Raw genomic sequence first — 56,861 nt, 5'->3', positions numbered from 1 at the left:
GTCCTTGGCGTAGCGGTACGCCGGCCAGCCGCCGATGGTGAGCTGCTTGGAGCCGTCGGCCCGGGTCACCTCGCCGAGCAGCGACTTGTCGATGCCGGCACCGGCGGTGGCGTCGCTCGCGGGCACCGGCGGCCAGATCTTGGCACAGTCGTCGACGCAGTTCGACTTGGGCGGGTTGGCGGTGTCCTTGTCGAACCGGTAGAGGGTGAGGCCGGAGCCGTCGGTCAGCACGTTGCCGAGGTCGGGGTTGGCGGCAACGGTGAGCTTGCCCGCGGGGGCGGCCGTGGTGGGGGAGCCGGAGCTCTGGTTGCCGTCGGCGCCGTACCCGTTGCCCGCGCCCGTGCCGGTACCGGTGCCGACACCGCCGCCGGCGGTCGGGCTGCCCGCGGGCGCGGTGGCGCCGACGTTCTGGGCCGCGGAGGCCGGGGTCGTGGCGTTGTCCTGACCGCACGCCGTCGTCAGCACCAGCACCGCAGCCGCTGTGGCCCCCAGTGAGGCGGCCCGCCAGGAGGTCTTCATCTTCCAACTCCCCATCATCGCCTGGATGTTGCAGCGCCTTGCTGCGCCGCCGCACGGCCATGGGTACGCGGCGGAGGGGGCAGAGTGTTCAACGGAGCCCGGAATTTCTTTCGGGAACCTGTGTCCCGCCCCTCGGCCGGAGGCGCACGCGGGGCGCATATTTCACGCCAACCGCGCACTTCACCGCGTCAAACCCCTGATCACGCAATGTCCCTCCTTCGAAGCAATCACGGTGCACCACGGCGCACTTCCCGTCTCCGCGCCCCATGATCTTCGTCGTGCATGGACCCGAAGTGACCCGATGCGCGCCCGCCGTAAGGGTGTTGGCCCTGTTGACGCTGAGCTGGACCCTGGTGGGCTGCCCGGCCGGCACCGCGTCGGCCGACGCCTGCGCGTCCGCCTCCACGGGACCGGACGGCACGGTGGCGGTGGCCTGGGCCGGTGACGGCGATCACTGGCCCGACCCGCCCTGCCCGGAGCCGACCCCGCCGCCGTGCCCGCCGACCCCGACGCCACCCCCGGCACCACCACCGCCCCCACCGCCGCCGAAACCGACCCCGAAGCCGACGCCGCGTCCGCATCCGACGCCGAGGCCGAAGCCCGATCCGAAGCCTCCGGCCCGGCCCGCGCCGCCTCCGCCGGCCCCCCGGCCGGTACCGAAGCCCACCCCGACGCCCAGGCCGGCGCCGAAGCCGAAGCCCGCGCCGCGGCCCTCGGCGACCCCGGTGCGCTACCCCGCCTACCGCCCCCACCCGGTCCGCCACCAGGCGACGGGCACCACCACGCCGGTCACCTACGTCCTGCTCATCACCGTCCCCGCGATCGTCGCCGTCGCGGCCCTGCGCCCGCGCTGACGCGCCGGCCCGCTCACCCTTGGAGGTATCCGTTGCCGGATTGGCTTGTTCTCGTCCTCGCGATGCTGGGGGCCTGTGCCGTCGTGGTGGTCATCACCGTCGTACGGAACAGACGCGCTCCCGACGACGAGGACCCCAGCGAGACCCCGGACGTCATCGAGTACATGACGATGTGGATCGGCGTCGTGTACGCCATCGTCCTCGGCCTGGCCATCGCGGGCGTGTGGGAGGCCCGCAACTCCGCCCAGGACTACGTGCAGAACGAGGCCCAGGCGCTGCACGAGATCTCGGAGCGGGTCCGGGTGTATCCGCCGGACGTCCGTGACCGGATCCGGAACGATGTCAACACCTATGCCGGCTATGTCGTCGACCACGAGTGGAAGAGGATGGCGAACCAGGAGCAGGTCACCGACCGCGGTACCGAGCTGCTCCAGAAGGTCCGCCACGACGTCACCGACTACCGGCCGAAGAACGACTTCGAGGCGCAGGCCTACCAGCCGCTGCTGGACCAGATGACCGCCGCCGACCAGGCGCGCAACGACCGCGCCGACTCCACCGGGGCCACCATGCCGCCGGTGGTGTGGTGGGGGCTGCTCGTCGGCGGGCTGGTCACCGTCGGCATGGTGTTCGCGCTGCAGATCCGGCGCACGAGGCGCGAACTGGTGCTGGCCGGGCTGTTCTCCGCGACCATCGCCTTCATGCTGTTCCTCATCTGGGACTTCGACGCCCCCTTCAGCCGGGGCATCGCGGTGACCGCGGAACCGTTCACGAACCTCTTCCCGACCCTCGCCAAATAGTCCGGCACGTTTCGCCCCGGCTCCGCGCCGGCCGGGGCCCCGGTCGTCCCTCCCGGGAAGGACCCTCGGACCCGGGGAACACGCCCGCATGTCGAGAATGGTCCGTCCTGGTGAGGCAACTCTCCGGACCGAAAACACACAATCGGATATTGCCGCAGGTCACGGACCGTCAGAAAGGTCCTGGAGACGGCAACTCGGATGGCGCACCGCACCCCCCGCGGGCCACCCGTTCGTCGCTCGCCCCGTCGCCCGGACCGCGCGCGGGATTTAGCGTTTTCCCATGCGCGACGCATGCGGCGGCGGCCGCGTCGGGAGGGGATGACGAATGTCTGCGTCCGGACTGTTCGACCTCGCCGACGAGGAGGAGCGGCGGAGGAGGCGCGCCCCGTGGGGCGTGGTAGCGCTGGTTCTGCTGACCGGTCTGGCGCTCATCCGGAACGGTTCGGGAGAGTTCGACCTCGGCCCGCCGCAGCCCGCCTCGGCGGCGGCCGCGGACAGCCGTACCACCGCGAAGCCCTTCGGCGCGGCTCCGGCGCCGCTCGCGTTCTCGGCCGTCGGCCGGGTGCGGATCCCCGCGATCCAGGTGGACGCGCCGGTGATGCCGGTCGGCCTGGACCCGGACGGCTGGGTCGGCGCGCCCCCGCCCGAGGACCCCGGCCTCGCGGGCTGGTTCACCGGCGCGGTCTCCCCCGGCGAGAAGGGCACCGCGGTCATCGTCGGGCATGTCGACAACCAGCGGGGCCCCGCCGTGTTCTACGGACTCGGCGCCCTGAAGAAGGGAAACCGGGTCGAGGTCCTGCGCAAGGACGGAAAGACCGCGGTGTTCGAGGTCTACGGAATCGAGGTGTTCCCGAAGGCCGGTTTCCCCGGTGACCGGGTGTACGGCTCGAAGGGGACACCGGAATTGCGCGTCATCACCTGCGGCGGCGGTTTCTCGAGGCAGAACGGATACGACGGGAACGTCGTGGTCTTCGCGCGGCTGGTCGCGGTGAACTGAGCACATCGCGACCGGCCGGGCGAAATCCCACGGCGAAGGGTCACACACGCCGGCGCGGCACGGTCATGTGATATCCGGAGTCGATGAGGTGGGGCAGCCATTCCCGGATCGCGCGGACGGTCTGCGAACGGTCGCCCCCGGCGTCGTGGGAGAGCACCACGACGCCGGGGGCGGCGCCGCTCTCCACCCGGTCGATGATGGTGGAGGTGCCCGGCGTCATCCAGTCGGTGGTGTCCACGGTCCAGGCCATCGGCTCCATGCCCATCTCGGCGCCGAGCTGGAACGCGGCCCGGTTCCAGGCGCCGTAGGGGGCCCGGAACCACTGGGGGCGCTCGCCGTAGGTGTCCTCGATGGCGTCGCTGGTGCTCGCCATCTCGTCGCGGATCTTCCTGCGGTTGAGGGTGGTCAGCAGCGGATGGGTCCAGGTGTGGTTGCCGACGACATGGCCCTCCTCGGCCATCCGGGCCACCAGTTCCTTGTTGTCGACGACGCACTCGCCGCACAGGAAGAACATCGCGCGTACGTCGTACTTGGCGAGGGTGTCCAGGATGTGCGGGGTGTAGTCGGGGTTGGGGCCGTCGTCGAAGGTCAGCATCATGTGCCGGCCGCGCCCGGAGATCTTCAGGATCGGCTCGGTGCGGACCTTCAGCCTGCGCGGGGCGGTCCGCGGGGGGCCGTAGCCGGTGAGCGGCTGGAGCCGGAAGGCGGAGGGCTTGAGCGCCTGACGGGCCTGCGGGCCGGGGCCGGGGGCGGCGGCGGTCGGGGCGGTCTCCTCGGTGCAGGCCGCGAGGACGGCGCCGGCGCTGCCCGCGGCCCCCAGTGCGGCGGCGCCGGCGAGGAGCATCCGGCGCCGGGTGACGAACTGATCCTTCTGCATGACTCATCACTCGCCCCACCGGGCTCCGGCGCTTCCCAACGGCACCGGTGCGGCGGTGGGAAAGCACCCGGTCGGACCAGCGGGGGCCGGTGTGGAACCGTCACACGACTCTGATAGTCATTCAGTCCGCAGAGAGCACCGGACAACCTATGTGGGGGTGAGCCGAGTTGGTGCACGGGGGAGAGAGCGGGCCGTGGCGCGGGGCGTTGGCGGTGGTGCTGCTGGCGGTCGCCCAGATCCTGGTCGTCTTCGACACGGCGGTCTTCGCGGTGGGACTGCCGTTGATCCAGGCCCACCGGCACCTGTCGTTCTCCGGGCTGACCTGGCTGCTGTCCGTGTACAGCGTGTGCTTCGCCGCACTGCCGGTGCTCGCGGGGGCGCTCGGCCGGGCCTTCGGGCACCGGCGGGTGCTGATGGGCGGGTTCGCGCTGTCGAGCCTCGCCGCGGCGGCGCCCGCGCTGTCGCTCTCCGCCTCGGTGCTGCTGGCCTCGCGGGCGGTGCAGGGTGTGGCGGCGGCGGTGATCACGGCGGGCGCGCTGGCGCTGATCGACGCCACGCATCCCGCGGGCCGGGACCGCGACCGGGCGCTGAACGTGCACTTCGCGGTGGTCGCCTGCGCCACCCCGGCGGTGCTGCTGCCGTGCACCATGCTGCTGGACAGCGTGCGGACGGAGGACACCGTCTTCTGGGTGCAGGCCGTTGCCGGTGGGGTGCTCCTGCTGCTGACCCCGGTGGCGCTGGCCGAGACCGCGCCCGTGCCCGGGGCCCGGACCCGGGTGGCCGGCGCCGCGCTGGCCGTCGTACCGCTGGGCTTCCTCGCGTGGTTCGCGGACCGGCTCGGCGACAAGAGTGTGTCCGTCACGACGGTGATGGCCATCGCCGTGGGCGCCGCGCTGGTGCCGTCGGTGCTGGGCTGGCTGGGCCGTGGTGAGCGGGTGCCGGCGCTGCTGGCCCGGCTGTACCGGGAGCGGTCCGCGTTCGGGGCGTACACGGTGGTGGCGCTGCTCGCGGCGGGCCTGGCGGGTGCCGTGCTCGTCCTCACGATCGCTCTGCAACTGCTGGGCGGTCTCTCCCCCATGCAGGTCGGCTGGGCCCTGCTGTCCGCCGTCGCCGGGGTGGTGCTGGGCTGTCTGGTGCTGCCCGTCCTCGCCGCCCGCGTCGGTCTCGCCGGTACGGTGGCCGGGGCCTGCGTGGTGGCCGCCGCCGGGTTCGTCCTGCTGAGCCTGCCGGGCGCGAGCTACCGCTTCGCCGATGTGCTGCTGCCGCTGCTGCTGATCGCCTTCGGCTGCGGGGTGCTGGCGCTGCCCGCGGGGTTCGCGCGGTCGGGGAGCGGCGCGCTGCCGCAGGAGCTGAACTCGTCCCGGCAGTTCGGCGCCGGTCTGGGCGCGTCGTTGTTCGTGGGCGTCATCGCGGTCGCCCAGCAGCGCACGACGGGCACGTCGCTTCCCGTGCTGAAGGCGTACAAGGCCATCATGGCGGGCGGGATCCGTGACTGCTTCGCACTCGGTACGGCCCTGTGCCTGACCGCCGCACTGGTCGCGCTGGTGGCCCTGCCGCGCCACGGCGGCCGTACGACGGGCCCGGAGCCGGACCTCAGCGGCGGCGCACCAGCGGGAACGGCAGGGTCTCCCGGATCGTCAGCCCGGTGAGGAACATGACGAGCCGGTCCACGCCGAGGCCGAGGCCACCGGTCGGGGGCATCGCGTACTCGAGGGCCTCCAGGAAGTCCTCGTCCAGTTCCATGGCCTCCGGATCGCCGCCGGCCGCCCGCAGCGACTGCTCGGTGAGCCGTCGGCGCTGTTCGACGGGGTCGGTCAACTCCGTGTAGGCGGTGCCGAGTTCGGTGCCGAAGGCGACGAGGTCCCAGCGCTCGGCGACCCGCGGGTCGGCGCGGTGCTGCCGGGTCAGCGGGGAGACGCCGGTCGGGAAGTCCTTGTAGAAGGTGGGCAGCCGGGTGCGTTCCTCGACGAGCCGCTCGTACATCTCCAGAACGACGTCGGCGGGGGTGTCGTCGGCGGTGTACGGCACCGCGGTGCGGTCGCACAGCCGGTGCAGCCGGAGGAGTTCGGTACCGGGACCGATCTCCTCCCCGACCGCCTCGGAGAGCGCCCTGTACACGGTCTTGACCGGCCAGGGCCCTGAGATGTCGTACTCCTGGCCGTCCTTGCGGGCCACCGGGGAGCCGAAGGCCGCGCTCGCGGCCTCCTGGATCAGTTCGCGGGTGAGGTCGAGCATCACGGTGTAGTCGGCGTGCGCCTGGTAGGCCTCCAGCATCGTGAACTCGGGGTTGTGCTTGTAGGAGACGCCCTCGTTGCGGAAGGTCCGGCCGAGTTCGAAGACCTTCTCCAGGCCGCCGACGCAGAGGCGTTTGAGGTACAGCTCGGGGGCGATGCGCAGGTACAGGTCGAGGTCGTAGGCGTTGATGTGGGTGGTGAAGGGGCGGGCGGTGGCGCCGCCGTGGATCGGCTGGAGCATCGGGGTCTCGACCTCCACGTAGCCGCGCTCCAGCAGGCCCTGGCGCAGCGCCTGTACGGCGGCGGAGCGGGCCCGCAGGACCGTGCGGGCGGCGGGGCTGGTCGCGAGGTCGAGGTGGCGGCGGCGGACCTTGGCCTCGGGGTCGGTGAGGCCGCGCCGTTTGTCGGGCAGCGGGCGCAGGCATTTCCCGGTGAGCCACCAGTCGGTGACGAAGACGGTGGGCTCGCCCTTGTCGCTGCGGCCCGCGTGGCCGGTGGCGGTGACCTGGTCGCCGATGTCGGCGTCGGCGGTGAAGCGGTCGAGGGCGACGGCGCCGGAGCCGTCGCGGGTGAGGGCGATCTGGTGGTCGCCTGACCAGTCGCGCAGGACGGCGAAGACGATGCCGCCGAAGTCGCGGACCAGCATGACCCGTCCGGCGACGGTGACGTCCGCGCCGGCGGGAATGTCGGCGAGGGCGTGGGTGGGTGCGGGGACGCCGACCGGGTAGGGGTCGGTGCCGGTGGCGCGCAGCCGGTCGAGGGTGCGGTGGCGGACCCGGACCTGGTCGGGCAGGCGCGCCTCCGGGGCCGCGGGGACGGCCTGCTTCCCTGCTTCGAGGCCGAGCGCCGTCAGGGACGGCAGGCCCGCCGTGGTGGCGGGCCGCGGGCCCTCCTTCGCGTGCCCCTTGCCCCAGAGCTTGCGCAACGACGGTACGGGGACGAAGCCCTCGGCGATTCCGGAGGCGAGGCCGATGCGGGCGAGGGAGGCGGTCTCGCCGTAGCAGATGAAGCGCGGGTACCACTCGGGGTGGTACTTGACGTTGGACCGGTACATCGCCTCCAGTTGCCACCAGCGGGAGAAGAACAGCAGCAGCCGGCGCCAGAACCTGAGGACGGGTCCGGCGCCGATGCGGGCGCCCTCCTCGAAGGCGGAGCGGAAGACGGCGAAGTTCAGCGAGATCCTGCGCACGCCCAGCTTCGGTGCGACGGTGCACAGTTCGGCGATCATGAACTCCATGACCCCGTTCGGAGCGGCGCGGTCACGGCGCATCAGGTCCAGCGAGATGCCGTCGCGCCCCCAGGGCACGAAGGACAGCAGGGCCAGGAGCCGGCCGTCCTCGCCGAGGGCCTCCACGAGGAGGCAGTCGCCGTCGGCGGGGTCGCCGAGCCGGTCCAGGGCCATGGAGAAGCCGCGTTCGGTCTCGGTGTCGCGCCAGGCGTCCGCCTTGTCGATGACCTCCTCCATCTCCCGCTCGCCGAGCGAGGCGTGGCGGCGGATCCGGGTGGTGGCGCCGGTGCGGGCGACGCGGTGCACTGCCTGCCGGGTCACCCGCATGTCCCGGCCGTCGAGGTCGAAGGAGGCCACCTGCATGATCGCCTCGTCGCCGAGCTGGAGGGCGCCGAGCCCGGCGCGGGCGTAGGCGCGGGCGCCGTCCTCGGAGGCGCCCATCACGGCGGGCGCCCAGGCGTAGCGGCGGGCCAGGGCCAGCCAGGCGGCGATGGCGTGCGGCCAGGCCTCCATGTCGCCGACGGGGTCACCGCTGGCCAGACACACCCCGGCCTCGACACGGTAGGTGACGGCGGCCTTGCCGCTGGGCGAGAAGACGACGGCCTTGTCCCGGCGGGTGGCGAAGTAGCCGAGGGAGTCCCGCTCGCCGTAGCTCGCGAGCAGGGCGCGGATGCGGGCCTCCTCGTCGTCGTGCAGGGCGGCCTCCAGGCGCTGGGAGCGGAACAGCGTGGCGGCGGCGTTCAGCAGGGCGAGGGCGCCGAGCAGGCCGAGGACGAAGGTGACCTTGCGCGGCGGGCGGCCGGTGAAGGTGCTGGGCGGGAACAGTCCGCCGAGGACCCGGTCGGCCGCCCAGGCCAGATGCTCGTTCGCCGGGAGCGTGCCCGGGAACATCATGACCAGGCCCCAGCCCAGCAGGATCGCCACCGCGAGTCCGGCGAGCAGCACACCGAGGGCCCGCCACACGGCGGCGCGGCGGGAGGCGGCGTAGAACTCCCGGCGGGCCACGACGAGCAGGGCCAGCAGCAGGCCGGACACCACCAGGGACAGCAGCGACACGGTGTACAGCCCGACGCCCACGCCGAGCGCGTCGCTGAGGACGACCAGGCCGAGGTAGACGACGACCAGCCACCAGGCGACCTTCTTGCGGGCGCCGGTGGCGCCGGCCAGCAGGAACAGGAAGACCGCGTAGGCGAGGTTGGCGCTGAGGGGCAGCAGGAGCATGTCGAGGGTGTGGACGACCGGCTGGAGCAGGTCCCGCAGGGGTTCGATGAGCGCGATCAGGGCGCACAGCAGGCCGAGCGCGCCGAAGAGGGTCGCGAAGGCCTCGGGCACCCAGCCGAGGCGCCCGCCGGCGGGCGGACGTACTGGTTGCGTGGGGTCCCTCGGTGTGGCGGTCTCCGCGCTCGCGGTCATGGTTCCGACTGTAGGAAGCGGCCGGGCGGCTCGCCCGTCGAGAGCCCGGCGCCGGGTCCCGGACGGCGCTTTGTCCTGCTGCGATACGGCCCCGTTCCTTATAGGGAACCGGAGGTTCCGATAGCCTCACGGCCGTGACGGAACAGCAGGGGCAGCACGCGCACGCGCACCGGTTCGAGCGGGGTACGGACGGACCGAAGGTCATCGTGGTCGGGGTGGACGGCTCGGACTCCTCGCTGCGCGCGGCCGCGTACGCGGGCGGGCTCGCCCGGCGCCAGCACGCGCTGCTGGCCGTGGTGTACGTGCAGCCGGTGCTCGCGGCCGGGGCGGCGCTCGGGGCGCCGGTGGCGGAGACGACCGACGAGATCGCCGAGGACCTGATCACGCAGATCCGGGAGGCGGCCGAGCGGGTCAAGGGGATATTCGACGTGCGCTGGGAGTTCCACACCTTCCGCGGCGACCCCTACAACGGGCTGGTGAAGGCGGCCGACGAGCTCAAGGCGGACGCGGTGGTCGTGGGCGCCTCGGAGCAGGCCGGGCACCGGATCATCGGCTCGGTGGCGGTGCGGCTGGTGAAGGCGGGGCGCTGGCCGGTGACGGTCGTTCCGTAGGCCGCGCGGGGCGCCACAGCAGCAGCGGGGTCGCGAGGAGCAGGACTCCGGCCGCGGCGATGGCCGTGCGCGGGCCGGTGAGGGCCGCGAGCAGGCCCCACAGGGCGGTGACGGCGGCGGTGGTGGCCTTGCCGGTGACCGACCAGGCGGCGAGGGTACGGGCTACCCGGTCGGAGGGGGTCAGCTCCAGGCGCTCGGCGGCGAGGACGGGACTGAAGATGCTCGAGCAGGTGATCAGGCCGACCTCGCTCACCATCACCACCAGCAGGCCGGGCACACCGGGGCGGACGAAGGCGAGGCCGATGGACCAGAGCGCACGCAGCACGCCGGTGGTGAGCAGGATCCGCCGGCGGCCGTAGCGGGTGGCGAGCGGGCGGGCCAGCCGGGAGCCGAGCAGTCCGCCGAGGCAGGGCACGGCGAAGGCGAGGCCGTACTGCCAGGGCGCGAAGCCGAGCCTGCCCAGCATCAGGACCGAGAGCACCGGCGAGACGGCCATGATCAGGGCGTTGGCGGCCAGCACGTTGAGGAACAGCGGTCGCAGGGCGGGGCTGGTGAGCAGGTGCCGCCAGCCTTCGAGGAGGTCGCCGGCGCGGGGTGCGGCGGTGCGCTGCGGTCGGGGCTCGTCCGTGCCGATGGCGCGGATGCCGAGGGCGGAGAGCAGATAGCTGACGGCGTCCGCGACCACGGTCGTCACGGGCCCGAGCAGGCCGATCACGGCGCCGCCGAGCGGCGGGCCGAGCACCGTGGCGGTCCAGGTGGTGGACTCGAACCGGCTGGTGGCGGTCAGGAGACCCGCGGACGGCACGAGGGCCTTGAGGTGGGCGCCGGAGGCGGCGGTGAAGGTGATGTCGGCCGCCGCGACGACCACGGAGACGATGAGCAGCTGCCCGAAGCGGAGCGCCCCGAGCGCGTAGGCGGCGGGCAGGGTGAGCAGCGCGGCGCAGCGCACCAGGTCGGCGGTGATCATCACGGGACGCTTGCGGCGGAACTCCACCCAGGGCCCGAGCGGTACGGCGGCCACCGCGCCGACGGCGACACCGGCGGAGGCCAGCAGCGACACCTGGGCGGAGCCGGCGTGCAGCACGAGGACCGCGATCATCGCGAACGCGTCGAACGCGAGCCAGGTGCCGAGGGTACTGACCGCGTACGCGCCCCACAGCCATCCGAACTGCCGACCCAGCTTCATGCACAACCTCCCGTTGACCCGGGACATGAAATCCGGCGGCCCGGCCTCGGGGCAAACAACCGGGAGGGTGACAGCCACAACCGCTGGTTGTACGCGGCGGGGCCGGCGCGGGCCCGGGCCGTGCGTGGCGTCTTCCGCACCGGTCCTGGCTGAGTCATGATCCGCTGATAGCCGTTTGCCGTCGGGGAAGAGGTGAGGCTCATGGACAGGATTCGCGCGGGTGAGGGGATTCTCCGTCGCAAACCCATCGAGCACATCGAGGAGACGGAAGTCCGTGAGGGCGCCCGGCTGGACCGGTCGCTGGGGCTGTGGCAGCTCACCGCGATCGGCGTGGGCGGGATCATCGGTGCCGGCATCTTCACGCTGGCCGGTACGGTGGCCAACGGCACGGCGGGCCCCGCGGTGCTGGCGTCGTTCCTGATCGCCGGTGTGGCGAGCGCGTGCGCGGCGCTGTCGTACGCCGAGTTCGCCGGGCTGATCCCGAAGGCCGGGTCGGCGTACACCTACGGCTACGCGGTGCTCGGCGAGTTCGCGGGCTGGTTCATCGGCTGGGACCTGCTGCTGGAGTACACCGCGATCGTGGCGGTGGTGGCGATCGGCATCTCCGGATATTTCGGCTTCCTGGTCGAGGAGATGGGCGCGAACCTGCCGCACTGGATGCTGGGCGCGCCCGGCACCGGGGACGGCCACCGGGTCGACCTGTTCGCGGCCGTGCTGTGCCTGCTGATCGCGTGGCTGCTGAACCTGGGCATCCGCAGCGCGGCCCGTTTCGAGACGCTCGTGGTGGCGCTGAAGGTGCTGGTGGTGCTGCTGGTGATCGGCGTGGGCGTGCTCCACATCGACACCACGAACTACCACCCGTTCTTCCCGTACGGCGTCGGTGGCGCCTTCACCGGCGCGGCCACCGTGTTCTTCGCGGTGTTCGGCTACGACGCGATGTCGACGGCGGCCGAGGAGTCGAAGGACGCCCAGCGGCACATGCCGAAGGCGATCATCTCCTCGCTGGCGGTCTCCATGGTGCTGTACGTGGCGGCCTGCCTGGTGCTGACCGGCATGCAGAACTACCGGCACATCGACCCCAAGAGCGGCTTCTCCACCGCCTTCAAGTCGGTGGGCCTGGACCGGCTGGCGGACGTGATCGCGGTGGGCGCGATCATCGGCATCCTCACGGTGATGTTCACGTTCATGCTGGGCGTGACCCGGGTCTGGTTCTCCATGTCCCGTGACGGCCTGCTGCCCGGCTGGTTCGCGAAGACGCACCCGACACGCCACGTGCCGACGCGTGTGACGTGGATCGTCGGGGTGGCGTCGGCCGCCATCGCCGGGTTCGTGCCGATCGGCTCGGCGGCCGAGCTGACCAACATCGGCATCCTGCTGGCGTTCGTGGTGGTGTGCACGGCCGTGATCGTGCTGCGCTACCGGCAGCCGGACCTGCCGCGCACCTTCCGTACGCCGTGGATGCCGGTCGTGCCCGCGCTGGGGATCGTCTTCTCGATCTGGCTGATCACGTTCCTGATGTGGGAGACGTGGGTGCGGTTCGCGGTGTGGTTCGTGATCGGGTGCGTGATCTACTTCGGCTACTCCTACAAGCGCTCGGTACTGGCCGCCCGGCAGCCCGCCGAGTGACCGGCGCCTGATCACTCCCCCATGACGTCGACCACCCGGCCGGCGTCGGGGTCGTACCGCTGCGGGATGAACTCGGCCCTGGTGACCTGCCGGCGGTCGCCCGGCCTCGCGGGCGGGGCGACGGTGAAGCGGCCGAGGGTGGACTCGTTGCCGCGCGGGTCCTGGACGCCCCGGTGGTGGTCCGTCTCGCCGGTGATCCGGTCGCCCATGCCGTAGATCACCCAGGCGCCGTTGACCTTCTCGTACGCCTGCGGGACGTGGGCGTGGGTGCCGAGGATCAGGTCGATGCCCGCGGCGGCGATCATCCGCTGCTCGTCGACGAGGTTCACGGCCCAGGGCTCACCGGCCGGCGGCGGGTGCCGTTGGTGCCGAAGGTGTACGACAGGTGCGCGACCCTGGCCGGACCGGCCTGCAGGATCGTCACCGAGCGGGCCTCGGCCGCGCTCCGGGCGGTGCCGGCGTGCCGCAGACCGGCGGTGGAGCAGCCGTCGTAGCCGGTCTCGGCGAGGCCCCGGCGGTGCCGTAGGCGGTCTCCAGGTGACACAGCGCCAGACCGGCACGGGAGACGACGGCGGGGCCGGCGCCCGGGTGCGCGGACTGCTGCCGTACGTGGTTCGAGCAGGCGGCCGCGGCCGCGAGGAGGACGGTGAGGGCCAGGGCCACCTGTTGTCTGCGTCCGAACATCAGCTCACCCCAGAATGTCGTATTTACTGACAAAGCAGTGACGGGCATATGGGTATGAATCCGACCGGGGAGATAAACGGACCAACTGCTGCCGTTAGCCCATCCAGCGCTGTGCCGACCGTTCGCCGACCCGATCGACCGCCCGTCGCACGGCCGCGCCCATCCCCTGTCCCCCGCCCGCCCACTGCGCTGGCATACGGCCATGACGGCCGCAACCTCACTCCCCCGCGGGACGACGACCGCCGAACACGAACTGGCCACGCTCCAGCGCGAGCACGGCGGGCCCCTGTTCGCCCTGCTGCTCCGGCTCTGCGACGGGGACCGGCAGCGCGCCGAGGACCTCGTCCAGGAGACCCTGGTACGCGCCTGGCAGCATCCCGAGGCGCTGCACGCCGACGACTTCGACTCGGTACGGCCCTGGCTGCTGACCGTCGCCCGGCGGCTCGCGATCGACGCCCGCAGGGCCCGGCAGGCGCGGCCCCCCGAGGCCGGCGGAGAGGTCCCCGAGACCGCCCGGGTCACCGCCGATCACGCCGAACGGGCAGCCGCGATGCTCGATGTGCGCGAAGCTGTGAAGACCCTCACGCCGGAGCACCGTGACGTGCTTGTACTCGTGTACTTCCTCGGGGCCAGTGTGGCGGAAGCGGCGCAGACCCTCGGCGTACCACCCGGTACCGTGAAGTCCCGCGCGTACTACGCGCTGCGCGCGCTGCGCCGGGTCCTGCCGGGTTACGCGGCCGACCTGCACTGAAACCGGAGGCCGGGTCAAACCTCGGTAAAGCGCCTTGCTGTGGCCCCTGTTGGGGCAATGGGCTGTCCTCATCGGCATTCCGGGCGGGGACCGGTCCGGGGTTCGTTCGGGCCACGCGCACGTACCGGAGGAAGGGCAGGAAGGGATGCTGCACAGAGGGCACGAGAGCACGGACGGCACCGACGGCGGTGAACTGGCCGTCCCCATGGCCTGGTTGTACGCCGAGTACATCGCCGACGAACTGCTGCGCACGGGCGATCTCATGCCGCCGACGTCCTTCGAGTTCCGGGCCGGCCGGGACGCGCTGGCGCTGACCGTCTTCCTGTCCGACACCGACGGGGAGCTGTCCGGCATCCGGGTGATCTCCCAGCTGGAGCACTGGCTGTCGCTGACGGCCTACGACCAGCCGTGGCGGGACTGGGTGCGCGAGCGCATGGCCGAGCTGGCCGAGGGGGACGCCCGGGCCGGCACCCGCTCGCCCGACCTGGCCCTCGCGGCGGACGCCTGGCGCTGGCTGGAGGAGACCGAGCTGCTCGCACCGGACCTGGACGCGGTGCCGGGCGGCGCCGGGGTGCTCGGCGAGGACGACGGGCCGAAGGTGTGGACCCCGGCCTGGCAGCTCGGGCTGCCGCTCGGGCATCTGGCGATCCACCTGTTCTGACCCGCCCGGTGTCCGGGGCCGGGGGCTGTGGGGCCCCGGGCTCCGGGCTCCGGGCCCGCAGACTTTTTTGAAGATCGGACCAATCCGCGGGCCGGGCCGCTCCGAATCTCCTCTCCGGGATTCTGCGGGTGGCTTGAGTGATTCGGCTGTCGGCTGCGTACGGGTGGGAGCAAGGAGTAACCCCACCCACACCCATCGGCACGAGGATTCGGCATGAGGTCCCAGGAAAGGCATCGCGACGTCGGCGCGTACGCGCTCGGCGTGCTGAACGAGGCGGAGGCCTTCCGCTTCGAGGACCACCTCATGGAGTGCCCTCAGTGCGCGGCACAGGTGACCGAATTCGGCCCTGCCGCACGGCAGTTGATGCTGTACCGCCGGGCGACACCGCGCTTTGTGCACCCCATGGCGCAGCCCGGCCCCCGGCTGCTGGAGCGGCTGCTCGGCGAGGTCGCGCGTCGGCAGCGGGTACGCCGTCGGCGCTTCCTGTACGGCCTGGCCGCCTCCGTGGTGCTGGCCGTGGCCGGCTCGGGCCTGATGGCGTTCACCAGCCACGACGAACCGGCCGCGCACGTCACCGCGGCGACCGATCCGCGGACCGGGGTGTGGGCGGAGGTCACCGCCGACGACGGGGACACCGGCAGCCGGCTGCTGCTGCGGGTCAGGGACCACACCGGCCCGCACACCTGCCGGCTCGTCGTCGTGGGCCGCGACGGCTCCGAGCAGATCGCCGGCACCTGGACCGAGACCGGCCGTGACGCCGGCACCTTCACCGCGCTCGGCTCCGCCCCGCTGCACCCCGACCAGATCGCCCGCTACGACGTGCGCACCACCGACGGACAGCACCTGGTGTCCGTCGAGAGGCAGTGAGACTCACTTCAGCAGCCGGGACAGCCTGCGGTCGGCCAGCGGCTTGCCGCCCGTCTGGCAGGTGGGGCAGTACTGGAGCGAGGAGTCGCTGAAGGAGACCTCGCGGACGGTGTCGCCGCACACCGGGCAGGGCTCGCCGGTACGGCCGTGGACGCGCAGCCCGCTCCTCTTCTCCGCCTTCAGCCGTCCGGCGGCCACGCCCCGGGAGCGCTCGACCGCCTCGGTGAGCGTGGTGCGCAGCGCCTCGTACAGGTGCCGGGTCTCCTCCGGGGTGAGGGAGGAGGCGAGCTTGAACGGGGACATCTTCGCGGCGTGCAGGATCTCGTCGCTGTAGGCGTTGCCGACGCCCGCGATCAGGGACTGGTCCCGCAGGGCCCCCTTCAGCTGCCGTCTCTCGCCCTTGAGCAGGGCGGCGAGGCGATCCGCGTCGAAACCGTCGGCGAGCGGGTCCGGGCCGAGCCGGGCGATGCCCTCGATCTCCCGCGGGTCGCGGACGACGTACACGGCGAGGCGCTTTTGGGTGCCGGCCTCGGTGAGGTCGAAGCCCGCGCCGGTCTCCAGCGCCACGCGCAGCGCGAGCGGGCCCTTGCCCGGTTTGGGCGGACCGTCCGGCAGCCGGTCCTTCCACTGGAGCCAGCCCGCGCGGGCCAGATGGGTGACCAGGTGCAGTCCGCTGTTTCCCTCGATGTCGAGGAACTTCCCGTGCCGGTGCACGGCGGTGACCTCGCTTCCCTCGAACGCCCCGACCGGGGGGTCGTACGTCTTCAGGACACTGATCGCGACCGGCAGCACCCGTACGACCTCGTGGCCGACCAGGTGCTCGGTCAGGAAGTCCCTGAGGGCTTCCACCTCGGGCAGTTCCGGCATACGTCCAGAGTGCCATCCGGGATCCGCGTGGTCAGTGCGGTCAGGTGCGGTCGGGCAGCGGGAACTCGCACCACACCGCCTTGCCGCCGCCGCGCGCCTCCACACCCCAGACGTCGGCCAGCCGGTCCACCAGCAGCAGGCCCCGCCCGGAGACGCCGTCCTCGCCCGCCTCGCGCCGGCGCGGCAGGGCGCTGGAGGAGTCCTCGACCTCGATACGGAGCCTGTGGTCGGTGCCGTCCAGCGCCCGCAGGGTGACGACCGCGGAGCCCTCGGTGTGCAGCAGGACGTTGGTGATCAGCTCGTCGGCGACCAGCTCGATCTCGTCGGCCCGGTCGCCGGCACCCCAGGCGCGGACCGCGGCCCGGATCCTGTGCCGGGCCTGGACGAGGGCCTCGGGGTCGCCGGGGGCCACGTGCTGCTGGAGCCGGCCGCCGGCCCTGGGGGCCTCCGGGGCGCGGCGGCGCAGCAGGAGCAGCGCCACGTCGTCGTCGCCGCAGCGCTCCTCGGCCAGCTGGATCAGCCGGTCGGCGAGGTCCCGTACGTCGTCCGGGCCGCCGGTGATGAGCGCCTCCAGGCCGCGCATGCCGTCGTCGAGGTCGGCGCCGGGCTGTTCGACCAGGCCGTCGGTGCACAGCAGCAGGGTGTGCCCGGGGTCGAGTTCGAGGGTGGAGACGGGGTACTCGAGGCGGCCGAACTCCGCGGAGAGCCCCAGCGGCAGCCCGCCCTCGACCGGCGCCCGGCAGCAGATGCCGTCGCCGTACCGGATCAGCGGGTCGATGTGCCCGGCGCTCACCGCCTGGACGACTCCGGTGGCCAGGTCGGCCTCGGCGTACAGGCAGGTGGCGAAGCGGTCGGTGTCGAGTTCGTGCAGGAAGACGGAGGCACGCGCGACCACGGTGGCCGGGGTGTGCCCTTCGGCGGCGTAGGCGCGCAGCACGATCCGCAGCTGGCCCATGACGGCCGCCGCGTGGGTGTCGTGGCCCTGGACGTCGCCGATGACCGCGCCGACCCGGCCGCCGGGCAGCGGGATCAGGTCGTACCAGTCGCCGCCGATGTCCCGGCCGAGGGCGCCCGCGGTGCTCCCCGCGCGGTAGCGGACGGCTACGTCGGCGCCGCGCACGCTGGGGATGGTGCGCGGCAGCATGGCCTGCTGCAGGCCCTGGGCGAGGTCCTTCTCCTGCTCGTAGAGCATGGCCCGCTGCAGGCTCTGCGCGATGCTGCTGCCGAGCGCGACGAGGACGGCGCGTTCCTCGACGGAGAAGCCGCGCCGGTCGCTGTAGAGCAGGCCCATCCCGCCGATCGGGCGGGCCTGGGCGATCAGCGGGAGATAGGCGGCCGAGGTGATGTGCAGGTCGGTGAGGTGCGGCCAGAGGACGGGGTAGCCATCGGCGAACTCCTGCGGGGACTCGATGAACCGCGGGCGGAGCGTGCGGACGACCTCGCTGATCGGGTAGGGCTCGTCGATCCGGGTGAGCTGGGTGCCGGGCACGGAGGCGGTGGCGGGGCCCTCGGCGACCAGCCGGATCCGGCCGGCCTCCACCAGGCCCATCACCAGGCTGGCCGCGCCGAGATGGCGGACGCCGTGGGTGTCCTTGAGGACGTCGATCACGTCCTGGACGGTGCGGGCGTGGGCGAGGGCGGCGGAGACGACCTGGACGACGTTCGTCTGCTGACGGAAGGCCGCGTCCTGGGCCGCGCGCAGGCTGCGGGCGGTGCTGTCGGCCAGTTCCTCGGTGGCGTCGCGGAGGATGCCGGCGACCCTGCGGGGGCGGCCGGTCTCGTCGCGGCGGATGTAGCCCTGGGTGTGGGTCCAGCGGAGGGTGCCGTCGACAGCGGATGCGGAAGTAGCCGCCGTAGTTCTCGCTGCCGTCCTTGATGGCCTGGGCCACCACGGCGTCCAACCGGGCCGCCTCGGGCCGCGGCACCCGGGCGGCCAGGGACTCGAGGCGTCCGTCGTACTCCCCGGGCAGCAGGTCGAAGATCTCATGGGCCCGGGCGTCCATGTGGAACAGACCCGTGTCCAGGTCCCAGTCGAAGGTGCCCATGCGGTTGAGCGCCAGGATCGGGTCCGGGTGGGCGGGCCAGTCCTCAGGGAGTGACAGGGCACTCGCTCCCCGATCTGCCATGGGGCCACCTTGCCAGCATTTGCCGGATTCTTCGACCTGATCAGGAAGGTGATCGGGGACCTGACCGGCCGGGCGGCTCGTCCGTCGGGCCGGGCGGGCCGGTCTCGTACGACGGGTCGGGGCCGTCGGGGGTGTCCAGGGTGAGGTCGAGGGACGGCGGGTTCTGCGGGAGGGCCAGTCCGGGGGCCGGGGTGTTCGGGGCGGCGGGACGGGTGGTGCCGTCCGTGGGCGGGGTACGGCGGCCCGGCAGGGCCGCGGCGGAGGGCATCGTGACGGTGCTCGGCTGCGGGCTGGGCAGCAGGGTGTACGACGGCGGCGGGCCCGTGGGAGGGATGTACGGCGGCGGGCCCGTGGGACGGGTGTACGGCGGACCCGTGGGAGGGGTGTCCGGCGGGTCGGGCTCGGGCAGGACGGTGGCCCAGGCGGGCGCCGGGACGACGTGGTCGTGGCGGACGTCGTGGCCGATCCGGCGCTCGATCCAGGTGCGCGTCCTGACGTTGACGAGGGTGATGCTGGTGATGGCGCGGGGTGCCGGGGTCACCGCGATGACCTGGCTCGGCCGGTAGCCGGACCAGGCGGTGCCGCGGGCACCGAGCCCGCCGCCCGGCGCGGGCGGCCGCAGCGGGTTGCCGCAGGCGCAGCGCACCCGGGGCACGCCCCGGTCGTCGACGAGGATGGCGGTGCCGGCCTGGAGCACGGCCTGGTAGGCGGCCGCCCGCCCGGCGCGGTAGGCGTGACCGGTGACCCGGGTGTCGGCGCGCAGCACGACCGGGGTCAGACCGCGCAGATAGCCGGGCAGGGCCGTCACGGAGATCCCGGCCGCGCCGGCGAAGGCCTCGCCCCGGTCCCGGTCCGCCGTCAGATACCCGAGCTGCCGCTCGACGTCACAGCCGGCGACGTGCGCGGTCCCGCCGTAGAGCCCGGGAGTCCCGCCGGGCAGGGCGTGCAGCCCCCCGAGGGGGACGACGGGCACCCCGGCGGGCAGGACCGGCTGGGAGGGCACGGGGCCGGTCGGGACGGTGACGCCGGCACCGGGGGGCGTGGCGGGATAGGGGTTCGGGGTGGGATCGGCGTCACCGGCCGCAGGGGACGTGGTCGGATCGGCGCCGTCCGTGCGCGCGGCCGCGAGGGGCTCGGTGGCCGTGGAGGCGGTGAAGGGCTCGGGGCCCTGGGAGGCGGCGGGCTGGAGGTAGACCTCCACGCCCATCGGGGCCTCCTTGACGCCGGGGCGGACGCAGCCGGCCACGAGGAGCGCGGCCGAGAGCACGCAGGCCGTGACGATGGATCCGGTGGGTATCCGCACCGTACACTCCGCATCACTGTGGGTAACTTCCCTCTATTGTCTGCCTTGCACCCGTTTGGCTGGCAACTCGAGGACGGTCATGATGGAGACGGCCCCGGCGGTGTGGCCGTGACGAAGGGCGCGCAGCCGTGAACTGGTTCACCGCTCCCGACTACTGGCTGAGCCGGCTGGTCCTCCAGCGGGCTCTGGCCGTGCTGTACCTGGTCGCCTTCCTGGCGGCGGCCCGGCAGTTCCGCGCCCTGCTGGGCGAGCGCGGCATGCTGCCGATCCCCCGCTTCGTGGCGCTGGCGCCGTTCAAACGGGCTCCGAGCCTGTTCCACCTGCACTACTCGGACCGCTTCTTCGCGGGCTGCGCCTGGGTGGGCTGCGCGGTGTCGGCGGCCCTGCTCGCCGGGGCGGACTCGCTGCTGCCGCTGTGGGCTGGGGTCCTGCTGTGGCTGGTGCCGTGGGCGCTGTATCTGTCGATCGTCAACGTGGGCCAGACCTGGTACGCGTTCGGCTGGGAGTCGCTGCTGCTGGAGACGGGTTTCCTGGCCGCGTTCCTCGGCAACGACGAGGTGGCGCCGCCGGTCGTGGTGCTGTTCCTGCTGCGCTGGATCCTGTTCCGGGTGGAGTTCGGCGCCGGGCTGATCAAGCTGCGGGGCGACGCGTGCTGGCGCGAGCTGACCTGCCTGTACTACCACCACGAGACACAGCCCATGCCGGGCCCGCTGAGCTGGTTCTTCCACCGTCTGCCGAAGCCGCTGCACCGGGTCGAGGTCGCCGCCAACCACTTCACACAACTGGTCGTACCGGTGCTGCTGTTCACCCCGCAGCCGATCGCCTCGGCGGCCGCCGCGCTGATGATCGTCACCCAGCTGTGGCTGGTGCTGTCCGGCAACTTCTCCTGGCTGAACTGGATCACCATCGTGCTGGCCGTGTCGGCGCTGCGGATCCCGGTGACATCTCCTCCCACCCCCTCGGCCCCGCTGGGATACGAGATCGTGGTGCTCACGCTCGCCGCGCTGCTGCTGTACCTGAGCTATCGCCCGGTGACGAACATGATCTCCCGGCGCCAGGTCATGAACCGCTCCTTCGACCCGCTGCACCTGGTGAACACCTACGGCGCGTTCGGCAGCGTCAGCCGGGTCCGCTACGAGGTGGTGGTCGAGGGCACGCTGGACGACGTACCGCGCGAGGACTCGGACTGGCGGGAGTACGAGTTCCGGGGCAAGCCCGGGGACGTCCGGCACTGGCCGCGCCAGTTCGCGCCGTACCATCTGCGGCTGGACTGGCTGATGTGGTTCGCGGCCCTGTCCCCCGCCTATGCCGGCGACTGGTTCGGCGCTCTGGTGGAGCGGCTCCTGGAGAACGACCGCGACACGCTACGACTGCTGCGCCGCTCCCCCTTCCCGCCGGACACCCCGCCCCGCTATGTCCGGGCCCGCCTCTTCCGCTACCGCTACACCACCTGGCGGGAGTTGCGGGAGACGGGTGCGTGCTGGGAGCGGACGTATGTGCGGGAGTATCTGCCGCCGTCGCGGCTGGCCGGGGTGGTTCAGAGGTCGTAGACGCGCCGTGCGGTGGCCTCGTACACGGCCGTGTGCTCCGTCACGCTGAGTCCTGCGGTCAACTGCCGTGTCACATCGAGCACGTGGGTGTAGGTGGCGGTCTCCGTGCACACCGGCCAGTCCGAGCCGAACATCAGGCGGTCCGGCCCGAAGGCCTCCAGGACGGTCTCGGCGTACGGGAGCAGATCGGCGACGGTCCAGGAGGCGGGGTCGGCCTCCGTGACCATGCCGGAGAGCTTGCAGACGGTGTTGGGCAGGGCGGCGAGAGCGCGCAGGCGGGCGGCCCAGGGTTCGAGGGCGCCGGAGGCGATCGGCGGTTTGCCCAAGTGGTCGAGGGCGAAGGTCAGTTGGGGAAGGGTTTCGGCCGCCTTGGCGCAGGCCGGGAGCTGGTGGGGCAGAACGACGAGGTCGTAGGTGAGTCCCGCGTCGGCGAGCGCGGTCAGGCCCCGGCGTACGTCCGGGCGCAGCAGCCATTCCGGGTCGGGTTCGCCCTGGACCTGGTGCCGGATGCCCTTGAGGTGGGTGCCGCCCGGGAGTTGGCGCAGCCGGGCCAGTTCCTCGGCGATGTCCGGGCGCGTCAGGTCGGTCCAGCCGACGACGCCGGCGATGAGGTCGTGCGCGTCGGCCAGGGCCAGGAACTCGGGGGTCTCCTCGGGCACGGTGACCGTCTGGACCAGGACGGTGCGGGTGACTCCGGCCGCCCGCGCCTCGGGTGCGAGGTCGGCGAGGGTGAAGTCACGCCTGAGCGGGCTGTGTTGGGGGATCCAGTCCTGGTCCCGCACCGAGAGGTCCCAGACGTGGTGGTGGGCGTCGACGGTCACGGCAGCTCCCAGACGACGGGCAGCCCGGCGCCCGCGCCGTCGCCGGAGTAGTCGTGCACGACGTCGAGCAGCTCGGCCATGCGGGCCTGCCAGGCGACGTTCACCGGCAGTCGCTCCAGTTCGGCGAGCAGCCGGGCGTAGTCCTCGCATTCGAGCAGGTGGAACAGGTCGGTGCGTCCCCCACGTCGCTGCGGACCTTGGTGTGCAGGGCGACTCTCATGACGGCTCCTTCTCGCGGGGCAGCAGGCCGGTGTCGCGCAGCTCCTGCCAGAGCTCCGCCGGGACGGACGCGGCGAACTGGTCGGCGCAGTCGTGGACTTCGGCTGCGGAGCGGGCGCCGATCAGGAGAGATGCCACGGCGGGCGGTGCGGCGGAGAAGGCCAGCGCGGCGGCCCGCAGCGTGATGCCGTGCCGTTCCGCGACCCCCTTCATGCGCTGGGCCCGATCCAGTAGCCCCCGGGGCGGACGACCGTAGTTGTACGTCGACCCGGGGCTCGGGTCGGCGAGCAGGCCCGAGTTGAAGACACCGCCGAGAACGACCGACACCCCACGCTCGGCGGCGGCCGTCAGCAGCTCGGTGCCGGCGCTCTGGTCGAGCAGGGTGTACCGGCCCGCGCACAGGACCACGTCCACGTCGGTGTCGTGGACGAACCGGGTGAGCATCTCCGTCTGGTTCATGCCCGCACCGATCGCGCCCACCACGCCCTCACCGCGCAGCTTCTCCAGGGCCGGATAGCCCTCGCGGAAGGCCTGCTCGGCATGGTCGTCGGGGTCGTGCAAGTACACGATGTCGACGCGGTCCAGGCCGAGACGGTCCAGGCTCGCCTCCAGGGAGCGGCGGACGCCGTCGGCACTGAAGTCCCACACGCGCCGGTGGGTCGCGGGTACGGCGAAGCCGTTCGCCAGGTCGTCCCCGGTCCCGTCGGCGGGTTCGAGGCGGCGACCGACCTTGGTGGAGACGGTGTAGTCGGCGCGGTCGTACTCCCGCAGGGCCGCGCCGAGCCGGCGTTCGGACAGGCCGAGGCCGTAGTGCGGGGCCGTGTCGAAGTACCGGATACCGCGCCGCCAGGCGGCCCGCACCGCCTGCGCCGCCTGGTCGTCGTCCACCGGGGTGTAGAGGTTGCCGATCGAGGCGGCGCCGAAGCCGAGTGGGGTGACCTCGACGCCGCCGCGGCCGAGCGTCCTCACCGGCCCGCCGGACGCAGTCTGAGGCCCTGCATGCCGCCGTCGACGGCGAGTGCGGTGCCGGTGGTGGCGCCGGACAGGGGACCGGCCAAGTAGGCGACGGCGCCCGCGACTTCGGCAGCCGTGACGAGGCGGCCGGTGGGCTGGCGGGCCTCCAGGGCGGCGCGTTCGGCGGCCGGGTCGGGGGCCGCGTCCAGCAGCCGGCCGACCCACGGGGTGTCCACCGTACCGGGGTTGACGCAGTTGACACGGATGCCCTCGCGGACGTGGTCGGCGGCCATGGCGAGGGTCAGGGAGTACACGGCGCCCTTGGTGGCGCTGTACAGGGCACGCCTGGGCAGTCCGGCGGTGGCCGCGATGGAGCAGGTGTTGACGATCGCCGCGTGCGCGGAGCGGCGCAGGTACGGCAGGGCGGCGCGGGTGGTGCGGACCACGCCGAGGACGTTGACGTCGAAGACGTGCCGCCACTCGGCCTCGTCGTTGTCCTCGACCGTGCCCTGGGCGCCGACACCGGCGTTGTTGACCAGGACGTCCAGGCCGCCGAGGTCCTCGGCGGCGCGCTCGACCGCCGTACGCACCGAGGTGTCGTCGGTGACGTCGGCGCGGTACGCCAGAAGCGGCTTGTCGACGCCGGTGGTGTCCCGGTCGAGGACGGCGACCTGGGCGCCCCGGGCGGCGAGGAGGTCGGCGGTGGCCCGGCCGATTCCGGAGGCGCCGCCGGTCACGAGGGCCCTCAGGCCGGCGAAGTCGCTCATGCGGCATGTCCCTTCTGAGTGTCGGGGTCGGCGGCCCAGTAGGTGCCGCCGGGGAAGGTGTAGCGCGCGACGGACTCCGGGCGCAGGGCGGCGGAGAAGCCGGGCGCGGTGGGGGCGGTGTAGTGGCCGTCGCGGATGACGACGGGGGTGACGAAGTGTTCGTGGAGGTGGTCGACGTACTCGATGACCCGGTCCTCGGTGGTTCCGGAGATCGCCAGGTAGTCGAACATCGACAGGTGTTGGACGAGTTCGCACAGGCCGACTCCGCCGGCGTGCGGGCAGACGGGGACGCCGAACTTGGCTGCGAGCAACAGGATGGCGAGGTTCTCGTTGACGCCGGCGACGCGGGCCGCGTCGATCTGGACGATGTCGAGGGCGCCCGCCTGGAGGAGCTGTTTGAACATGACCCGGTTGTGCACGTGTTCGCCGGTGGCGACCTTGACCGGGGCGACCGCGCGGCGGATCGCGGCGTGGCCGAGGACGTCGTCGGGGCTGGTGGGCTCCTCGATCCAGTACGGGCGGAACTCGGCGAGGGCCTTGGTCCAGCGGATCGCCTCGTCCACGTTCCAGCGCTGGTTGGCGTCCACGGCGAGGCGGATGTCGGGTCCGATCGCGGCGCGGGCGACGCGGCAGCGCCGGATGTCGTCGTCGAGGTCGGCGCCGACCTTCAGCTTGATCTGCGTGAAGCCGTCGGCGACGGCCTGCCTGGCGAGCCGGCCGAGCTTGTCGTCGTCGTAGCCGAGCCAGCCCGGGGAGGTGGTGTAGGCGGGGAAGCCGCGCTCCAGCAGCCGGGCCCGGCGCTCCTCGGCCCCCGCCCTGCCCCGTCCGAGCAGGTCGAGGGCCTCCTGCGGGGTGAGGGCGTCGGTGAGGTACCGGAAGTCGATCTGCGCCACGAGCCACTCGGGGTCGGCGTCGGCGAGCAGCTGCCACAGGGGCTTGCCGGCCCGGCGGGCGGCGAGGTCCCAGGCGGCGTTGACGACGGCCCCGACGGCCATGTGCATCACGCCCTTCTCGGGGCCGAGCCAGCGCAGCTGGCTGTCGCCGATGAGGTCCCGGAAGAGCCCGCCCGGGTCGGCACACAGCTCCGCCACGTCGCGGCCGAGCACATGGTCGCGCAGCGCGTCGATCGCGGCGACCTGGACGTCGTTGCCCCGCCCGATGGTGAAGACGAATCCGTGTCCCTCCAGCCCGTCGGCGGCGTCGGTGCGCAGCACGACGTAGGCCGCCGAGTAGTCGGGGTCCGGGTTCATCGCGTCGGAGCCGTCCAGCTCGCGCGAGGTGGGGAACCGGATGTCGTGGGTGTCGACCGCGGTGACGCGGGCGGGGGCCTGGGACACTGAAGTCCTTTCGGTCGTCGGGTACTTGACGCACGCCGTCTCTCGCCTGATGGCCCGTCAGTCCTGGGCGCGGCCCGTCGTCACGCGGGCGATCACGAGGGCGACGAGGATGATGCCGCCGTAGATGGCCTGGATCCAGAACGACGGGACCTGGGCGAGGGTGAGCAGGTTCTGGACGACACCCAGGAGGAGGACGCCGGTCAGCGCGCCGAACATGGTGCCCTTGCCGCCATCCAGGCTGATGCCGCCGATCACCGCGGCGGCGAACACGGTGAAGATCATGTTCTGGCCCTGGTTGGCGCTGATCGCGCCGACGTACCCGGTCTGCAGCAGGCCACCGATGGAGGCGAGGACGCCCGCGATGACATACACGCCGAGCATGACCCGGTCGACGCGGATGCCGGCGGCACGGGCGGCGTCCGCGTTGCCGCCGATCGCGTACAGGGCGCGGCCGGTGCGGTGGTACTTCAGCAGGAAGCCGGTGACGGCGAAGGCGACCGCGGCGAGCCACACGGACATGGGGACGTTGAGGAAGGTGGTGGTGGCCAGCGAGTAGAAGCTGTCGGGCATGCCGAACAGGGTCTTGCCCTTGGTGGCGCCGACGAGCAGGCCGCGCAGCACGATGAGCATCGCGAGGGTGACGATGAAGGCGTTGAGCCGGAACTTCACGACGAGGACGCCGTTGAAGGCGCCGATGGCCGCGCCCACCAGGGGAATCGCGAGCAGGGCGAGGGCGGCCGGGAACTCGCTCCCCCAGCCGGACTGGCTCGCGGGCAGCACCAGCAGGGCGCCGATGGCCGGGGCGATGCCGACCACCGATTCCAGGGACAGGTCGAACTTGCCGGTGATCAGCACGAGGGACTCGGCGAGCACGACCATCGCGAGCGCGGCGGAGGCACCGAGGATCGAGATCAGGTTCCGCTCGGTGAGGAACGAGTCGTTGACCACGGCGCCGAGCACCATGAGCAGCAACAGGGCCGGAACGAGGGCGAGTTCACGGGCGCGGCGCAGCAGGACGGTCCTGGCCGACCGCGCGTCCGGGGTCTTCGGGGGCGCGAGCGGCGGGGCGGCCCGGGTGTCAGCCATGGTCAACTCCTTCGATGGAGGCGATCAGCTCGTGGTCGCGCCAGCCGGCCGGGTGCTCGGCGACGACTCGGCCGTGGAAGAGGACGAGGACGCGGTCGCAGCGGCGCAGGTCGTCGAGTTCGTCGGAGACGACGAGGACGGCGGTGCCGTCGTCGCGGGCGCTGTCCATGCGGGCGAGCAGGGACTCCTTGGACTTCACGTCGACGCCCGCGGTGGGGTTGATCAGGACCAGCAGACGGGGGTCGGAGGCGAGGGCGCGGGCCATGACGACCTTCTGCGCGTTGCCGCCGGACAGGTCGGACACGGGCTGGTCGGGCCCTTCCGCGTGGATGTCGAGGCGGTCGATCAGCTCGGCGGCGAAGCGGCGCCGCCGGTCGGTGGCGACGAAGCCGGCCCGGCCGAGCTGGTCCAGCACGCTGAGCGTGGTGTTGTCGCCGATGCTCATGCCGGACACCAGCCCCTGCTCGTGCCGGTCGCGCGGGACGCAGCCCACCCCGGCCCGCAGGGCGGCCCGTACATCGCCGAACGGCAGCTTTTCACCGCCGAGTCGGGCGGTGCCGCCGGTCGGGGTGTGCAGTCCGGTGAAGGACTCGGCGAGTTCGGTCTTGCCGCTGCCGCTGGAGCCGGCGAGTCCGACGACCTCGCCGCGGCGGACGGTGAGATCGACGTTGTCGTACGCCGGTGAGGTGAGACCGTGTGCTTCCAGCAGGACGGGAGCGCTGCCGTCAACCGGCCTGCTGCTGACGGCCTGTTCGGTGACGGACTCTCCGGCCATGGCCTCCACCAGGGCCGCCTTCGGCAGGTCGGCGACCGGGGCGGTGGTGATCCAGCGGGCGTCGCGCAGCACGGTGACGGTCTGGCAGACCTCGTACACCTCCTGGAGGTGGTGGGAGATGAACAGGAAGGTGACGCCGGAGTCCTGCAGCGAGCGCATGCGGGTGAAGAGCCGCTCGATCTCCCGGTTGTCGAGCTGGGCGGTGGGTTCGTCCAGCACGATGAACCGGGCGCCGAGGCTCAACGCCCGGGCGATCTCGACCATTTGGCGGTCCTCGACCCGGAGGTCGGCGGTGCGCGCCCCGGGGTCGACGCGCACGTCCCAGGTGCCGAGCAGCTCGGCGGCCTCACGGCGCAGCCGGCGCCAGCTGATGAGACCGCGGCCGGTGGGCTGCCGGTTGAGGAACAGGTTCTCGGCGACGGTCAGCTCCGGGACGACCGTCGGTTTCTGGTAGACGCAGGCGACCTTGCGGCGCCAGGCGTCCCGGTCGGCGAGCGGGGGCGCCGGTTCGCCGTCGAAGCGGACCGTGCCCTCGTCCGGGGCCTGGAGGCCGGTGAGGACGCCCACCAGGGTGGACTTGCCGGCGCCGTTGCGGCCGACCAGGGCGTGGGACTCGCCCGCGACGACGGTGAGCCGGCCGTCGGCGAGGGCGACGGTGGGGCCGTACCGTTTGACGATGCCCTCGGCTTCCACGAGCGGTGTATTCATTTGACCGTGTTGCCCCACAGCTTGGGGTCGTCGACGTTGGCCCTGGTGACCAGGGGTGCGGGCAGCTGGTCCTCGAGGATGCCGCTGGGCAGCCTGACGATCGTGGAGCCGTGGTCGGTGGGCCCGGGCTGGAACGTCTTCCCCGCCATGGCGGCCTTGATGTAGAAGAGGCCGTACTGGGCGTAGGCGTCGGCCGGCTGGGAGACCGTGGCGTCGATCTGGCCCTTGCGGATGGCGTCGAACTCCTGCGGGATGCCGTCGTTGGAGACGATGGCGATGTGGCCCTGCTGCCCGGCGGGCTTGAGCATGTTCTTGGACTTCAGGGTCTGCAGGGTCGGCGCGAGGTAGACACCGCCGGCCTGGAGGTAGATGCCCTTGATGTCGGGGTTGGCGCCCAGCAGGGTGTCGAGCTTGGCGGCGGCGGTGTCGGACTCCCACTTGGCGGGGATCTCCAGCACCTTGAGCTTCGGGTACTTCTTCTTCACACAGGAGCGGAAGGCCTCGGAGCGGTCGCGGCCGTTGACCGAGGCGAGGTCGCCCATGATCTGCACGACCTTGCCGCTGGTGACGTGCTGTCCGAGGTAGTCGCAGGCCTTCTCGCCGTACGCCACGTTGTCGGCGCGCACCACCATGGCGACCTTGCCCTTGTCGGGTGCGACGTCCACGGCGACGACGGGGACGCCCTTGCGCTCGGCCTGGTCGAGTCCGGCCTGGATGGCCGCGCTGTCCAGCGGGGCGACCACCAACCCCTTGACGCCCTGGGTGAGTTCGTTGTCGATGTCGGTGATCTGCTGCGAGGGGTCGCTGTTGGAGTTGACCGTCTTCAGCACCTCGACGCCCTCGGACGTGGCCATCTTGGGCACGTAGTCGTTGTACGACTGCCAGAACGGCGAGGTCAGCAGCGGCAGGATCACGCCGACCTTGCCGGTGCCGCCGCTGCCCGCGCTCGCGGTGTCCTTGGTGCTGCCGCAGGCGGCGAGCATGAGCGAGGCGCCGGCGGCCAGAGCCGCCGCGCCGATGATCCGTGACCGCTTGCGCTTCCTCACTGTCCAGACGGGCATCTCGCGGCTCCTCGTTGAGGGTGGTGTCGAGGGGTGTGTTCGAGCAGACGCCGCATACTTATCAGACCAATAAGCCGAGGCAACACCCTCTTGCAGCGAATTTCCGGCCCGCCTCCCCATAGTGGTCGGACCACTCTGCTGGCTAGACTGCGTCGGCACCGGGTGACGGGAGGATTGGCGTGGACGAGGCAGCACCGCAGAAGGGCACGGTGACCCAGCGCGCCATCGAGGAGATCAAGGCGATGATCGCCGAGGGCCGGCTGGAGCCGGGCCAGCGGCTGCCCACCGAGCGGGATCTCGCCGCCCGGCTGGGCATCTCCCGCAGCTCGATGCGGGAGGCGATCCGCGCGCTGACGGTGATGGGCGTCCTGGAGGCCCGGCACGGTTCCGGCATCTACGTCACCGCGCTGGAGGCCGGCGACCTGCTGGAGACCTTCGGCGTGGTCGCGGACCTGTCCCGGGGGCCGCGACTGGTGGAGCTGCTGGAGGTACGGCGGATCCTGGAGTCGACGGCCACGGCGTTGGCGGCCGCGCGGATCGCTGACAGCCAACTCGCCGCTGTCGAGAAGCACTTGTCCGCCATGAACGCCACGGACGACCCCGAGGAGATCCTCGCCCACGACCTCGCTTTCCACCGCGAGATCGTGGCGGCGGCGGGCAACGAGACGATGGCCGCGATCCTCGAGGGCCTCTCCTCGCGTACCTTCCGCGCCCGGGTCTGGCGCGGCTACCAGGAGGAGGGCGCCTTCGCCCGCACCCGCCGCGAACACGCCGCGATCCACCGCGCCCTCGCCGCCCGCGACCCGGAGGCGGCACGGGCGGCGGCAGCGGCCCATGTGGGCGAGGTGGAGGAATGGCTGCGGGCACAACTCGGCACATGACCCAGCCGTCCAGGGCCCGCTCCGGGCCGGTTCGTCACCGACACCGGCGATCCGGTCCGGTCGTCCAGCCGGGAGATCACACCCGCCAGGGTCCGGCGATCGATCCGTCCGGTTCCCAGCCGTACCGGTGCAGCCTCGCGCTCTCGTCCGTCCGGCCCGCGGTTTCGAGCAGTTGCACGGCCCGCGGGAGGGCGAGGGGGTAACCGCAGTCGGCGGCCTGCTGGTACCAGGCCACGGCCTCTTCGACGCGGCCTCGGTCCAGCAGCAGTCCGGCCCCCGTCCACAGGCAGTTGACGTCCTCGCCGCCTTGTGCGCGGTCGCGCAGCCAGTCGAGGGCGTCCTCGAGCCGGCCGGCCCGCGCCAGCATGTCCGCCGCTTCCCGGGCCGCGCACGGGTCGCCGTACTCGGTGGCGATCCGGTACCAGGCGAACGCCTCGTCGACGCGCCCCGCCTCGGTCAGGGCGCCGGCCACGGTGCGCGCCACCGCGGCGTCGCCCGCCTCTGCCCGGCGCCGGAGCCAGCTCACCGACTCGTCCGTCCAGCCGCTCTCGGCGAGCAGTTCGACGGCCCGGTCCAGGGCGGAGCGGCTTCCCGAGTCGGCGGCTCTCCGGTACCAGGCGATGGCCTCGTCCGTCCGTTCGGCCAGTTCCAGCATCCCGGCCACGGTCTCGGCGGTCTCGGCGCGGGAGATCCAGGTGCGGCCGTACCAGTCGGCACTCAGCCGTTCATGGGCCTCGTCCGCCCGGCCCTCCTCGCACAGGAGGGCGGCATGGGACCACAGAGCATCCCTGCTTCCGGCCGCCGCGGCCCGCAGGTACGTCTCCTCGGCCGCGCCGGTGCGCCCCGCCTGCCGCTGGATGTCCGCCGCGGCCCACAGCGCATCGGGGTCATCGGCGTCGGCACATGCGCCGAGTACGTCGAGCGCCGCGTCCACGTCGCCCAGTTCGGCGAGCAGCTCCGCGGCCGTCTCCGCGGCCCCGTCGAGGCCGGCCTCCGCGGCCCGCCGGTACCAGTCGGCCGCCTCGCGCAGTCGGCCGGCCTCCCGGAGCCGGACGGCGGCGATCCACGCGGCGTTCGCGTCATCGTCGTCGCCGCCCGCCCGGGCGGCCCGCCGGTACCACTCCACCGCCTCTGCGACGCGCCCGGCAGCGTTCAGCATCCGTGCCGCCGCCCACACCGCATCGGTGTCTCCGCCGTCGGCCGCCTGTCGGTAGCAGACCAGCGCCTCGTCGGTACGGCCGGTCTCCTCCAGCATCTCCGCGAGCCGCCCGAGGGCGTCGGCACCGCCCGTGTCGGCGGCACGCCGGAACCACGCGAGTGCCTCGTCGGTCCGGTCGGCCAGCCGCAGCGTCTCTCCCATCAACCGCATGGCGTCCGCATCGCCCGCATCGGCACGTTCCCGCAACGGGAGGAGTTCCCCTTCCGTCCCCTCCTCCGTCCACGGGGGCCGGCGGCCCGCCTCGTCCGCGCGTCTCGAGCCGCTCGACACGTGAGCGGCTTCCCGCGCGGCACGGGGATCGCCGAGGGCCGCGGCACGCCGATAGGCTTCGGCGGCCTCGGCCGCGCGGTCCACCCGTGCCAGGAGTCTGGCGGTGAGGCACCATGCCTCGGCGTCGCCGGCCTCCGTCCAGGGCTTCAGCCAGGTGATCGCCTCCTGGGTGCGGCCCTGTCCGTGCAGCAGGTCGGCCACCGCTCGCAACGCGTGCCGGTCGCCGGCGCGGGCGGTCCGCTGGTACCAGGGGATCGCCTCGTCGATGCGCCCCGCTTCATGCAGCAGTTCCGCCGACGCCCGTGCCGCGCGCTCGTCACCCGCCTCGGCGGCCCGCAGGTACCAGCCGAGAGCCTCGCCCGTACGGCCGTTGTCGTACAGCATCTCCCCGGCGGCCCAGGTGGCCTCCGCGCCACCGCGGGCCGCCGCACGCCGACAGCACTCGAGGGCCTCGTCCAGCCGCCCGGCTTCGTCCAGCAGGCCGGCCAGGGCGAGGAGGGCGGTGGTGTCGCCGTCGGCCACCGCCGCACCGTACAGGCGGGCGGCGATCCGCAGCAGCCCGCGGTCGCGGGCCTCCCGGGCGAGCTTGAGCCGGTCGCCCGGGGCCGCGTGGTCGACGAGGGCGTTCCACAGCGCTTCGGGTACGGCAGCACCGCGGCGGCTGGTACGGCCGTACTGGTCGAGGTAGTCCGCGAGGCGCAGACAAGGGCCTGCCGGCAGGACCCGCCCGTGCCGTGGGCGCAGGGCAACGAGGGGTCCGCGGGTGCCGCGCAGCGGACTGGTCGCGTCGGCGAAGGCGGTTTCGAGCCAGTCGTCGGCGAGGAGGTCCCACTGGTCGTCCGTGAGGTAGCCCTCGGCCCCGGTCGCGAGCAGCGCACGGGGCAGGGCGAGGCCGTGGCCCAGGCGGCGGGCGTCCATGGCGGCCTCGATCAGGGCCCGGGCCGCCGCCGGGATCGTACGGTACCGCTCGAGCAGCGCGGGAGCGCCGGACAGGTACTGGGCGATCTGACCCTGCTCCGCGTGCTCGACGGCGTACCTCAGCCGCGGGTCGTGCTCCGCAAGCCGGACGGCCGCCCTCAGCTGCGGCCCGCTGAAGGCGGACGGCACCCGGAGTTCGTGGCCGGTGAGCAGGGCGCGGGCCTGGGCATGGGGGTCGTCGCCGGTGCGTGCGGCCGGGGACGTGGTGAGTCTGGTCCAGTACTCGGGCCAGATCGTGCCCAGGATGAGCACGGGCGCCCGGCGTGGATCGCCCAGCAGGGTACGCAGACCGGCGGCCACGCGTTCTCCCAAGTCCGTGGCGGGGGTGAGGAGATAGTGCTGCGCCTCGTTGAGCCACACCACGGTACGGGGCGCCAGTCTGCCCAGCTCGGCGAGGGCCGCCTCGGGCCGTGTCGGGTCGATCGGATGCCACAGACTCCATCCGGCGGGGACGGCACTCAGGACCTCCCAGCACGCGCGTGTCTTGCCCGTGGACGACTCGCCCACCAGCATCACGAGGCGGCTGTGGCCCGCCACGGCCCCGGTCACGGCCTTGTGCAGCGCCGCGTCGTGGGGACGTCCGACGTAGACCGGCAGGTCCGGCGGTGCCGTGCCGCCGGGCAGCGGGCCGAGGTCGATGGCCCGGTGCACCTCCAGCGCGAAGGGGTCGGTCACGGCGCACAGCGGCTTGCCAGGACGCTCGTCCACCTGCGCGCCGGGCCACAACTCACGGGCCGGGGAGGTCGGTTCGTCCTCGGTCCCGTCGGCGCGGCGACCACGTACGTCGGCCACCGCGCCCGCGCCGGCCGGGTGGGCCGGTGGCTGCCGGTCGAGGCCGCCCCTCGTGTCGCGGTTCATCCCGCCATGGTCCCGCACGGGCCTTCTCCTGCGTGCCCGGTCGGGGCGAACACCGCTCAGTTCCCGGCCGGTTGCCCCACGGCGTGCGAGCCCGGTCCTCTCTCACTCCGGTTCGGCACCGGTGGCCGGCATCCGTACGTCCCGCACCGACGGGCTCCGCTGCGAGAGCGCCGCGCTCGCCGCCGTGCGGACCGGCTTCGTCCGCCGCCCTACGAGGGCCACCCCGGCGATCGTCAGCGCTCCCCCCCACCAGCTCGACCGGCCGCGGGCGTTCGCCGAGCCAGACGAAGGCGGCGGCGAGGGTGGCCGCGGGGACCAGGCACAGGGCGGCGGTGGCCGCGGTGACGGTGCGGCGCGCGACGGCGTGGCCCCAGACGAGGAATCCGGCGGCCGAGGGCCGGACGCCCAGGTAGACGGCGGTCAGGAGGCCGTGGCGGCGCATCGAGTCGGCGAAGGAGCGCAGGACGTCGCCATGACCGTCACGCCATCGGTGTCGAGGCCGGTCGGCTGGAAGACGTTCGGGTCCTCGTCACCGGTGCCCCGCTCCAGGCCGGTGAAGGTGTTGACCCCGAAGTGCAGGAAGGCGGTGCGCTCCTGCCGTTGCCAGGCGATCCGTCGTGCGGTGGGCCGGTGGCCGTCGTCGGTCACGCTCACGCCCATCTGCGTGATCGCGTTCACGAGCCGATAGCCGCCCGTGGCCGGCACCAGCTGCCAGCGCTGCAGGGTGTTCGCCGCGTCGCAGCTCTGCGGGGTGGCCTCGACGCCGGGCTGGAGCGGCACGTTGAGCGTGAGCTTGCCACCCCGCACCTCGAGGCAGCCGTCGGCGGTCCGCAGGGTGACGTAGCCGTCGGCTGTACGCAGCACCCGCGCCGTGTACGACATCCCGTCCGCCCGGAAGGTGTACGTCCCGTCCGGCACCGGCACCCGGGCCAGGTCCCGCCGGCCGGGTGCGTGCCCGACGGCGGTCGCGCGCGGTGAACTTCGCGTAGGTGGCGTCGGGGTGTGGATCGCCCCAGGTCGCCTGGGCGATGTGGTCGAGTGCGGGCCAGAGTAGTGTCCAGGGGGACGGGCACCGGGTCGGGGACGGCGGCCCAGGGGCCCTGGCGTTCACCGGCCCGGGCGGGTGTGGCGGCGGTGAGAGGGAGGGCGGCCACAGCGGTCAGGCCGGCCGCCGCGCCGAGGATGTGCCGCCTGGGATGCGTGCTCATGAGCGGCTCCCATACATTCCGATTCATCGGACGTCTGATGATTGTGCGGGGTCTCCGGACCGTCAACGGGCTTGCGAGGAAAGGAATTTGATCCAGAGGTCGGATGACCGGTCCAAGGGTGATCCCTGGCCTCTCGACGTGCCGCCCGCGAGCGTGCACAGTTCTCCCTGCGCCCCTGACGCATACCGACGAGTAGCCGACGACTGACCGAGGAGTGTGCCCGTGACCGAGTGGGCCGGCCGGACCGCCGCAGAGATCGCCGCCGCCGTACGCGCGAAGGAGGTCACGCCCCGGGAGGTGGTGGCCGAGCACCTCGCGCGGATCGAGCGGTTCGACGGGCGGATCGGGGCGTTCCGGAAGGTGCGGGCCGAGGCGGCGCTCGCCGAGGCCGACGAGCTGGCCTCACGTGCCGACCTGGCCGAACTGCCGCTCGCGGGCGTGCCGTTGGCCGTGAAGGACAACGTGGCGGTGCGCGGCGAGGCGCATCGCGACGGGTCGGCCGCCACGCCCGACACCCCGGCCGACGCGGATCATGTCACGGTGGCCCGGCTGCGGGCGGCCGGCGCGGTGGTCGTGGGTCTGACGAACGTGCCCGAGCTGTGCGTCTTCGGCACCACCGAGGGCGTGTACGGCACGGCCCGCAATCCCTGGGACCTCTCCCGGACGGCGGGCGGCTCCTCCGGCGGCAGCGCGGCCGCTGTCGCCGCCGGGCTGGTGCCGCTCGCGCTCGGCAACGACGGCATGGGCTCACTGCGCATCCCGGCCGCGAACTGCGGTCTGGTCACACTGAAGCCGGGGCACGGGGTGGTACCGGCCGGGATCGGCAACGGCGACTGGTTCGGCATGGCGGAGAACGGCCCGCTCGCCACCACGGTCGAGGACCTGCGGCTGATGCTGGACGTGCTCGCCGGCACCGCCCTCCCCCGGGCGTCGGAGCCCGCGTCGCTGCGGGTCGCCGTGGCCCTGCGCAGCCCGCTCGCCGGGATCAGCGTGAGCAGGCCGTATACGACCGCGGTCCGTGAGGCGGCCGGGGTGCTGGCGCGGGGCGGACACCAGGTGCGGCGGGCCGAGCCACCGTATCCGCTCTCACTGAGCGTGACCGCGTTGCGGCACTGGACGGCGGGGACGGCCGTGGACGCCGAGGGCCTGGACCCGGCGCGGCTGGCCCGGCGGACCCGGGTGCACGCGGCGCTGGGCCGGCGGTTCGTCGGCTCGGTCCGGTCCGGCGACGGCCGCGAGCGGCTGCGCGCGCGGCTGACGCCCTTCTTCACCGAGCACGACGTCCTGCTCACCCCGGCCCTGGCCCGCCGCTCCCCCGCGGCCGGACCGTGGCACGAGCGCGGCTGGCTGCGCAACATCCTCGCCAACAGCGCGTACTCCCCGTTCACCCCGCCGTGGAACCTGACCGGCTGGCCCGCGATGGCGGTCCCCGTCGGCACGCTGCCCTCGGGCGCCCCCTGTGCCGTACAGCTCGTCGGGCGCCCGGGCTCGGAGGACGTGCTGCTGGGGCTGGCGGAGGAGCTGGAGAGGCGGCGGCCCTGGCAGCGGACGGCACCGATGACCGGCTCCTGAGCCCCGTCTACTCCAGGGACCGGTACATGATGTGCAGGCCCACCCTGCCGTGCCGGGGGTGGTCGTACGCCTGCGGGACCGTGCCGAGGATCGTGAAGCCGAGGGAGGTCCACAGGCCGACGGCGGGGTTCGTCTCGACCACGGCGTTGAAGACCATCGCGCGATACCCGTGCGTCCTGGCCTCGGCCAGGACGTGTTCGGCGAGGGCGCGGCCGACGCCCTGGCAGGCGTGATCGGGGTCGACCATGAAGCCGGCGTTGGCGACGCGGGCGGCGGGGCCGCCGTAGTTGGGGGTGAGACAGGCCGAGCCGACCACGTCTCCCGCGGGATCCTCGGCGACGTACACGCGCTTGGCCGGGCTCATCCACAGGGCGCGGGCGTCGTCCTCGCTCGTCCCCGGGTCCCAGGCATAGGTCTCGCCGGCGGCGACGATCCGGTGCCAGAAAGGCCAGATCCGCGGCCAGTCGGCGGCCGCGGCTTCTCTGATCAGCATGGGCGTGAGTCTGTCAGGTGCTCGCGCCCATGCGTACGGCGATCGCGAACGGGGCTGCCCGGCTCAGTCGACGCTGGGCAGGATGTGCGGCTCGGCGAGGTCGTCCTCGTAGCCCGCGAGACGGATCGGGGCCGAGCGGGCCCACACGTCGAGGCTGCCGAGCTCGCCGGGCCGTCGGCCCCCTTGCTCCGTCTGTTCCTTGGGGCGTTGCTCGCGATTCGTCTTCTCCGGTGTCACCGCGCACTCCTTCTGTGTCGGGTCACCCTCGGGGGCCTTCCGGACAGCCTGCGCTCCGGTTCTCGACGCCCGCTCGGGTCTGGATGGAAGCCAGTTCGGACGCGGTGGCGCCGGTACGTACGGACGTCGGGTGTGGGTGGGACCCGGTGCTGCTGTCCGCATCTACCAGGGTAACCAAATGAGCGGACCTCCGCTCGATAGGGAGTGCAAACAAGCTGTAACGGCTATGAGTCATGCGGCACACCAATGCCCCTCAATATGCCGCTATTTGTCACAACGCGCATCACGTGGCCCGCATCGCGATTCACCCGGTCGGTCTACTTGGCGACGCGGCACGGTTCAGGTGCCGTTGGCCGGGCCGCAAGCTCGCCATGATCTGCTGGCGTGCGGGCAACGGCTGTCTCGCGGAAGGACTGACGCATGGAGCTGCGCAGCGTCGAGGAGCTGATGGATCTGCTGTACGCCGGCCGGCACCAGCACGCGCTGCGGACCGCGGCGCTGCTGCGCCGCAGCCGTCCCGCCGACAAGGAGCTCCAGGTGGCGGGGCTGGTGCACGGGATCGGGCCGGTACTGTGCCCCGCCGACGAGGCGGGCCGGGCCCGCAGCGCGGCCGAGGCGGTGCGCCCGCTGCTCGGGGAGCGGGTGTTCCGGCTGGTACGCGGGGACGGCTCAGCTGCCGACGACGATCTGCTGCGGCTGCGCCTCGCGGACGAGGAGGGCCGCACGGCCGGTTTCGACGCGGGCGTCCTGGAGGACTGGCGCACGGTCCTGGAACTGGTGGCGGCCCGGCATTCGAGGCTCGGCGCGGTGGAGTAGACACACCTCTGCCATCTGACGGCTCGTCATGAGACGGTACGGCGATGACCTCGTCGTACGGGCTCAGGGGCAGGGCGGCCGTCGTCACCGGTGGCACGCGGGGGATCGGGCGGGCCGTGGCCGAGGCGCTGGCAAAAGCCGGCGCGCGGGTGTGCGTGACCGCGCGGGACGCGGCCGAGGTGCGGCGGCAGGCTGCCGAGCTGGGCGGGATCGGGCTGGCCGGGGACGTGGCCGCCCCGGGGCACCTGGAGGCGCTGACGGACCTGGCGCTGCGCACGTTCGGGCGGCTGGACGTCGTCGTCAACAACGCGGCGACGAACCGGCCGTACGGCCCGCTGATGGAGGCCGACCCGGAGGCGTGGCGGGAGGCGTTCGCCGTCAATGTCGAGGCTCCGCTGCGGCTGGTGCGGTGCGCGTGGCGGGGCTGGATGCGCGAGCACGGCGGGGCCGTCGTCAATGTGTGCACCGAGGGCGCCGGGCATCCCGGGCCGAACGTGGGGGCGTACGGCACCACCAAGGCGGCCCTGCTCCATCTCACCGGGCAGCTCGCGGGTGAACTCGCGCCCCGGGTGCGGGTGAACTCCGTCTCCCCCGGGCTGGTGCGCACCGAGATGGCCCGGTTCGTGTGGGAGCCGGGCGAGAAGGAGGTGGCCGCGGGGCTGCCGCTCGGGCGGATCGGGGAGCCGGAGGACGTGGCCCGGGCGGTGCTGTGGCTGGTGTCCGACGCGGCCGAGTGGATCACCGGCGCGGATCTGCTCGTGGACGGCGGGACACGGGTGCGCGCCGCGTCCACGGCGGGGCCGTACGCGGTGCACCAGCGCCTGCGTGGGGTGCCCGAGATCTAGGCGGCGACGCGGCCTGGCCCCCCGAAGGGGCCACAGTCCCATGGGGCCTGCAAGAGGATTTCAACCACGAAGAACGCGTCACCTGCGCACCGGGCACTCCGGCACGACCGCTTCACCGTACGGGGCACGCGCCCGCGCCGGCCACCGGTTTGTTTCTCGAGGGGTGTCACCACTTGCCGGGCGCGTAGTCCTTCATGAAGACGCCGTACAGGTCCTCGCCCGCCTCGCCGCGCACGATCGGGTCGTAGACGCGGGCCGCGCCGTCGACCAGGTCGAGCGGGGCGTGGAAGCCGGCCTCGGCGAGGCGCAGCTTGTCGAAGTGCGGGCGCTCGTCGGTGATCCAGCCGGTGTCGACGGAGGTCATGAGGATGCCGTCGGTGTCGAACATCTCCTGTGCGCTGGTCCGCGTGACCATGTTCATGGCCGCCTTCGCCGCGTTGGTGTTCGGGTGCCCGGCGCCCTTGTAGCCACGGGCGAAGACGCCTTCCATCGCCGAGACGTTGACGACGTAGCTGCGTCCGCTGGCCGCCTTCTTCGCCGCGTCGGCCATGGCCGGGCGCAGGGCGCTGATCAGGATGAACGGCGCGGTGTAGTTGCACAGCTGGGTCTCGAGCAGCTCCACCGGGGAGATCTGCTCGATGGTCTGCACCCAGGTGTTGGTGTCGACGACGTCGGGGACGAGGCCGCCGGCGTCGATGGCGGTGCCCTCGAGGTGCCGGGCGACGCTGGCGTTGCCCGCGACGAGTGCGAGGTCGGCGACCTTCTGCGCGTCGAGGCCGCTGGTGCCGAGGGGCAGCGCGGCGATGCCGTCGACGGAGCCGGAGTTGAAGGCGCCGATGACGGAGTGGGCGGGCAGCTCACCGGCGGGCAGCGGCGCGGTCTCCCCGTCCACGAGGGCGGCGTACGCGGTGGGCAGCCGGCGTACGGTCTGGGTCGCGTTGTTGATCAGGATGTCGAGCGGGCCGGCCTCGGCGACCTGCTCGGCCAGGGCGACGGCCTGGGCGGGGTCGCGCAGGTCGATGCCGACGACTTCGAGGCGGTGGATCCAGTCCGCCGAGTCCTCCATCGCCTTGAACCGACGGATGGCGTCCTTCGGGAAGCGCGTGGTGATCGTGGTGTGCGCGCCGTCGCGCAGCAGCCGCAGCGCGATGTACATGCCGATCTTGGCGCGGCCGCCGGTGAGCAGGGCGCGCTTGCCGGTGAGGTCGGCGCGGGCGTCGCGCTTGGTCCTGTTCGTGCGGGCGCAGTCCGGGCAGAGCTGGTGGTAGAAGTAGTCGACCTCGACGTAGCGGCCCTTGCAGGTGTAGCAGGAGCGCGGGCGCTGGAGTATGCCCGCGATCCTGCCTTCCTCGACCTTGGAGCTGGGCAGGATGCCCTCGGTCTCGTCGTCGATGCGCTCGGCGGAGCCGGTGGCGGTGGCCTCGGTGACGGCACGGTCGTGCGCGGTCTTGGCGGCGCGGCGCTCCTGGCGGCGGCGCTGCTTGACCGTGCGGTAGATGTGCGAGGTGGCCCGGCGCACCTTGATCGCGTCGGGGTGGTCGACCTCGATCCGGTCGAGCTCCTCGAGCACGCTCAGGCAGACGGCCAGCCGCTCGGGGTCGATACCCGGCCCGTAGACCACCTCGTCCGTGGCCGTGGAGACCATGGAGCCGTCCTCTGTCACCGTCATCGCGCCGCTTCCCTGATCACCCGCGCAGCGCGCCGACTCGCGCCCGCTTTCGAACGGGGGATTTTACGGAGAGCGGGGGCCAGGAACCAAACCGCGCCGGGCGACGATCTACGACCCCGCAGGCCGCCGACGGCGCCGGCGCCCCACGGGGCACCCGCGTCCGACGACGAGAGCGGTACGGGTGGTGCGGGTGGTGCGGGTGGGAACCCTCGAACAACGACCCCGCAAGCCGCCGACGGCGCCGGCGCCCGACGGGGGCCACCCGCACCCGGCGACGGGAGTCGCACGGGTGGGCAGGTGGGAACCCCCTCAGGCGTCGCAAGCCGACAGCAGCGTCGCGAGTTCGGCCGACACCGCGTACGCGAACCGGTCCAGGTCCGGCACGGCCTGCGCGTCGGCGACCAGGCCGTAGTGCACGCGGCCGCGGTACGTCGAGATGGCCACCGCCAGGGACTGACCCGGCGCGAGCGGGGCCAGCGGGTAGACCTCGGTCAGCTCGTGGCCGCCGAGCCTCAGCCCCAGCCCGGGCAGCGGCACGCTGGTGACCAGGATGTCGAACCACAGCCGGGCCGCCTGGCCGACCAGCGGCCCGCCGAGCCGGTGGCCGAGCGCCGGGACGTGGTCGGCGAGCAGCGCGACCGCGCCGGCGCCCCGGTTCGGCCCCGCGTCCTTGTTGCGGACCATCGCCGTGCGCACGGTGTCGAGGCGGCCGAGCGGGTCGGACTGGTCCACCGGGAGCCGTATCAGATAGCCGGAGAGCCGGTTGCCCTGCGGATGCGCGGCGCGCGGGCGGCGCCGGGAGACGGGGATGAGGGCGCGCGGCGCCACGCCCTTGGTGCACTCACCGCGCTCCTCCAGCCAGCGGCGCAGCGCTCCGGCGACGACGGCGATGAGTACGTCGTTGACCGTGCCGCCGGCGCTCTTGCGCACCCGGTGGACGTCGTCGATGTCCACGATCACGCCGGCGGTGCGGCGGGTGCCGCTCGGGGCCGAGGTCAGCGCGGAGGTGGGGCGCATGCCGAGCGTGGACCGGGCGAGGGAGGCGCCGATGTCCAGGGCCCGGCCCGCGTCGGACAGGGCGCCGCGGACCAGCCCGGGGAGCAGTCCCGGCAGCCTGCGCACATCCGTCAGCAGTCCGCGCGGTGGTTCGATGGCGCGCGGCGCCCGCTCGGGCAGGTCCACCGGATCCAGCACACCGGCGGCGAGCTTGAGCGCGCGCAGCCCGTCGGCGAGGGCGTGGTGGAACTTGAACAGCACCGCGAACGACGTCCCGTCCTCGCCGGGCAGCACATGCGCCTCCCACGGCGGCCGGCCGCGCTCCAGCGGGCGTTCCATCAGCCGGCCGGCGACGGCGTGGAAGTCGGCGGTCGGGGCGTGCAGCCGGACGTGGTTCAGCGGGTCGAAGTCGGGGTCGGTCTCTCTGGCCGCGCCGCCGAAGGCGAGCGGCTGCCACAGGTCGCGGATGCGCAGGCGGAGTCCGGGTACGGCGGCGGCGCGGGCGGCGAGCAGGTCGGCCGCGTGGGCGCCGGCGGTGGGCGAGTGCGCGCCGAAGACCCCGAGCGCGCCGAGGTGCATCGGATGCCGGTCGGACTCGATGTTCCAGAACGCCAGGTCGAGTGGAGCGAGCAGATCGGAAGTCAAGGGCTTGCCTCACGCGTCGACGACGGGTGGATGTGCGGTCACTCGCAGTCAATCTCCGCCACCTGATTACGGTCAAGTACGATCAGGCTACGCTCAGTTAACAGCAGATTAAGTCCCGCCCCACCAGCAGGGGTGGGCAGGGGCGGGACCACGTGATTTGTCGGTTCACCTCAGGACGGGCTGCGCCGCCGTGGGTGACGTACCCCACTCAGACGGGCGCGAGCCGACCGTGAACGCGAGCGAGCGCATCGACCGCAGCGCGTCGTTCGTCAGATAGGTCCGGCCGTGCGCGGTGCCGTCGGTGCGGACGGCCTGGATGTAGCGGACGGTGGCCGAGGTGCCGGGCGCGGCGATGGTCAGTCCGCCGCTCGGCCAGTAGCGCCGGTCCAGGGCGAGGTCGACCCGGTCGAACACGGGCGTGGACAGGCCCCAGGTGCCGTAACCGGGCTGGATGGGGAACAGGCCGATGGACGACAGCACGTTCCAGGCGGACATCGTGCCCAGGTCGTCGTTGCCGGTGATGCCGGTGGGCCCGTCGGTGAACAGGGTCAGGGCGGCGTGCACCACGTCGGTGGTCTTCCAGGGCTGGCCGGTGGCGAGGTAGGTGTACGGCGCGATGAGGTCGGGCTCGTTCATCGGGTTGTACATGGCGGCGTTGTAGTAGTCGTACGCGTCGCCGTGCACCCACACCTCGCGGGCGGTCCTCGCGGGGTCGGCCAGCAGCTTGTCGTAGGCGAAGAAGGAGTCCAGGCGGTCGTTGGCCGCGTGCTCGCCGCCGATGAGCCGCACCATGCCGGGGACGTCCTGCGGGACGAGCCACTGGTACTGCCAGCCGGTGCCCTCGTGGAAGCCGGTGCCGCGGGCCGGGTCGGCCGAGCCGGTGAAGGCGCCGGAGGCGTCGCGGGCGCGGAAGAAGCCGGTCGTGGGGTCGAAGATGTTCCGGTAGTTCTGCGCGCGGGCGGCGTACCGGGCGGCGTCGGCGGCGTGGCCGAGGCCGCGGGCCATCTGGGCCAGCATGGCGTCGGCGAGCGCGTACTCCAGGGTGACGGAGGCGCCGTGGTGGTAGTCGGAGTCGCCCATCTTGGCCAGCGGGCGGTCCGGGACGTACGGGGCGAAGCCGTGTGCGAGGTACTCGGCGTTGGCGTCCCGGCCGATGCCCGGGTACTCGGCGGGCGGAACGCCGTCGGCGTTCTTCTTCAGCGCGCGGTAGGCCCGCTCCTCGAAGCCCTTGAGCAGGCCGGTCTGATACGCCGTGGTCAGGAACGGGGTGACCGGGTCGCCGCTCATGACGTTCGTCTCGACCGGGCCGTAGCCCCACTTGGGCAGCCAGCCGCCGTCCTCGTCGACGGCGACCACCGAGCGCGCCATGTCCCGTGCCTCGCGCGGGGCGAGCAGGGCGAGGAGCTGGACCTGGGTGCGGTAGGTGTCCCACAGCGACCAGTTCTGGTAGTACGTGAACCCGTCGGCGCGGTGGGTACGGCGGTCCCAGCCGGTGTAGCGGCCGTCGGCGTCGCCGCCGATGTTCGGCGCGAGGAACGACCGGTACAGCGAGGAGTAGAAGGTCCGGCGCAGCGCGCTCGTGCCGCCCCGGACCCGGACACCGGCGAGCCGGCTCTCCCACTCCGCGCGGGCCCGCTCGCGTACGGCGTCGAAGGACCGGCCGCCCTCGGCGGCGAGGTTGCCGGCCGCGCCGCGTGAGTCGACGTACGACAGCGCTGTCGTCGCCTCGACCGTGCGGTCCCCGCGGGTGTCGAAACGGACGTAGGCGCCGCCGTGTCCGCTGCGCGAGCCCGGGGTGACGCTCTGGCCGTCCCAGGTGCCGTAGGCGGTGAAGGGCCGGCTGAAGCGGGTGATCGTGTAGACGGTGTAGGGGCCGGTGTCCCGGCAGAAGCCGTGCCCGCTGATCTCGGTGCGCACGGTGTGGTCGTCGATGATCTCGACGGTGGCGGAGACCGGCTTGTGCAGGGCCTGGGCCGCGTTCAGCAGGATGTTGGCCTTGTCGGTGGCCGGGAAGGTGTAGCGCTGCACGCCGGTGCGCTCGGTCGCGGTCAGCTCGGCGCGGATGCCGGAGGACAGGCCGACGCGGTAGTAGCCGGGGCTCGCCGCCTCGTCCTGGTGCGAGAAGGGGGCCGCGTACTTGGTGTAGTCCGTCTGTGCCACCTCGCCGGTGGTCGGCAGCACGGGCAGGTCGCCGCCGATCCGGCAGCCGACGCCCGAGAGATGGACCAGGGAGAAGCCGCGGATACGGTTCTGCGTGTAGTCGTAGCCGGCGAAGTGCCCGGTGTCCGGGGAGAACTGCACCATGCCGAAGGGTACGGCCGCGCCGGGGAAGGTGTTGCCCTCGTTCTGGCTCCCGATGAAGGGGTTGACCAGGTCGGCGAGGTGGCCGTCGGTCCGCTCGGCGGCCCGTGCGGGGGTGGCGATCAGCGTGGACGCTGCCATCACCCCGGCCAGACACAGCCGTGTACGCCGGGTCCCTTTCATGTCGGATGACCTCCGGAGGTTCGACATCGTTCCCTGCATCCTGAGGGGCGAACGACGCGAACCCGGGCAACCGGAGGAATTCACGCGGAACGCGTCGCGTCCGCACGCCGTCTGACGGCGTGTCCGTCAGGAGGTCAGGACACCCGCTGTCCCTTCCCCAGGGCGATCACCCCGCCCGCCGAGACCGTGTACAACTCCGCGTCCCGTTCCGGGTTGACGCCGATCGTCGCGCCCGGCGGGACCTCCAGGTTCTTGTCCAGGACGGCACCGCGGACCACCGCGCCCCGGCCGATGCGGACGTTGTCGTGGAGGACCGAGCCCTGGACCACCGCCCCGGGATCGACCCGCACGCCGGGCGACAGCACGGACCGGGTGACCTGACCGCGGATCAGGCAGCCCGCGCTGATGATGGACTCGCTCGCCATGCCGCCCGCGTTGAAGCGGGCCGGGGAGAGCTGGCCCGAGTGCGTGTAGATGGGCCACTGCCGGTTGTACAGGTTGAAGGCGGGGCGCTCGGCGATGAGGTCCATGTGCGCCTCGTAGTAGGCGTCCAGGGTGCCCACGTCCCGCCAGTAGCCCTGGTCGCGGGTGGTCTCGCCGGGCACGTGGTTGTCGCCGAAGTCGTACAGCTGGGCCTCGCCGCGCGCGGTGAGCTGGGGCAGGATCGAGCCGCCCATGTCGTGCACCGACTGCCCGTCCTCGGCGTCCCGCTGCAGCGCCTCGACGAGGGCCTTGGTGGAGAAGACGTAGTTGCCCATCGAGGCGAAGACGGTGTCCGGGGCGTCCGGCAGCCCCGGCGGGTCGGCGGGCTTCTCCAGGAAGCGCTGGATCGTACGGCCGTCCGAGCCGGGCGTGATCACCCCGAAGGCCGAGGACTCCGCGCGCGGCACCCGGATCCCGGCCACCGTCACCCCGGCGCCGCCGTCGATGTGCTGCGCGAGCATCTGCCGCGGGTCCATGCGGTACACGTGGTCGGCGCCGAACACCGCGACGTACTCGGGCTGTTCGTCGTACACGAGGTTCAGGGACTGCAGGATCGCGTCGGCGCTGCCCAGGTACCAGCGCGGGCCGAGACGCTGCTGGGCCGGGACCGGGGTGACGTAGTTGCCGAGCAGGCTGGACATCCGCCAGGTGGTGGTGATGTGCCGGTCCAGCGAGTGCGACTTGTACTGCGTCAGCACACAGATGCGCAGGACGTCGGCGTTGACGAGGTTGGACAGGACGAAGTCGACGAGGCGGTACGTGCCGCCGAAGGTGACGGCTGGTTTGGCACGGTCGGCGGTCAGCGGCATCAGCCGCTTGCCCTCCCCGCCCGCCAGAACGATCCCGAGAACCGAAGGTCCACCACGACGCATGGGTCGCTCCCCTCACCCTGGATGAACCATCAATGCCCCGAGCCCGCCCGGGCTAAGCCCTCTTGAGGATCTCCTCGTACAGTCCGGCGGTCCGCCTGGCCACCGCGTCCCAGCCGAACTCCCCCACCGCGCGCACCCGTCCGGCCTCTCCCATCCGCCGGGCGGCCGCCGGATCGCCGAGGACTTCGTCCAGCGCCCGGGCGAGACCCGCCTCGAACCCGTCGGCGTCATCGTCCACGTCCACCAGGAGACCCGTCGTGCCGTCGTCCACCACTTCCGGAATGCCACCGACCCGGGAGGCCACGACCGGGGTCCCGCACGCCATCGCCTCCAGATTGACGATGCCGAGCGGCTCGTACACCGACGGGCAGACGAACACGGCGGCACGCGTGAGGAGTTGGATGACCTCCGCGCGCGGCAGCATCTGCGGGATCCAGAACACGCCCTCGCGGACCCGGCGCACCTCCTCGTACAACTCCCGGAACTCGCGGTCGATCTCCGGGGTGTCGGGGGCTCCCGCGCACAGCACGACCTGGGCGCCCGGGTCGATCTCCCGTACGGCGCGCAGCAGATGGGGCACGCCCTTCTGGCGGGTGATCCGGCCGACGAACAGGACGTACGGGCGGGCGGGGTCGATGCCGTGCCGCAGCAGGGCGTCGGTGCCGCGGTCCGGGCGGTACAGGCGGGTGTCGATGCCGTTGTGCACGACGTGGACGTTCGCCGGGTCCAGCGCCGGATAGCAGGCGAGGATGTCCTCGCGCATGGCGCCCGACACGGCGATCACCGCGTCGGCGGCCTCGACGGCGGTCCGCTCGGCCCAGCCCGACAGCGCGTATCCGCCGCCCAGTTGCTCCGCCTTCCAGGGGCGCAGCGGCTCCAGGGAGTGCGCGGTGACCACGTGCGGGATGCCGTACAGCAGCTTGGCGAGATGCCCGGCGAGGTTCGCGTACCAGGTGTGGGAGTGGACGAGTTCGCGGCCTTCGAGGGCGGCGGCGATGGAGAGGTCCACGGAGAAGGTGCGCAGCGCGTCGTTGGCGCCGTCGAGCGCGGACCAGGGCCGATGGCGTACGACGCCGACCCCGCGTCCCTCGCCCCAGCAGTGCACCTCCAGGTCCACCAGGGCGGTCAACTCCCGTGCCAAGAATTCCACATGGACTCCGGCGCCGCCGTACACGTCCGGGGGGTACTCCCGCGTCAGCAGTCCCACACGCACCCGACAACCCCCTCGTACCGGCGGCAGGTTCCCCTCATGGTCACCCAGAAGCGGCGTTCGGGGAAGAGCGCGGGGGCCGCGTGAAGCAGCAGTCTCCGCAGACCCCGCCGCCGGGCACCCGGTAGTACAGGCAGCAGCTGCGGCGGCGGAACGCGGTGCCGGTGCGGGTTCCGGTGGTGCGCAGCAGGGGGTGGGTGAAGAGGGCGTCCGTGAGCGTGCGGGTCCGGTCCGCCACGTCACGGCGGCCGTTCGCCCGGGCCCAGCGGTCCAGTTCCCGGGCCGCGCCGGCGAGGGCGGAGCCCGCGTTGCCCCACAGCAGCCCGGCCGCGAGCCCGTAACGGGCGGTCAGGGTCTCCCCCAGGGGCTCCAGATGCCCGTGCAGGACGCCGGCAACGAGGTCGGGTTCCCCGGGCAGCGGGCGCACGTCGGTCAGCCACAGGTCGTCGGGGGCGGAGCCCAGGGGGTCCCAGCGCAGCAGGCGGGGGCCGAGGTCGGGCAGCCGGCCGTAGAGCACGGCGCAGCCGAGGGCCGCCGACCACAGCCGGGCGGCCAGCCCCTGCTGCGCGAGGGAGGCGGCGACCCGCGACTCGGGGGTGCGCAGCCGCTCGGCGACCACCTCGACCCGGGCGGCCAACGGGTCGCGGTGACCGTCCGGGGGTGCCGTCCCGTAGGCCTCGGCGAGCGTCGGCAGCGCGGCCGCTCCGTCGGTGCGCAGGACGAAGAAGCCGCCGAGCGGGCGGAGGGCGGCGAGTTCGGGGTCGAGGTCCACGACAGGCAGTAGTACCAGGCGCACCCGTCGCAAGGATGATCAGGCTACGGGTCTACTCCATCGGCAGTAGGACCCATTGCGTGCTCAGGGACGACGACGGGAACAGCGCGGACGGGCAGAGTGTTGGGCATGGATGCCGTCCGTACGCCGCACCGGGCTCAGGGCCCCCGTCTCACGCAGAGGAGACGCTGATGAGCGCCCTCGCGCTGTCCGTGCTGTTGTCGGTCGTGTCCGCCCTCGCCTACGCCGGCGGCGCGATCGTGCAGGAGCAGGTCGCGGTGTCCTCCCCGGACAGTGCGTACATGCCCCTGCGGCGGCCGAGTTGGTGGGGAGCGCTGGCGCTCAACGGGCTCGGCGGTGTGCTGCACGTGGTGGCGCTGGCCTACGGTCCGCTCAGTCTGGTCCAGCCGCTCGGCGCGCTGACCATCGTCTTCGCGCTGCCGATGGCGGCGCTGTTCGTCGGCCGCCGGGCCGGGGCGACCGCCTGGCGCGGCGCCGTCATGGCCACGGTGGGCCTCGCCGGCCTGCTGTCCCTGGTCGGGTCCACCGACTCCCACTCCCTCGACACGGCCCAGCGGGTCGCGGTCGCGCTGGTCACCGGCGGCGCGGTGGCGGCGCTGACGGTCGCGGGGCTGGCCGCGCACCGGCACCCGGCGGTGCGCAGCGTGCTGCTCGCCGCCGCCTCCGGCATAGCGTTCGGCATGTCGTCGGTGTTCACCAAGACCGTCGCCGAGGACTGGACCCACGGCATCGACCTGGGCGACCTGCCCTCGCTCGCCGTGATCGCCCTGTTCGCGGTCGCGGGCGTCGTGCTGTCCCAGGCGTCCTACCGGGGCGGCGGCCTCGCCGCCCCGCTGTCCATGCAGACCGTGGTCAACCCGGTGCTGGCGGCAGCCGTCGGCATCCTGATGTTCGGCGAGACGTTCCGCTACGGCGACCTGGGCACCGGGCTCGCCATCAGCTGCGGAGTGGTGGCGGGGGGCGGCCTGGTCATGCTGACGACCGAGCGGATCGGGCGCACCGGAACGCCCGCGGCGGCGGACACCCCCGTGCCCGCCACGGACCCGGCCGCCGCCGAGCCGGAGGCGCTCCCCGGCGTACCGCACCAGCGGGTGACGACACCGGCCGAGGCGGAGCGGCCCGCCCCTGCCCGGACCGACGGCGGGTTCGACGGACCGGCTCCGCGGGACGTGCTGCTGCCGGCTCCGGGCGGCGTCGGGGAGGATGCCGAGGGCGGCGAACCGCCCCCCGGCTGGCTACTCCCCGTGCCGGGCGTCCTCTTGTCGCTGCCGGATCTGAACCGTACGGGCGTCAGATCCTGACGCCGCCGGCCCGCAGATAGGCGAGCGGGTCGATGTCCGAACCGAAGTCCGGTCCGGTCCGTACCTCGAAGTGCAGGTGGGGACCGGTGACGTTGCCGGTGGCCCCGGAACGGCCGATGCGCTGGCCGGTGCTGACGTTCTGCCCGATCCGCACGGAGATCGCCGACAGATGGCCGTACTGTGAGTAGCGGCCGTCGGCGTGCCGGATCACCACCTGGTAGCCGTACGAGCCGCCCCAGCCCGCGGCCACCACCTCGCCGGCCTCCACGGCCTTCACGGAGGTGCCGGTCGACACGAGGAAGTCGACGCCGGTGTGGTAGCCCTTCGACCAGTGGGCGCCTGCCACGCGATAGCCGGTGCCGAGTGGGGCGTTGACCGGCGCGACGAGCGTACGGCCGGTGGTCTTCGCCTTGTGGGGCGCTGTCCTGTGCTCCGAAGGGGCTTTCTTCTTCGAGGACTTCGGGGACGTGGTGCCGGGGGCGGCCGTGCCGCGCAGGCTGAGCCGCTGGCCGGGCAGGATCAGGTCGGGGTCGGCACCGATCGTCGAACGGTTGCCGGCGTAGAGCGTGTGCCAGCCGCCGCGCACATGGTGGTCCTCGGCGATGCCGGAGAGCGTGTCGCCGTGCACCACCGTGTACATCTCGGCCCGGCCGGCCCGGGACTGCGGAGTGGTCTGCGGCGTGGCGTCCCGTACCGAGGTCTTCTTCTCAGCGGCCACGGGCCGGGTCGCGACGCTGTCCGTGTGCGCGCCCGGGTCGGCGTCCCCCCTGGTCAGCCCGGCCCGCACCGAGCAGACCGGCCAGGCGCCGGGCCCCTGTCCGTCGAGGACCCGTTCGGCGACGGCGATCTGCTGGTCGCGGGTGGCGAGGTCGGCGCGCGGTGCGTACCGGGTGCCGCCGTACGCCTCCCAGGTGGACTGGGTGAACTGCAGCCCGCCGAAGTAGCCGTTGCCGGTGTTGATGCTCCAGTCGCCGCTGGACTCGCAGGCGGCGACCTTGTTCCAGGTGGCCGCGTCGGCCGCGTCGGCGGTGCCGGCGGCGACCAGCGGGATGGCGAGGCCGGCGCCGCCCGCCGTGACGGTGAGTGAGGCGCGGTTGATCCTGTTCGGCTGGTACCGGCGATGCCGGCCGCGTACGGCCATGTCCGAATTCCCCTCGGCATGCGTCAGGAGGGGCAAAACTAAGTGCCACGAACAGGCCATGACAAGACGGAAAACCGGCCTCCCCCACCGCCCAAGTGGCCGGGAACGGCCCCTGCTTGGCCCGATCCGCGGAACAGTGAGGCTTCAGGCACCGTCGCCGCGTACTCAAGGCTGGCGGGTCGGATGTGCGCTCGCCACAGCGGCACGTCAGGATGGGCGGGGACCCGTACTGACGGAGCCGTAGTCACGAGGCAATCAGGGAGCAGGCGGCATGAGCACTTCAGCGCAGATCGGTGTCACGGGCCTCGCGGTCATGGGCCGCAACCTCGCCCGCAACTTCGCCCGCAACGGCTACACCGTCGCCGTGCACAACCGTACGGTGGCGCGCACCAAGGCGCTGGTGGAGGAGTTCGGCGACGAGGGCGACTTCATCAAGGCCGAGACCGCCGAGGAGTTCGTGGCGGCGCTGGAGCGTCCACGCCGCCTGGTGATCATGGTCAAGGCGGGCGGTCCGACGGACGCGGTGATCGAGGAGTTCGCGCCGTTGCTGGAGCCCGGCGACATGATCATCGACGGTGGCAACGCGCACTTCGCGGACACCCGGCGCCGGGAGAAGGCGCTGCGCGAGCAGGGCATCCACTTCGTCGGCATGGGCGTCTCCGGCGGCGAGGAGGGCGCGCTGCACGGGCCGAGCATCATGCCGGGCGGCCCGAAGGAGTCGTACGACTCGCTGGGCCCGATGCTGGAGAAGATCTCGGCGAAGGCGAAGGACGGCGCGCCCTGTGTGACGCATGTGGGCCCCGACGGCGCCGGTCACTTCGTGAAGATGGTCCACAACGGCATCGAGTACGCCGACATGCAGCTGATCGGTGAGGCCTACCAGCTGCTGCGCGATGTCGCCGGGTACTCCCCCGCCGAGATCGCGGAGATCTTCCGTGCCTGGAACCAGGGCCGGCTCGACTCGTACCTGATCGAGATCACCGCCGAGGTGCTGTCGCACGTGGACGAGGCGACCGGCAAGCCGTTCGTGGACGTCGTGGTCGACCAGGCCGAGCAGAAGGGCACCGGCCGCTGGACGGTACAGATCGCCCTCGACCTGGGCGTTCCGGTGTCCGGCATCGCCGAGGCGGTCTTCGCGCGCTCGCTGTCCGGGCACGCGAAGCTCCGCGAGGCCTCGCAGGGGCTGGCGGGCCCGACGGCCGCGCCGATGGGCAAGGAGGAGGCGGCGGCCTTCGCCGACCGGGTGGAGCAGGCGCTGTACGCGTCCAAGATCGTGTCGTACACGCAGGGCTTCCACGAGATCGCCGCGGGCAGCGAGGAGTACGGCTGGGACATCGACCTCGGCGCGGTGTCCGCGATCTGGCGGGGCGGCTGCATCATCCGTGCGGCCTTCCTGGACCGCATCCGCGCCGCGTACGACGCCCGCGCCGATCTGCCGAGCCTGCTGTCCGACGAGACGTTCGCGCGCGAGATCGCCGACGCGCAGGACGACTGGCGTGAGGTGGTGATCGCGGGGGTGCGGCAGGGCGTGCCCACGCCCGGCTTCTCGGCGGCGCTGGCGTACTACGACGCGCTGCGGGCGTCCCGCCTGCCAGCGGCGCTTACGCAGGGGCAGCGGGACTTCTTCGGGGCGCACACGTATCGGCGGGTGGACCGGGAGGGTTCCTTCCACACGCTGTGGGGTGGGGATCGGTCGGAGGTTTCCGCGTAAGGCGGGGGCTTTGTGTTCCCCGCGCCCCTTGGTTCTTCGACCCGGTGTTTTCAGGCGCGGGTGAGGGGTGGGCCCGGCTCGGGGTTCGGTACGGGCTCTGGGCCGGGCGGGATGGGAGACGGTGAAGGCTCCGGGGGGACCGGGCCTGGTGGGGGTGGTGGTGGTGACGGCTGGGGTCCCGGCTCGGGTGGGGTGGGAGCGGGTGAGGGTTCGGGGGGTGGGACCGGGGTGGGGTAGGGGTCCGGGGTTGTCATGAGGGCCTCCGGGCAGTCGCGGGACGGCGTCCTTCTGGACTCATCGTCCCTCTGGACTCATCCCCCGACTGCCCCGCGGGGCCTCGGTCACTCACCCGGCAGGGCGAGCCGGGCGTTCAGAAGCGGCCGGGGTGGGCCCGCAGCCAGTCCTTCGCGGCCGACAGCAGTTCCGGGTCGGCCGGCGGGGCGACCTCGGGGTGGCGTTCGGCCCACTTGACGACGTACGGGCACAGCGGGGCCACCGGGACGCCCTCGCGCTCGGCGAGGGCGTACAGCTCGCGGGCGAGGGAGCCGGCGATGCCCTGGCCCTCGTGGGCGGGCTCGACGATGGTGTGCACCGGAACCAGGGCGCGTGCGGGCGACTCCAGGACGAAGTACTCGATACGGCCGACGACCTCACCCTCGCCGACGGCCTCCAGGCGGCCCGCCGCCCGGTCGTCGCGGATCTCGATCTCGCTCATGGGCTCACACGCTCCTGGTCCTGGTACGGCGGTCCGGTCAGGCCGTCGGCACGGCCTGCGGGCTGCGCTGCTGGTCCGAGCCGGGCACCGGTTCGGACGGGTCGGCGCCGAGGGACACGATGCGGTTGCCGCCGTCCACGTGCACCACGCGCGGCCGCAGCGCCCGCGCCTCGGCGTCGGTGACCTGAGCGTAACTGATGATGATCACCAGGTCTCCGGGATGCACGAGGTGGGCGGCCGCCCCGTTGATCCCGACGACCCCGGACCCGCGCTCGCCCTCGATGACGTACGTCTCGAGCCGGGCGCCGTTGGTGATGTCGACGATGTGCACAAGCTCACCGGGCAGCAGGTCGGCGGCGTCGAGGAGGTCGGCGTCGATGGTCACCGATCCCACGTAGTGCAGGTCGGCCTGGGTGACGGCGGCCCGGTGGATCTTGGACTTGAACAGAGTACGCAGCACTTTGGACTCCTGTTTGACGGCTCCCTGCCTGCTTTGTGCAGGTCAAGGGCGGTCTCGACCTTACACCGACACCCCCGTGAGATGTTTGTGAGGAACATCGCTCCGGTCAGGCGAGACGGCTTCCTACCTGGGCTTTCCCTTCGCTCAGGCATCTGTTGGGGACGATCGCCCCAGAACGCGCGGGGACTCATGCTGACCGGATGCTGACTTACCTGGCGAGCTATCAGATATGCGGGAAACCTCTCTGCACACGGACGACGCCTGCCCACGCACCACCAAACTGTCGGGCACCGACATCGCTCCGGTGCACGGAACACGGCCCCTTTGGCCATCAGCCGGTCGACGCTCGACCGCTCCGGAAGTCGGCTCGCTGGTTGCCGCCCGCCCGAGGCCCCTCGGCAGCGTGGAACTCGCGAGCGACGGCTTCCCGCCCGGCGGCTTCGCGAGCAGGAGGCGTGGTAGGAGACCGACCCCGGCCGGTGGCGCACGGGCCTCCTTCGGCGCGGGGAGCGGAAGCGTGTACGGGCCCGGTGCCGACGTTGCTGCAAGCGAGCAGGACTGAGCGCCTGGGATGCGAACGTCTATTCCATGATCCGCAGGACCCACCAGCATGCGGCCAGTGCGCGACGCGATGGCGCAGAGCAGCAGGATCTCCCCCGGCGTGGTCATCCTGGAACTGGACGACAGCTGGCGCCCTGCAAGCCAACTCTCGAAGAGGACCACGAACCAGGGCTCGTTGCTCGCGCTGAAGCGCGAGAATCGTCGCATGGTTCGCTCGTTCTTCCGCAACTCTGTCTCCGACCGCGAGGATGCAGGGCGCCTGCGCAGTCAAGCAGCTGAGGCCAAGCACACCGCCGCAATGCAGGCAGCCGGATACGAGCCGCTGGAGCCCTTTCCCGGGAGCGGGCAACCGTGGCGGTCCCGGCACCTGGCGTGCGGAAGCATCGTCTCCCCGCGACCGGCGTACCTCAGCGCCGGCAGGGTCGGGTGCACAGAGTGCGCGAAAGAAAGTCGCCGGGCGATTTTCCAGGAGCGCGCCGGCGGGGCCGAGCGGGCCGAGGCGGACATGCGGTCGGTCGGTCTGGAGCCGCTGGAGCCGTACCTCAACAGCCAGACACCGTGGCGCTGTCGCTGTACCGCGTGCGGGGCCGTCGGCGCACCCCGACTGTCAGCAGTCCGGAACCTGATCAAGGAGGGGACGGCGTCGGGCTGCGCCACGTGCAATCGCAGGGTCCGCGGCCGGCGGCAGCGCGAGGCCAACGCCGAAAAAGCGGAGGCCATGATGCGCGAGGCAGGGTACGAGCCGCTGGAGCCGTATGTGTCCGCCGCCGCACCGTGGAGCTGCCGTCATGCGACGTGCGGCAAGGTGGTCCGGGTGAAGGCGTCGAGCGTCCGCAGCGGCTACGACCCGTGTCCGGTCTGCCGGGCGGAGGGGTACAAGCAGCGGGCTGCTGCCCGCCGTACCGATGCGGCTGAGGCCACCGCTCTGATGCGGGCGCACGGCTTCGAGCCGCTAGAGCCGTATCCCGGCTCTTCGGTGGGCTGGCACTGCCGCTGCACCACGTGTGGGAAGGAGTCGAAGCCCCTGTACTCCGGCGTCAAGGGCCGCGGGTACGGCTGCGGACACTGCACATCCGCCGTGCAGGGCAGCCACCCACCGTGGTGGGCTCCGGGTTGGAACCTGCTGGCTACACCGCATGCTCTCGCTGCAACGGCGGTAGAGGGGATGGACACGATGACCGCCTCTCAGGCGTTCTCGTCATGGATCCGCGCACCCAGATCCTCCGCCCACTCCAGCGCCCACGCCTTGAGTTCTTCGATCTGCCGGGAGGTGAGCCCGTACGCGGTGTAGTCCTCATCCTCGTACCAGTCCGCGCCAATAAGCCGGTCCCTAAGGTCTTCAAGGCTGAACTCGTCGTGGGCGCGACGGCGGCCCAGGGATTCGAGGTCGGCGGTGGAGCGGTGGCGGGAGGCGGCCTGGACGTCGATGAGGTCACGGACGGTGCCGCGGTCGGCGAGGGCACGGACCTTGGTGCCGATCACGTCGTCGAGGGAAAGAACGGGGCCGTAGGGGGTCTGAGCGGGAGGGGCCCAGAACGCCTCCTTGAGGACGTCGACCTCGCACTCCTCGCCGGTGTCCGGATCGGTGACGAGGAAACGGCCGCTGAGCGGATCGGTCTGGACGTGCGTGGTCCACCATCCGCGCGCGCTGAGACCTGCTGTGAGTGAGGCGACGATCTCCTGCATCGGAGCGGGGTTCTCGGTGGCGACGTCGAGGTCGCGGCTGAAGCGTTCGACCAGGCCGTGGGCCTGCACGGCGTATCCGCCGGTGAGGACCAGAGGGTAGGGGGAGCCGAGGTCGAGGATGTCGGCGAGGAGACGCTCGTGGAGCGGAGTGAGCTTCACGCGGCGGTCGTGTCGGCCGGAGCGGTGCGGAGCAGCTCAGGGAAGGCGTCCTCCCAGACCTCGCGGATGTAGGGACTGACCAAGCGCCGCAGAACGGACCACTGCTCGGTGAGCAGCCGGTGGTGCAGGAGGGCCACCAGGTCCTCACTCAGTCCTTCTGCGAGGACAGTCCGGTAGAGCGTCATGCGGGACTTCGGACGGTCCAGGCTGTAGCTCGTCCGCCCGGACCAGACGATGTGGAGCGGCAGGTCCACGTTGCCCTCGACGGGGCCGGCCAGCTCCTGCAAACGCTCGGGCAGTCGGCTGCGGTAGCGGTCCCGCAGCACCTCGGCGCGGGGAGCGGTGATCGTCGGGTCCATGCATCCAGTATCGCTGCTGGGAGGCGGCGGCATGGCGGATACGGGGCTCTTCTGTCGTACGTACGGGTCGGGCGCCGCCCGCCCCTCCCTCGGACGCTCATCATGGCCTACCCGTACAGCCCCAGGTGGCGTAGCAACCGGCTGCCCTGCCGACCTAGGACCAGCCCCGCTCGCGGGCGCGGGTGATCGTGGCACAGCAGGTCACGCGGAGGACCGCCGCGATGGAGTCGGCTGCGGCTTCCGTCTCGGCGTCGGGAATGACGACGGTCCCGAGGAGGCCCATGGCGCCGGCGCAGTGGACGAGAGGGCACCCGGCGGGCGACGGTCAGGGCATCCCGCTCGCGGTGTCGCTGACCGGCGGTAACCGTGGGCGACGTCACCCGGTTGCCGCCTCTGCTCGACAAGATCCCGCGGGTAGCGGGACCGGTCGGCCGCCCGCGCCGACGGCCTGATGCCCTGCTCGCGGACCGTGGCTACGACCATGACAAGTACCGCCGTCTTGTGCGGGCTCTCGGCATCACACCGGTGATCGCCGAGCGGGGCGAGGACCACGGCAGTGGCCTGGACGTCTTCCGGTGGGTGGTCGAGCGCACGATCGCCTCCCTTTTCGGCACGACTTCCAGATAGTCCGTTTCTCCGGTCCTCCCTGCCGCGCATGTCGCGTTCCCATGTCGGAGAAGGAAACGGGAAACAGCATCGATCGTCTTGTCCGCCCCGGCCAGACTGCCGCACGCTACGTGCAGCGCCGACTCGGCCGATGGCGGGAGGGGTTGGAGGTTTCCGTGCCACAGCCGTCCACCGGGTTCGGCGAGGAGTTGAGGAAGCGGCGTCTGGAAGCAGGGCTCAGCCTCACTGCCCTGTCGGGCTCCGTGCACTACAGCAAGGCGCAGTTGAGCAAGGTGGAGCGGGGCCTGAAGGCCCCCAGCCGTGACCTCGCCCGCCTGTGTGACGCCGCCCTCGGGGCCGGCGGGGCCCTGCTGTCCCTGCTCGTACCAGAGACCACCGACCCGCCCGTCGATCCGGCGCCGGGCTTTGTCCACGAGGAGGACTGGATCATGCAGTTGTCGCCGGACGGCCCGAACACCTTCCAGCCCTTGAGTCGACGGGATGCCCTAGGCGCCGGTGCCGCTTCGCTGATGGCGTGGCGGTCGGACAGCGCGGGCCCGGCCTCGCCGGCCGCGGGCGCGGAAATGGTGGAAGCCTCCCGCTCGCTGTTCACCCACTACCGCAGACTCGGCCAGACGGTGGCGCCCGGTCTACTCCTGCCCGTTCTGATCGCACAGACCCACACCCTGCGGGAACTGTCCGCCCACTGTGACAGCGGCACCCGTCGCCACCTGCTGGCCCTTGGCTCCCGGTA

Annotated in this window: 45 protein-coding genes and 6 pseudogenes (2 of these 51 cut by a window edge); 18 read left to right on the top strand and 33 right to left on the bottom strand. The window is 72.5% G+C overall.

Features of this window, described 5'->3' with window-relative positions:
• Window positions 1-519 carry the 5' portion of an SCO0930 family lipoprotein gene (locus ACH47Z_RS26525; RefSeq protein WP_399077786.1) on the bottom strand. Its footprint begins 456 nt before the window's first position, so 519 of the gene's 975 nt are visible here — the first part of the coding sequence; the start codon lies at window positions 517-519; its stop codon lies beyond the left edge, outside the window.
• A 725-nt stretch (window positions 520-1,244) separates the two neighbouring features.
• Between ACH47Z_RS26525 and ACH47Z_RS26520 the strand changes: the two genes are divergently transcribed.
• The 3 genes from ACH47Z_RS26520 to ACH47Z_RS26510 all read left to right on the top strand — a co-directional run bounded on the left by ACH47Z_RS26520 (window position 1,245) and on the right by ACH47Z_RS26510 (window position 3,167).
• A complete protein-coding gene (locus ACH47Z_RS26520) occupies window positions 1,245-1,373 on the top strand; it encodes a hypothetical protein (RefSeq protein ID WP_399077784.1) in 129 nt (42 codons plus the stop codon).
• Window positions 1,374-1,405: 32 nt separating this feature from the next.
• A complete protein-coding gene (locus ACH47Z_RS26515; RefSeq protein ID WP_399077782.1) occupies window positions 1,406-2,170 on the top strand; it encodes a hypothetical protein in 765 nt (254 codons plus the stop codon).
• Window positions 2,171-2,495: 325 nt separating this feature from the next.
• Complete coding sequence (locus tag ACH47Z_RS26510; protein ID WP_399077780.1) at window positions 2,496-3,167, top strand: class F sortase; 672 nt, start codon at window positions 2,496-2,498, stop codon at window positions 3,165-3,167.
• Between the two features lie 40 nt (window positions 3,168-3,207).
• On the opposite strand, the gene ACH47Z_RS26505 is transcribed toward ACH47Z_RS26510, so the two are convergent.
• Window positions 3,208-4,044 (bottom strand): polysaccharide deacetylase family protein, encoded by an 837-nt coding sequence (locus ACH47Z_RS26505; protein WP_399077778.1) that lies wholly within the window; start codon window positions 4,042-4,044, stop codon window positions 3,208-3,210.
• A gap of 170 nt (window positions 4,045-4,214) precedes the next feature.
• Here ACH47Z_RS26505 and ACH47Z_RS26500 point away from each other — a divergent pair, with 170 nt between their 5' ends.
• Entirely contained in the window at window positions 4,215-5,693 is a 1,479-nt protein-coding gene (locus tag ACH47Z_RS26500) for an MFS transporter (protein WP_399077960.1), read from the top strand.
• On the opposite strand, the gene lysX is transcribed toward ACH47Z_RS26500, so the two are convergent.
• Complete coding sequence (lysX, locus tag ACH47Z_RS26495) at window positions 5,638-8,919, bottom strand: bifunctional lysylphosphatidylglycerol synthetase/lysine--tRNA ligase LysX (RefSeq protein WP_399077776.1); 3,282 nt, start codon at window positions 8,917-8,919, stop codon at window positions 5,638-5,640. The two genes, ACH47Z_RS26500 and lysX, sit on opposite strands and share 56 nt — an antisense overlap.
• A 134-nt stretch (window positions 8,920-9,053) precedes the next feature.
• On the opposite strand from lysX, the gene ACH47Z_RS26490 reads away from it, so the two are divergent.
• Window positions 9,054-9,530, top strand: coding sequence for a universal stress protein (locus tag ACH47Z_RS26490; RefSeq protein WP_399077774.1), 477 nt, complete (start codon window positions 9,054-9,056; stop codon window positions 9,528-9,530).
• On the opposite strand, the gene ACH47Z_RS26485 is transcribed toward ACH47Z_RS26490, so the two are convergent.
• Window positions 9,466-10,716 (bottom strand): MFS transporter, encoded by a 1,251-nt coding sequence (locus tag ACH47Z_RS26485; protein WP_399077771.1) that lies wholly within the window; start codon window positions 10,714-10,716, stop codon window positions 9,466-9,468. The two genes, ACH47Z_RS26490 and ACH47Z_RS26485, sit on opposite strands and share 65 nt — an antisense overlap.
• 201 nt (window positions 10,717-10,917) lie before the next feature.
• On the opposite strand from ACH47Z_RS26485, the gene ACH47Z_RS26480 reads away from it, so the two are divergent.
• Window positions 10,918-12,342 carry an amino acid permease gene (locus ACH47Z_RS26480; protein ID WP_399077769.1) on the top strand — a complete coding sequence of 475 codons (1,425 nt, stop codon included), beginning with the start codon at window positions 10,918-10,920 and terminating at the stop codon, window positions 12,340-12,342.
• Window positions 12,343-12,365: 23 nt separating this feature from the next.
• On the opposite strand, the pseudogene ACH47Z_RS26475 reads toward ACH47Z_RS26480, so the two are convergent.
• Window positions 12,366-13,026 (bottom strand): annotated as a pseudogene (locus tag ACH47Z_RS26475) (CapA family protein); the annotation flags it as partial.
• A 202-nt stretch (window positions 13,027-13,228) separates the two neighbouring features.
• Between ACH47Z_RS26475 and ACH47Z_RS26470 the strand changes: the two are divergent.
• The 3 genes from ACH47Z_RS26470 (at window position 13,229) to ACH47Z_RS26460 (ending at window position 15,305) form a co-directional block, all read left to right on the top strand.
• A complete protein-coding gene (locus ACH47Z_RS26470; protein WP_399077767.1) occupies window positions 13,229-13,777 on the top strand; it encodes a sigma-70 family RNA polymerase sigma factor in 549 nt (182 codons plus the stop codon).
• Window positions 13,778-13,922: 145 nt separating this feature from the next.
• Window positions 13,923-14,438, top strand: coding sequence for a hypothetical protein (locus ACH47Z_RS26465; RefSeq protein WP_399077765.1), 516 nt, complete (start codon window positions 13,923-13,925; stop codon window positions 14,436-14,438).
• A gap of 213 nt (window positions 14,439-14,651) precedes the next feature.
• Window positions 14,652-15,305 carry a zf-HC2 domain-containing protein gene (locus ACH47Z_RS26460; protein ID WP_399077763.1) on the top strand — a complete coding sequence of 218 codons (654 nt, stop codon included), beginning with the start codon at window positions 14,652-14,654 and terminating at the stop codon, window positions 15,303-15,305.
• 3 nt (window positions 15,306-15,308) lie between these two features.
• On the opposite strand, the gene ACH47Z_RS26455 is transcribed toward ACH47Z_RS26460, so the two are convergent.
• The 3 genes and pseudogenes from ACH47Z_RS26455 to ACH47Z_RS26445 all read right to left on the bottom strand — a co-directional run bounded on the left by ACH47Z_RS26455 (window position 15,309) and on the right by ACH47Z_RS26445 (window position 19,601).
• Entirely contained in the window at window positions 15,309-16,172 is an 864-nt protein-coding gene (locus tag ACH47Z_RS26455) for an Fpg/Nei family DNA glycosylase (protein WP_399077761.1), read from the bottom strand.
• A gap of 40 nt (window positions 16,173-16,212) precedes the next feature.
• A pseudogene (locus ACH47Z_RS26450) lies at window positions 16,213-18,298 on the bottom strand (SpoIIE family protein phosphatase).
• 40 nt (window positions 18,299-18,338) lie between these two features.
• A complete protein-coding gene (locus ACH47Z_RS26445) occupies window positions 18,339-19,601 on the bottom strand; it encodes a DUF6777 domain-containing protein (protein ID WP_399077759.1) in 1,263 nt (420 codons plus the stop codon).
• Between the two features lie 128 nt (window positions 19,602-19,729).
• Between ACH47Z_RS26445 and ACH47Z_RS26440 the strand changes: the two genes are divergently transcribed.
• Window positions 19,730-21,151 (top strand): lipase maturation factor family protein, encoded by a 1,422-nt coding sequence (locus ACH47Z_RS26440; RefSeq protein WP_399077757.1) that lies wholly within the window; start codon window positions 19,730-19,732, stop codon window positions 21,149-21,151.
• Here the strand turns inward: ACH47Z_RS26440 and ACH47Z_RS26435 are convergent.
• From ACH47Z_RS26435 to ACH47Z_RS26400, 8 genes and pseudogenes are all read right to left on the bottom strand, one after another.
• Window positions 21,139-21,972, bottom strand: a complete 834-nt coding sequence (locus tag ACH47Z_RS26435; protein WP_399077755.1) for an amidohydrolase family protein — start codon at window positions 21,970-21,972, stop codon at window positions 21,139-21,141. The genes ACH47Z_RS26440 and ACH47Z_RS26435 overlap by 13 nt on opposite strands.
• Window positions 21,969-22,145 (bottom strand): annotated as a pseudogene (locus ACH47Z_RS26430) (L-rhamnose mutarotase); the annotation flags it as partial. The pseudogene ACH47Z_RS26430 and the gene ACH47Z_RS26435, both read right to left, overlap by 4 nt.
• 43 nt (window positions 22,146-22,188) lie before the next feature.
• Window positions 22,189-23,160: an aldo/keto reductase gene (locus ACH47Z_RS26425; RefSeq protein ID WP_399077753.1), complete on the bottom strand. Its 972-nt coding sequence runs from the start codon at window positions 23,158-23,160 to the stop codon at window positions 22,189-22,191.
• Window positions 23,157-23,912: an SDR family NAD(P)-dependent oxidoreductase gene (locus ACH47Z_RS26420; protein ID WP_399077751.1), complete on the bottom strand. Its 756-nt coding sequence runs from the start codon at window positions 23,910-23,912 to the stop codon at window positions 23,157-23,159. Before ACH47Z_RS26420 ends, ACH47Z_RS26425 begins: the two co-directional genes overlap by 4 nt.
• On the bottom strand, window positions 23,909-25,249 hold the full coding sequence (locus ACH47Z_RS26415; RefSeq protein WP_399077750.1) for an L-fuconate dehydratase: 1,341 nt from the start codon (window positions 25,247-25,249) through the stop codon (window positions 23,909-23,911). The genes ACH47Z_RS26420 and ACH47Z_RS26415 overlap by 4 nt, the downstream gene beginning before the upstream one ends.
• Before the next feature lie 57 nt (window positions 25,250-25,306).
• Window positions 25,307-26,335, bottom strand: coding sequence for an ABC transporter permease (locus ACH47Z_RS26410; RefSeq protein WP_399077748.1), 1,029 nt, complete (start codon window positions 26,333-26,335; stop codon window positions 25,307-25,309).
• Entirely contained in the window at window positions 26,328-27,818 is a 1,491-nt protein-coding gene (locus tag ACH47Z_RS26405) for a sugar ABC transporter ATP-binding protein (RefSeq protein ID WP_399077746.1), read from the bottom strand. Before ACH47Z_RS26405 ends, ACH47Z_RS26410 begins: the two co-directional genes overlap by 8 nt.
• The gene (locus ACH47Z_RS26400; RefSeq protein WP_399077744.1) at window positions 27,815-28,879 is read right to left on the bottom strand and encodes a sugar ABC transporter substrate-binding protein; all 1,065 of its coding nucleotides are present in this window, start codon (window positions 28,877-28,879) and stop codon (window positions 27,815-27,817) included. Before ACH47Z_RS26400 ends, ACH47Z_RS26405 begins: the two co-directional genes overlap by 4 nt.
• Window positions 28,880-29,058: 179 nt before the next feature.
• On the opposite strand from ACH47Z_RS26400, the gene ACH47Z_RS26395 reads away from it, so the two are divergent.
• A complete protein-coding gene (locus ACH47Z_RS26395) occupies window positions 29,059-29,760 on the top strand; it encodes a FadR/GntR family transcriptional regulator (protein ID WP_399077742.1) in 702 nt (233 codons plus the stop codon).
• Window positions 29,761-29,836: 76 nt separating this feature from the next.
• Here ACH47Z_RS26395 and ACH47Z_RS26390 read toward each other — a convergent pair whose 3' ends face one another.
• The 3 genes and pseudogenes from ACH47Z_RS26390 to ACH47Z_RS26380 all read right to left on the bottom strand — a co-directional run.
• Window positions 29,837-33,085 (bottom strand): tetratricopeptide repeat protein, encoded by a 3,249-nt coding sequence (locus tag ACH47Z_RS26390; protein ID WP_399077740.1) that lies wholly within the window; start codon window positions 33,083-33,085, stop codon window positions 29,837-29,839.
• A gap of 301 nt (window positions 33,086-33,386) precedes the next feature.
• Window positions 33,387-33,527 (bottom strand): annotated as a pseudogene (locus tag ACH47Z_RS26385) (hypothetical protein); the annotation flags it as partial.
• Between the two features lie 191 nt (window positions 33,528-33,718).
• Window positions 33,719-34,130, bottom strand: a pseudogene (locus ACH47Z_RS26380) (glycosyl hydrolase family 20); the annotation flags it as partial.
• A gap of 385 nt (window positions 34,131-34,515) precedes the next feature.
• Between ACH47Z_RS26380 and ACH47Z_RS26375 the strand changes: the two are divergent.
• Window positions 34,516-35,865, top strand: a complete 1,350-nt coding sequence (locus ACH47Z_RS26375) for an amidase (RefSeq protein ID WP_399077738.1) — start codon at window positions 34,516-34,518, stop codon at window positions 35,863-35,865.
• A 7-nt stretch (window positions 35,866-35,872) separates the two neighbouring features.
• Here the strand turns inward: ACH47Z_RS26375 and ACH47Z_RS26370 are convergent, their stop codons facing one another.
• Together ACH47Z_RS26370 and ACH47Z_RS26365 are read right to left on the bottom strand one after the other, a co-directional pair.
• A complete protein-coding gene (locus tag ACH47Z_RS26370; RefSeq protein WP_399077736.1) occupies window positions 35,873-36,358 on the bottom strand; it encodes a GNAT family N-acetyltransferase in 486 nt (161 codons plus the stop codon).
• 63 nt (window positions 36,359-36,421) lie between these two features.
• On the bottom strand, window positions 36,422-36,595 hold the full coding sequence (locus ACH47Z_RS26365; RefSeq protein WP_399077734.1) for a hypothetical protein: 174 nt from the start codon (window positions 36,593-36,595) through the stop codon (window positions 36,422-36,424).
• A 420-nt stretch (window positions 36,596-37,015) separates the two neighbouring features.
• On the opposite strand from ACH47Z_RS26365, the gene ACH47Z_RS26360 reads away from it, so the two are divergent.
• A complete protein-coding gene (locus ACH47Z_RS26360) occupies window positions 37,016-37,411 on the top strand; it encodes a hypothetical protein (RefSeq protein WP_399077732.1) in 396 nt (131 codons plus the stop codon).
• A 44-nt stretch (window positions 37,412-37,455) separates the two neighbouring features.
• Window positions 37,456-38,256, top strand: coding sequence for an SDR family oxidoreductase (locus ACH47Z_RS26355; RefSeq protein WP_399077730.1), 801 nt, complete (start codon window positions 37,456-37,458; stop codon window positions 38,254-38,256).
• 166 nt (window positions 38,257-38,422) lie between these two features.
• Here ACH47Z_RS26355 and ACH47Z_RS26350 read toward each other — a convergent pair whose 3' ends face one another.
• The 6 genes from ACH47Z_RS26350 to ACH47Z_RS26325 form a co-directional block, all read right to left on the bottom strand.
• Entirely contained in the window at window positions 38,423-39,925 is a 1,503-nt protein-coding gene (locus ACH47Z_RS26350; RefSeq protein WP_399077728.1) for an SDR family NAD(P)-dependent oxidoreductase, read from the bottom strand.
• 309 nt (window positions 39,926-40,234) lie between these two features.
• Entirely contained in the window at window positions 40,235-41,566 is a 1,332-nt protein-coding gene (locus tag ACH47Z_RS26345; protein WP_399077726.1) for a wax ester/triacylglycerol synthase family O-acyltransferase, read from the bottom strand.
• Between the two features lie 165 nt (window positions 41,567-41,731).
• Window positions 41,732-44,050: a GH92 family glycosyl hydrolase gene (locus tag ACH47Z_RS26340; protein ID WP_399077724.1), complete on the bottom strand. Its 2,319-nt coding sequence runs from the start codon at window positions 44,048-44,050 to the stop codon at window positions 41,732-41,734.
• Window positions 44,051-44,184: 134 nt separating this feature from the next.
• The gene (glgC, locus tag ACH47Z_RS26335; protein WP_399077722.1) at window positions 44,185-45,405 is read right to left on the bottom strand and encodes a glucose-1-phosphate adenylyltransferase; all 1,221 of its coding nucleotides are present in this window, start codon (window positions 45,403-45,405) and stop codon (window positions 44,185-44,187) included.
• 52 nt (window positions 45,406-45,457) lie between these two features.
• Window positions 45,458-46,618 carry a glycogen synthase gene (gene glgA / locus ACH47Z_RS26330; RefSeq protein ID WP_399077720.1) on the bottom strand — a complete coding sequence of 387 codons (1,161 nt, stop codon included), beginning with the start codon at window positions 46,616-46,618 and terminating at the stop codon, window positions 45,458-45,460.
• A 40-nt stretch (window positions 46,619-46,658) separates the two neighbouring features.
• The gene (locus ACH47Z_RS26325; protein WP_399077957.1) at window positions 46,659-47,405 is read right to left on the bottom strand and encodes a (2Fe-2S)-binding protein; all 747 of its coding nucleotides are present in this window, start codon (window positions 47,403-47,405) and stop codon (window positions 46,659-46,661) included.
• Between the two features lie 173 nt (window positions 47,406-47,578).
• On the opposite strand from ACH47Z_RS26325, the gene ACH47Z_RS26320 reads away from it, so the two are divergent.
• Complete coding sequence (locus tag ACH47Z_RS26320; protein ID WP_399077718.1) at window positions 47,579-48,709, top strand: DMT family transporter; 1,131 nt, start codon at window positions 47,579-47,581, stop codon at window positions 48,707-48,709.
• On the opposite strand, the gene ACH47Z_RS26315 is transcribed toward ACH47Z_RS26320, so the two are convergent.
• Window positions 48,699-49,850 carry a transglycosylase family protein gene (locus tag ACH47Z_RS26315; RefSeq protein ID WP_399077716.1) on the bottom strand — a complete coding sequence of 384 codons (1,152 nt, stop codon included), beginning with the start codon at window positions 49,848-49,850 and terminating at the stop codon, window positions 48,699-48,701. The genes ACH47Z_RS26320 and ACH47Z_RS26315 overlap by 11 nt on opposite strands.
• A 271-nt stretch (window positions 49,851-50,121) precedes the next feature.
• Between ACH47Z_RS26315 and gndA the strand changes: the two genes are divergently transcribed.
• Window positions 50,122-51,561, top strand: coding sequence for an NADP-dependent phosphogluconate dehydrogenase (gndA, locus tag ACH47Z_RS26310; RefSeq protein ID WP_399077714.1), 1,440 nt, complete (start codon window positions 50,122-50,124; stop codon window positions 51,559-51,561).
• Window positions 51,562-51,931: 370 nt separating this feature from the next.
• Here the strand turns inward: gndA and ACH47Z_RS26305 are convergent, their stop codons facing one another.
• The 5 genes from ACH47Z_RS26305 to ACH47Z_RS26285 all read right to left on the bottom strand — a co-directional run bounded on the left by ACH47Z_RS26305 (window position 51,932) and on the right by ACH47Z_RS26285 (window position 55,784).
• Complete coding sequence (locus tag ACH47Z_RS26305) at window positions 51,932-52,276, bottom strand: GNAT family N-acetyltransferase (protein ID WP_399077712.1); 345 nt, start codon at window positions 52,274-52,276, stop codon at window positions 51,932-51,934.
• 37 nt (window positions 52,277-52,313) lie between these two features.
• Entirely contained in the window at window positions 52,314-52,736 is a 423-nt protein-coding gene (panD, locus tag ACH47Z_RS26300) for an aspartate 1-decarboxylase (protein ID WP_399077710.1), read from the bottom strand.
• A gap of 1,746 nt (window positions 52,737-54,482) precedes the next feature.
• Complete coding sequence (locus tag ACH47Z_RS26295; protein WP_399077708.1) at window positions 54,483-55,142, bottom strand: nucleotidyl transferase AbiEii/AbiGii toxin family protein; 660 nt, start codon at window positions 55,140-55,142, stop codon at window positions 54,483-54,485.
• Window positions 55,139-55,501: a hypothetical protein gene (locus tag ACH47Z_RS26290; RefSeq protein ID WP_365800967.1), complete on the bottom strand. Its 363-nt coding sequence runs from the start codon at window positions 55,499-55,501 to the stop codon at window positions 55,139-55,141. Before ACH47Z_RS26290 ends, ACH47Z_RS26295 begins: the two co-directional genes overlap by 4 nt.
• A 154-nt stretch (window positions 55,502-55,655) precedes the next feature.
• Window positions 55,656-55,784, bottom strand: a complete 129-nt coding sequence (locus ACH47Z_RS26285; RefSeq protein ID WP_281261912.1) for a hypothetical protein — start codon at window positions 55,782-55,784, stop codon at window positions 55,656-55,658.
• Here ACH47Z_RS26285 and ACH47Z_RS26280 point away from each other — a divergent pair.
• Together ACH47Z_RS26280 and ACH47Z_RS26275 are read left to right on the top strand one after the other, a co-directional pair.
• Window positions 55,783-56,107: pseudogene (locus tag ACH47Z_RS26280) on the top strand (transposase); the annotation flags it as partial. The gene ACH47Z_RS26285 and the pseudogene ACH47Z_RS26280 overlap by 2 nt on opposite strands.
• Before the next feature lie 176 nt (window positions 56,108-56,283).
• A protein-coding gene (locus ACH47Z_RS26275; protein WP_399077706.1) for a helix-turn-helix domain-containing protein crosses the window boundary here: on the top strand, window positions 56,284-56,861 show its 5' portion. Its footprint extends 715 nt past the window's final position; the window shows 578 of its 1,293 coding nt (coding positions 1-578); its start codon is at window positions 56,284-56,286; the stop codon falls past the right edge of the window.

It is taken from the genome of Streptomyces sp. NPDC020192 (assembly GCF_044388685.1).
GTDB lineage: Bacteria > Actinomycetota > Actinomycetes > Streptomycetales > Streptomycetaceae > Streptomyces.
This window is presented reverse-complemented; position numbering and strand designations above follow the sequence as displayed.

Bases quoted from the DNA above. Each gene is read 5' to 3' on its own strand.
- ACH47Z_RS26355 (WP_399077730.1), top strand. From the start codon at position 37,456: ATGACCTCGTCGTACGGGCTCAGGGGCAGGGCGGCCGTCGTCACCGGT.
- ACH47Z_RS26350 (WP_399077728.1), bottom strand. From the start codon at position 39,925: ATGACGGTGACAGAGGACGGCTCCATGGTCTCCACGGCCACGGACGAG.
- ACH47Z_RS26400 (WP_399077744.1), bottom strand. From the start codon at position 28,879: ATGCCCGTCTGGACAGTGAGGAAGCGCAAGCGGTCACGGATCATCGGC.
- lysX (WP_399077776.1), bottom strand. From the start codon at position 8,919: ATGACCGCGAGCGCGGAGACCGCCACACCGAGGGACCCCACGCAACCA.
- ACH47Z_RS26505 (WP_399077778.1), bottom strand. From the start codon at position 4,044: ATGCAGAAGGATCAGTTCGTCACCCGGCGCCGGATGCTCCTCGCCGGC.
- ACH47Z_RS26480 (WP_399077769.1), top strand. From the start codon at position 10,918: ATGGACAGGATTCGCGCGGGTGAGGGGATTCTCCGTCGCAAACCCATC.
- ACH47Z_RS26405 (WP_399077746.1), bottom strand. From the start codon at position 27,818: ATGAATACACCGCTCGTGGAAGCCGAGGGCATCGTCAAACGGTACGGC.
- ACH47Z_RS26370 (WP_399077736.1), bottom strand. From the start codon at position 36,358: ATGCTGATCAGAGAAGCCGCGGCCGCCGACTGGCCGCGGATCTGGCCT.
- ACH47Z_RS26340 (WP_399077724.1), bottom strand. From the start codon at position 44,050: ATGAAAGGGACCCGGCGTACACGGCTGTGTCTGGCCGGGGTGATGGCA.
- ACH47Z_RS26305 (WP_399077712.1), bottom strand. From the start codon at position 52,276: ATGAGCGAGATCGAGATCCGCGACGACCGGGCGGCGGGCCGCCTGGAG.
- ACH47Z_RS26420 (WP_399077751.1), bottom strand. From the start codon at position 23,912: ATGAGCGACTTCGCCGGCCTGAGGGCCCTCGTGACCGGCGGCGCCTCC.
- ACH47Z_RS26320 (WP_399077718.1), top strand. From the start codon at position 47,579: ATGAGCGCCCTCGCGCTGTCCGTGCTGTTGTCGGTCGTGTCCGCCCTC.
- ACH47Z_RS26315 (WP_399077716.1), bottom strand. From the start codon at position 49,850: ATGGCCGTACGCGGCCGGCATCGCCGGTACCAGCCGAACAGGATCAAC.
- ACH47Z_RS26360 (WP_399077732.1), top strand. From the start codon at position 37,016: ATGGAGCTGCGCAGCGTCGAGGAGCTGATGGATCTGCTGTACGCCGGC.
- ACH47Z_RS26455 (WP_399077761.1), bottom strand. From the start codon at position 16,172: ATGCCGGAACTGCCCGAGGTGGAAGCCCTCAGGGACTTCCTGACCGAG.
- ACH47Z_RS26510 (WP_399077780.1), top strand. From the start codon at position 2,496: ATGTCTGCGTCCGGACTGTTCGACCTCGCCGACGAGGAGGAGCGGCGG.
- ACH47Z_RS26285 (WP_281261912.1), bottom strand. From the start codon at position 55,784: ATGGGCCTCCTCGGGACCGTCGTCATTCCCGACGCCGAGACGGAAGCC.
- gndA (WP_399077714.1), top strand. From the start codon at position 50,122: ATGAGCACTTCAGCGCAGATCGGTGTCACGGGCCTCGCGGTCATGGGC.
- ACH47Z_RS26290 (WP_365800967.1), bottom strand. From the start codon at position 55,501: ATGGACCCGACGATCACCGCTCCCCGCGCCGAGGTGCTGCGGGACCGC.
- ACH47Z_RS26390 (WP_399077740.1), bottom strand. From the start codon at position 33,085: ATGAACCGCGACACGAGGGGCGGCCTCGACCGGCAGCCACCGGCCCAC.
- ACH47Z_RS26465 (WP_399077765.1), top strand. From the start codon at position 13,923: ATGCTGCACAGAGGGCACGAGAGCACGGACGGCACCGACGGCGGTGAA.
- ACH47Z_RS26410 (WP_399077748.1), bottom strand. From the start codon at position 26,335: ATGGCTGACACCCGGGCCGCCCCGCCGCTCGCGCCCCCGAAGACCCCG.
- ACH47Z_RS26470 (WP_399077767.1), top strand. From the start codon at position 13,229: ATGACGGCCGCAACCTCACTCCCCCGCGGGACGACGACCGCCGAACAC.
- ACH47Z_RS26460 (WP_399077763.1), top strand. From the start codon at position 14,652: ATGAGGTCCCAGGAAAGGCATCGCGACGTCGGCGCGTACGCGCTCGGC.
- ACH47Z_RS26485 (WP_399077771.1), bottom strand. From the start codon at position 10,716: ATGAAGCTGGGTCGGCAGTTCGGATGGCTGTGGGGCGCGTACGCGGTC.
- glgC (WP_399077722.1), bottom strand. From the start codon at position 45,405: ATGCGTCGTGGTGGACCTTCGGTTCTCGGGATCGTTCTGGCGGGCGGG.